The organism is Cupriavidus sp. SK-4, assembly GCF_000611125.1.
In the GTDB taxonomy this organism is placed as follows: domain Bacteria; phylum Pseudomonadota; class Gammaproteobacteria; order Burkholderiales; family Burkholderiaceae; genus Cupriavidus; species Cupriavidus necator.
In genome coordinates, this window is record NZ_JFJW01000022.1 from 1 (window position 1) to 57671 (window position 57671).

At 65.9% G+C, this 57671-nt stretch carries 50 protein-coding genes and 3 pseudogenes (1 of these 53 running past the window's edge); 25 read left to right on the plus strand and 28 right to left on the minus strand.

Annotated elements, in window-relative coordinates; genetic code table 11:
* Positions 1-143: 143 nt before the first annotated feature.
* The 4 genes from CF68_RS38040 (at position 144) to CF68_RS05010 (ending at position 3869) form a co-directional block, all read left to right on the plus strand.
* A complete protein-coding gene (locus tag CF68_RS38040) occupies positions 144-554 on the plus strand; it encodes a helix-turn-helix domain-containing protein (protein ID WP_235205672.1) in 411 nt (136 codons plus the stop codon).
* A gap of 107 nt (positions 555-661) precedes the next feature.
* Positions 662-1996: an MFS transporter gene (locus tag CF68_RS05000; RefSeq protein WP_035816460.1), complete on the plus strand. Its 1335-nt coding sequence runs from the start codon at positions 662-664 to the stop codon at positions 1994-1996.
* Positions 1997-2023: 27 nt separating this feature from the next.
* Positions 2024-2593, plus strand: a complete 570-nt coding sequence (locus tag CF68_RS05005; RefSeq protein WP_035816461.1) for an alpha/beta hydrolase — start codon at positions 2024-2026, stop codon at positions 2591-2593.
* A 112-nt stretch (positions 2594-2705) separates the two neighbouring features.
* Positions 2706-3869, plus strand: a complete 1164-nt coding sequence (locus tag CF68_RS05010; RefSeq protein WP_035816462.1) for a porin — start codon at positions 2706-2708, stop codon at positions 3867-3869.
* Positions 3870-4004: 135 nt separating this feature from the next.
* Here the strand turns inward: CF68_RS05010 and phaZ are convergent, their stop codons facing one another.
* The 7 genes from phaZ to CF68_RS05045 all read right to left on the minus strand — a co-directional run bounded on the left by phaZ (position 4005) and on the right by CF68_RS05045 (position 11954).
* Positions 4005-4835, minus strand: a complete 831-nt coding sequence (gene phaZ, locus CF68_RS05015; RefSeq protein WP_035816463.1) for a poly(3-hydroxyalkanoate) depolymerase — start codon at positions 4833-4835, stop codon at positions 4005-4007.
* A gap of 71 nt (positions 4836-4906) precedes the next feature.
* Positions 4907-5338: a phasin family protein gene (locus CF68_RS05020; RefSeq protein WP_035816464.1), complete on the minus strand. Its 432-nt coding sequence runs from the start codon at positions 5336-5338 to the stop codon at positions 4907-4909.
* Between the two features lie 58 nt (positions 5339-5396).
* Positions 5397-7028 (minus strand): alpha/beta fold hydrolase, encoded by a 1632-nt coding sequence (locus CF68_RS05025; RefSeq protein ID WP_051591409.1) that lies wholly within the window; start codon positions 7026-7028, stop codon positions 5397-5399.
* Between the two features lie 225 nt (positions 7029-7253).
* On the minus strand, positions 7254-7718 hold the full coding sequence (locus CF68_RS05030) for a MaoC family dehydratase (protein WP_035816465.1): 465 nt from the start codon (positions 7716-7718) through the stop codon (positions 7254-7256).
* Positions 7719-7777: 59 nt separating this feature from the next.
* Entirely contained in the window at positions 7778-9580 is a 1803-nt protein-coding gene (locus CF68_RS05035; RefSeq protein ID WP_035816467.1) for an acyl-CoA dehydrogenase, read from the minus strand.
* Positions 9581-9824: 244 nt separating this feature from the next.
* Positions 9825-10823: an AraC family transcriptional regulator gene (locus CF68_RS05040; RefSeq protein WP_152548450.1), complete on the minus strand. Its 999-nt coding sequence runs from the start codon at positions 10821-10823 to the stop codon at positions 9825-9827.
* Positions 10824-10907: 84 nt separating this feature from the next.
* Positions 10908-11954, minus strand: coding sequence for an AraC family transcriptional regulator (locus tag CF68_RS05045; protein ID WP_035816468.1), 1047 nt, complete (start codon positions 11952-11954; stop codon positions 10908-10910).
* A 172-nt stretch (positions 11955-12126) separates the two neighbouring features.
* Between CF68_RS05045 and CF68_RS05050 the strand changes: the two genes are divergently transcribed.
* The 4 genes from CF68_RS05050 (at position 12127) to CF68_RS05065 (ending at position 15338) form a co-directional block, all read left to right on the plus strand.
* Complete coding sequence (locus tag CF68_RS05050) at positions 12127-13182, plus strand: 3-keto-5-aminohexanoate cleavage protein (protein ID WP_035816469.1); 1056 nt, start codon at positions 12127-12129, stop codon at positions 13180-13182.
* Positions 13183-13252: 70 nt separating this feature from the next.
* Positions 13253-13456, plus strand: a complete 204-nt coding sequence (locus CF68_RS05055) for a DUF1289 domain-containing protein (protein WP_013956807.1) — start codon at positions 13253-13255, stop codon at positions 13454-13456.
* Between the two features lie 61 nt (positions 13457-13517).
* The gene (locus CF68_RS05060) at positions 13518-14228 is read left to right on the plus strand and encodes a DsbA family oxidoreductase (RefSeq protein ID WP_035816471.1); all 711 of its coding nucleotides are present in this window, start codon (positions 13518-13520) and stop codon (positions 14226-14228) included.
* A 123-nt stretch (positions 14229-14351) separates the two neighbouring features.
* Positions 14352-15338: a tripartite tricarboxylate transporter substrate binding protein gene (locus CF68_RS05065; protein WP_035816473.1), complete on the plus strand. Its 987-nt coding sequence runs from the start codon at positions 14352-14354 to the stop codon at positions 15336-15338.
* Positions 15339-15461: 123 nt separating this feature from the next.
* On the opposite strand, the gene CF68_RS05070 is transcribed toward CF68_RS05065, so the two are convergent.
* The 4 genes from CF68_RS05070 to CF68_RS36965 all read right to left on the minus strand — a co-directional run bounded on the left by CF68_RS05070 (position 15462) and on the right by CF68_RS36965 (position 19488).
* Positions 15462-17108, minus strand: coding sequence for a fatty acid--CoA ligase (locus CF68_RS05070; RefSeq protein WP_035816474.1), 1647 nt, complete (start codon positions 17106-17108; stop codon positions 15462-15464).
* A gap of 20 nt (positions 17109-17128) precedes the next feature.
* Positions 17129-17977 (minus strand): TauD/TfdA family dioxygenase, encoded by an 849-nt coding sequence (locus CF68_RS05075; protein ID WP_035816475.1) that lies wholly within the window; start codon positions 17975-17977, stop codon positions 17129-17131.
* Positions 17978-17986: 9 nt separating this feature from the next.
* Positions 17987-18967: a quinone oxidoreductase gene (locus CF68_RS05080; RefSeq protein ID WP_035816476.1), complete on the minus strand. Its 981-nt coding sequence runs from the start codon at positions 18965-18967 to the stop codon at positions 17987-17989.
* A 242-nt stretch (positions 18968-19209) separates the two neighbouring features.
* Entirely contained in the window at positions 19210-19488 is a 279-nt protein-coding gene (locus tag CF68_RS36965) for a hypothetical protein (RefSeq protein ID WP_152548451.1), read from the minus strand.
* A gap of 86 nt (positions 19489-19574) precedes the next feature.
* Here CF68_RS36965 and CF68_RS05085 point away from each other — a divergent pair, with 86 nt between their 5' ends.
* The 6 genes and pseudogenes from CF68_RS05085 to CF68_RS05110 all read left to right on the plus strand — a co-directional run bounded on the left by CF68_RS05085 (position 19575) and on the right by CF68_RS05110 (position 25296).
* Positions 19575-19898, plus strand: coding sequence for a LysR family transcriptional regulator (locus tag CF68_RS05085; protein WP_035816477.1), 324 nt, complete (start codon positions 19575-19577; stop codon positions 19896-19898).
* Positions 19899-20177: 279 nt separating this feature from the next.
* Positions 20178-20441: pseudogene (locus tag CF68_RS38045) on the plus strand (DDE-type integrase/transposase/recombinase); the annotation flags it as partial.
* 305 nt (positions 20442-20746) lie between these two features.
* A complete protein-coding gene (locus tag CF68_RS05095; protein WP_035816479.1) occupies positions 20747-22168 on the plus strand; it encodes a DUF1254 domain-containing protein in 1422 nt (473 codons plus the stop codon).
* A 351-nt stretch (positions 22169-22519) separates the two neighbouring features.
* A complete protein-coding gene (locus CF68_RS05100; protein ID WP_035816481.1) occupies positions 22520-23554 on the plus strand; it encodes a DUF1254 domain-containing protein in 1035 nt (344 codons plus the stop codon).
* Between the two features lie 15 nt (positions 23555-23569).
* Positions 23570-24400, plus strand: a complete 831-nt coding sequence (locus tag CF68_RS05105; protein WP_035816482.1) for a phosphatase PAP2 family protein — start codon at positions 23570-23572, stop codon at positions 24398-24400.
* Between the two features lie 29 nt (positions 24401-24429).
* Complete coding sequence (locus tag CF68_RS05110) at positions 24430-25296, plus strand: hypothetical protein (RefSeq protein WP_152548452.1); 867 nt, start codon at positions 24430-24432, stop codon at positions 25294-25296.
* Positions 25297-25376: 80 nt separating this feature from the next.
* Here the strand turns inward: CF68_RS05110 and CF68_RS05115 are convergent, their stop codons facing one another.
* A complete protein-coding gene (locus CF68_RS05115; protein WP_035816484.1) occupies positions 25377-26372 on the minus strand; it encodes an AraC family transcriptional regulator in 996 nt (331 codons plus the stop codon).
* A gap of 157 nt (positions 26373-26529) precedes the next feature.
* Between CF68_RS05115 and CF68_RS35990 the strand changes: the two are divergent.
* From CF68_RS35990 to CF68_RS05140, 6 genes and pseudogenes are all read left to right on the plus strand, one after another.
* Positions 26530-26868 (plus strand): annotated as a pseudogene (locus CF68_RS35990) (DNA polymerase ligase N-terminal domain-containing protein); the annotation flags it as partial.
* Between the two features lie 196 nt (positions 26869-27064).
* A complete protein-coding gene (locus tag CF68_RS05120; protein ID WP_035816486.1) occupies positions 27065-28018 on the plus strand; it encodes a hypothetical protein in 954 nt (317 codons plus the stop codon).
* Positions 28015-28899 (plus strand): ThiF family adenylyltransferase, encoded by an 885-nt coding sequence (locus CF68_RS05125; protein WP_035816488.1) that lies wholly within the window; start codon positions 28015-28017, stop codon positions 28897-28899. The genes CF68_RS05120 and CF68_RS05125 overlap by 4 nt, the downstream gene beginning before the upstream one ends.
* Positions 28900-28902: 3 nt before the next feature.
* Positions 28903-30126 (plus strand): hypothetical protein, encoded by a 1224-nt coding sequence (locus tag CF68_RS05130; RefSeq protein WP_035816490.1) that lies wholly within the window; start codon positions 28903-28905, stop codon positions 30124-30126.
* A complete protein-coding gene (locus CF68_RS05135) occupies positions 30123-31232 on the plus strand; it encodes a GNAT family N-acetyltransferase (RefSeq protein ID WP_035816492.1) in 1110 nt (369 codons plus the stop codon). Before CF68_RS05130 ends, CF68_RS05135 begins: the two co-directional genes overlap by 4 nt.
* A 4-nt stretch (positions 31233-31236) precedes the next feature.
* Positions 31237-32244, plus strand: coding sequence for a hypothetical protein (locus CF68_RS05140; protein WP_035816494.1), 1008 nt, complete (start codon positions 31237-31239; stop codon positions 32242-32244).
* Positions 32245-32293: 49 nt separating this feature from the next.
* Here the strand turns inward: CF68_RS05140 and CF68_RS05145 are convergent, their stop codons facing one another.
* The 9 genes from CF68_RS05145 to CF68_RS05185 form a co-directional block, all read right to left on the minus strand.
* Positions 32294-32980: a cyclase family protein gene (locus CF68_RS05145; protein WP_035816542.1), complete on the minus strand. Its 687-nt coding sequence runs from the start codon at positions 32978-32980 to the stop codon at positions 32294-32296.
* 101 nt (positions 32981-33081) lie between these two features.
* On the minus strand, positions 33082-34734 hold the full coding sequence (locus CF68_RS05150; RefSeq protein ID WP_235205673.1) for a hypothetical protein: 1653 nt from the start codon (positions 34732-34734) through the stop codon (positions 33082-33084).
* A gap of 104 nt (positions 34735-34838) precedes the next feature.
* Entirely contained in the window at positions 34839-35666 is an 828-nt protein-coding gene (locus tag CF68_RS05155) for a class I SAM-dependent methyltransferase (protein WP_035816544.1), read from the minus strand.
* An 89-nt stretch (positions 35667-35755) separates the two neighbouring features.
* Entirely contained in the window at positions 35756-36100 is a 345-nt protein-coding gene (locus CF68_RS05160) for a Na+/H+ antiporter subunit G (protein WP_013956828.1), read from the minus strand.
* 279 nt (positions 36101-36379) lie between these two features.
* Complete coding sequence (locus tag CF68_RS05165) at positions 36380-36652, minus strand: K+/H+ antiporter subunit F (RefSeq protein WP_013956829.1); 273 nt, start codon at positions 36650-36652, stop codon at positions 36380-36382.
* Entirely contained in the window at positions 36637-37140 is a 504-nt protein-coding gene (locus CF68_RS05170) for a Na+/H+ antiporter subunit E (protein WP_010812079.1), read from the minus strand. The genes CF68_RS05165 and CF68_RS05170 overlap by 16 nt, the downstream gene beginning before the upstream one ends.
* A 3-nt stretch (positions 37141-37143) precedes the next feature.
* Positions 37144-38685 (minus strand): monovalent cation/H+ antiporter subunit D, encoded by a 1542-nt coding sequence (locus tag CF68_RS05175; protein WP_035816498.1) that lies wholly within the window; start codon positions 38683-38685, stop codon positions 37144-37146.
* Positions 38682-39050 carry a Na+/H+ antiporter subunit C gene (locus CF68_RS05180; RefSeq protein WP_035816500.1) on the minus strand — a complete coding sequence of 123 codons (369 nt, stop codon included), beginning with the start codon at positions 39048-39050 and terminating at the stop codon, positions 38682-38684. The genes CF68_RS05175 and CF68_RS05180 overlap by 4 nt, the downstream gene beginning before the upstream one ends.
* A complete protein-coding gene (locus tag CF68_RS05185; RefSeq protein WP_035816503.1) occupies positions 39050-41854 on the minus strand; it encodes a monovalent cation/H+ antiporter subunit A in 2805 nt (934 codons plus the stop codon). Before CF68_RS05185 ends, CF68_RS05180 begins: the two co-directional genes overlap by 1 nt.
* Before the next feature lie 316 nt (positions 41855-42170).
* Between CF68_RS05185 and CF68_RS05190 the strand changes: the two genes are divergently transcribed.
* Entirely contained in the window at positions 42171-43739 is a 1569-nt protein-coding gene (locus tag CF68_RS05190) for an EAL domain-containing protein (RefSeq protein ID WP_035816504.1), read from the plus strand.
* Between the two features lie 21 nt (positions 43740-43760).
* On the opposite strand, the gene CF68_RS05195 is transcribed toward CF68_RS05190, so the two are convergent.
* Genes CF68_RS05195 through CF68_RS05205 form a run of 3 tightly spaced genes read right to left on the minus strand, consistent with a single transcriptional unit; the run spans position 43761 to position 47191 of the window.
* Positions 43761-44765: a tripartite tricarboxylate transporter substrate binding protein gene (locus CF68_RS05195; protein WP_035816505.1), complete on the minus strand. Its 1005-nt coding sequence runs from the start codon at positions 44763-44765 to the stop codon at positions 43761-43763.
* A 51-nt stretch (positions 44766-44816) separates the two neighbouring features.
* A complete protein-coding gene (locus CF68_RS05200) occupies positions 44817-45965 on the minus strand; it encodes a nitronate monooxygenase family protein (RefSeq protein WP_235205674.1) in 1149 nt (382 codons plus the stop codon).
* A complete protein-coding gene (locus tag CF68_RS05205; protein WP_035816506.1) occupies positions 45962-47191 on the minus strand; it encodes an acyl-CoA dehydrogenase family protein in 1230 nt (409 codons plus the stop codon). The genes CF68_RS05200 and CF68_RS05205 overlap by 4 nt, the downstream gene beginning before the upstream one ends.
* Positions 47192-47340: 149 nt before the next feature.
* Here CF68_RS05205 and CF68_RS05210 point away from each other — a divergent pair, with 149 nt between their 5' ends.
* The 3 genes and pseudogenes from CF68_RS05210 to CF68_RS05220 all read left to right on the plus strand — a co-directional run bounded on the left by CF68_RS05210 (position 47341) and on the right by CF68_RS05220 (position 50850).
* Positions 47341-48288, plus strand: a complete 948-nt coding sequence (locus CF68_RS05210; RefSeq protein WP_051591403.1) for a LysR family transcriptional regulator — start codon at positions 47341-47343, stop codon at positions 48286-48288.
* Between the two features lie 102 nt (positions 48289-48390).
* Positions 48391-49818: an amidase gene (locus CF68_RS05215; RefSeq protein ID WP_035816507.1), complete on the plus strand. Its 1428-nt coding sequence runs from the start codon at positions 48391-48393 to the stop codon at positions 49816-49818.
* 68 nt (positions 49819-49886) lie between these two features.
* Positions 49887-50850 (plus strand): annotated as a pseudogene (locus CF68_RS05220) (Bug family tripartite tricarboxylate transporter substrate binding protein).
* A gap of 20 nt (positions 50851-50870) precedes the next feature.
* Here the strand turns inward: CF68_RS05220 and CF68_RS05225 are convergent.
* The gene (locus CF68_RS05225; RefSeq protein ID WP_035816509.1) at positions 50871-53030 is read right to left on the minus strand and encodes a PQQ-dependent dehydrogenase, methanol/ethanol family; all 2160 of its coding nucleotides are present in this window, start codon (positions 53028-53030) and stop codon (positions 50871-50873) included.
* Positions 53031-53329: 299 nt separating this feature from the next.
* Here CF68_RS05225 and CF68_RS05230 point away from each other — a divergent pair, with 299 nt between their 5' ends.
* Complete coding sequence (locus CF68_RS05230; protein ID WP_010812087.1) at positions 53330-54127, plus strand: crotonase/enoyl-CoA hydratase family protein; 798 nt, start codon at positions 53330-53332, stop codon at positions 54125-54127.
* 14 nt (positions 54128-54141) lie between these two features.
* Here the strand turns inward: CF68_RS05230 and CF68_RS05235 are convergent, their stop codons facing one another.
* The 3 genes from CF68_RS05235 to CF68_RS05245 all read right to left on the minus strand — a co-directional run.
* On the minus strand, positions 54142-55620 hold the full coding sequence (locus CF68_RS05235) for an acyl-CoA-binding protein (RefSeq protein ID WP_035816511.1): 1479 nt from the start codon (positions 55618-55620) through the stop codon (positions 54142-54144).
* Entirely contained in the window at positions 55613-56887 is a 1275-nt protein-coding gene (locus tag CF68_RS05240; protein WP_035816513.1) for an MASE1 domain-containing protein, read from the minus strand. The genes CF68_RS05235 and CF68_RS05240 overlap by 8 nt, the downstream gene beginning before the upstream one ends.
* 88 nt (positions 56888-56975) lie before the next feature.
* Positions 56976-57671, minus strand: partial view of an IclR family transcriptional regulator gene (locus tag CF68_RS05245; RefSeq protein WP_051591404.1) — the 3' portion only. It continues 120 nt past the right edge of the window; the window shows 696 of its 816 coding nt (coding positions 121-816); its start codon lies beyond the right edge, outside the window; the stop codon is at positions 56976-56978.

Genomic DNA, 57671 nt, shown 5'->3' on the forward strand with positions numbered 1-57671 from the left:
CTGATCTGGCTAACTAGCGGACATTTGAATCCGGCTGGACATCGAGTGTAGCGGCTAAGCGGTAATGTCCGGTTCTGGCTAAGCTCAAATGTCCGAGTTTTGGCAAGGTACCCTGTACGGCCGCAGCCTGCCAGGGAGCCGCCATGCGACCGGACACGATCACCATGACGATGCGCCAATTGGACCGGCTCAAGGTCTTGCAGGCCCTGGCAGACGGTCACCTGAAGACAGGCATTGCAGCGGCTCGGCTGGGCTTGAGTCCACGCCAGACGCTGCGCGTGCTGCGCCGGTATCAGGATGAAGGCGCTCCAGGCTTACAGAATCGTCGCCAAGGCGCTCCTGGTCATCGCCAGCTCCCGCCCGGGCTCGAATCCCGCGTCCGCGGCCTGATCCGCGACAGCTACGCCGACTTCGGCCCGACGCTGGCCGAAAAGCTGCTCGCGCGCCTCATCTTCGGAGCCACCCCCCGCCCAACCCACTCCTCGTTTTCCCCGACTGTCCCACAATGCAAACAAGTTGTCTCCGCTAGTCAAACTGTTGATAGCCAATCCTAGATACTTCGCCGGTCGCGACAGGACTGTGGCCAGCGTTTGAAAGGAGGGTTTTGTCCCCTGCATGCGTGGCCATGACACAGTCAAGCGCATCCAGGAAAAGGCTGTTCATGCTCGGGCAAACCACCACGCATTCCCCCATCTCAGCCGGCGCGGCCGGTGCGAGTTCGTCGCGTTCTTACGCCTGGCTCGTCTTTGCGCTGAGCTTTGGCTTGTTGCTGTCGGACTACATGTCCCGGCAGGTGCTCAACGCCGTCTTTCCGCTGCTGAAGGTGGAATGGTCGCTGAGCGACACCGAGCTCGGTGCGCTGGGCGGGATCGTGGCCTTGATGGTTGGCCTGCTGACGTTTCCGCTGTCCATCCTGGCCGACCGCTGGGGCCGGGTCAGGAGCCTGATCCTGATGGCAGCGCTATGGAGCCTGGCTACGCTGGGCTGCGCGCTGGCCAACAATTTCGGGCAGATGTTCGTGGCGCGGCTGTGCGTGGGGATTGGCGAAGCGGCTTATGGCAGCGTCGGCATCGCCGTGGTGCTGTCAGTGTTCCCGCGCCACCTGCGTGCCAGCCTGAGCTCGGCGTTTATCGCTGGCGGCGCGTTTGGCTCGGTGCTGGGCATGGGGCTGGGCGGTGCCCTGTCGGCACTGTTTGGCTGGCGCTGGGCGTTTGCCGGCATGGCGATCTTCGGTCTGGTACTGGTGGCGTTCTATCGCCTCTTCATTACCGAGCCGCGCCTGCAGGCACAGCGCCGTGCGCTGGGCGAGGAAGCGGAAAGTGCCCCCCGGCACGAGACCGTGTCGCTGCGCCCGCTGCTGTCCGCCCTCTTCTCGGCGCGTTCGATCCTCTGTGCTTATGTGGGCAGTGCGTTGCAGTTGCTGGTCATGGGCGCCCTGCTTACCTGGATGCCGAGCTACCTGTCGCGCTACTACGGCATGGCGACGGATCGTGCGGGCGTGACCGCTGCGGCCTTCGTGCTGGCGGCTGGCGCAGGCATGATCCTGTGCGGCGCGCTGACCGACTGGGCGGCCCGCAACGCGCCCCGGCGCAAGTGGCTGATGGCGGTTTCCTACAGCGTGACCTGCTGCGCGCTGCTGCTCACTGCGTTCCACTTGCCCGCGGGCACTGCGCAGCTGGTGCTGATCGGTGCCGGCATGCTGTTTGTCGGTGGCACGGCCGGCCCGGCCAGTGCCGTGGTGGCTAACCTGACCCACCCGGCCATCCATGCCACCGCGTTTGCCACGCTGACGCTGGCAAACAACCTGCTGGGCCTCGCGCCCGGTCCCTTCGTCACCGGCCTGATTGCCGACCGCATCGGCTTGCTGGGCGCGCTCCAGGTGATCCCGCTGGCCGGTGTGCCGGCCGCGGTGTGCTTCCTGGTCGGGCGCCGCACCTACTCGGTCGACCTGCTTCGCATGGAACGCCAGCGTGAGGCACACGCGAGCAACGCCTGATTCTCTGACTTACTACCCGAAATACCGATGAACCTTCCCGCTGATACCACCTTCCTGATGGTTCCAGGCCTGCGCGATCACGTGGCGGAGCACTGGCAGACCCTGCTCCAGGCCGAGCTGCCGAACGCCCGTTCGGTGTCGCCGCTGGAGCACGACAAGCTCAGCCGTGATGCCCGCGTGACCGCGCTGGACGCTGCCCTGGCCGATATCGACGGCCCGGTGGTGCTGGTGGCGCATAGCGCCGGCGTGATGATCACCGTGCATTGGGCCGCGCAGCACCACCGCAAGATCCGCGGCGCGCTGCTGGCCACGCCTGCTGATCTTGAAACGCCGATGCCGGCCGGCTATCCGGACCACGCCACGCTGGCCGGGAACGGCTGGCTGCCCGTGCCCCGGGCACAACTGCCCTTCCCCAGCCTCCTCGCCGCCAGCCGCAACGATCCGCTGGCCAGCTATGAGCGCGCCGCGCAGATGGCCAGCCACTGGGGCAGCCGCCTGGTCGACCTCGGCGAAGTCGGCCACCTGAACCCGGCGGCCGGATATGGCCCGTGGCCGCGCGCGACCGAGTTGCTGGAAAAGCTGCTGCGCGCGAACTGAGCCGCAATAGCCTTCGCGTAGCGCAACGCCGCCACAGAGATTGCAGTACCCGTAGTACTCACAGAGACGGATTCATCCGCATCGCAACCAAAGGAAAAGAGGAGAAATACCAATGAAGCTCAGGAGCATGGCCGCGGCCGCGCTGCTCGCCTGTTCGGGGGGCGCCTTCGCCCAGTCGAACGTTACGCTGTACGGCGTGGCGGACATCAACGTGGAGTATGCCAATCACGTCGGCGCGGTCCCGACTGCCGCCAACCAGTTCAACCGCGGCCCGGCCAACGACGTCTACCGCATGAACTCCGGCGGCGTCTCCGGCTCGCGCTGGGGCCTTCGCGGCAGCGAGGACCTCGGTGGCGGACTGCAGGCGCTGTTCGTGCTGGAAAGCGGCTTCAACGTCGACAGCGGCACCTCGCAGCAAAGCGGCAGGCTGTTCGGGCGCCAGGCGTACGTGGGCGTGCAGAAGCCCGGCATCGGCATGGTCAGCCTGGGCCGCCAGTACACCTCGATGTTCGAGGCACTGGCCAATTTCTCGCCCACGGCCTATGCCACGCAATACGAACCGGTGGTGCTGCAGTCCGGCCCGAACTTCCGTGAGGACAACACGGTCAAGTACACCGGCAAGTTCGGCCCGGTCACCGCGCTGGCGCACTGGTCGTTCGGCACTGGCCTGGCCTTGCCGGCAACCGTGGGCGTCGCCACGCCAATCGGTGGCAACGGCGAAGTCCCGGGCCAGTTCCGCCGCGATACGGCCTATGGCGCCGCAGTGGCGTACCAGGGCGGTCCGTTTGGCGTGACTGTTGGCTACGACCAGTGGAACCCGACCATCGGCACCAGCAATGGCACCGCGAAGAAGGCCGTGGTGGGCGCAAGCTACACCTTCGGGCCGGCCAAGATCATGGGCGGTTACCGCTGGGGCCAGAACAAGAACGCGGCGGATGTCGTGATCCAGCGCGATGACTTCTACTGGATCGGCGCCAACTACCAGGTCACGCCGGCCATCGGCCTGACGCTGGAATACAACTACGACGACGTCAAGAGCCTGTTTGGCAATACCAACGTCGCCAATCCGTGGCAGGTCGCCTTCGTGGCCAACTATGCATTCTCCAAGCGCACCGACGTCTACCTGAGCACTGCCTATGCGAAGAACGCCGGCCTGATGCTCGAGTCGCTGGCAACGATCTACGCCAACAGCCTGTCGCTGGGCAACAGCTACGCGCTGGCCAACGGGCAGGGCAATATGTTCGGCGTGGCCGTCGGCATTCGCCACAAGTTCTGACCGGTCGCTCCAGTCATCGGATCGACACCGAGCACCTTGCTCGTTAGCGGCCGCCCGGGGATTTTCCCGAGCGGCCGTTTTTTTGCGAGGAGTAAAAGGAAAAAGCCGCGGACGTGCCGCAGCTTGAGCAAGGGTCTAGCGGCGCAGGAAGGCGCCGACGACGCGCGCGGTGTTCTCCGCGCCGGTCACGAGGAAGAGATGCCCGTCGTCGAGTACGTGCAGTTCCGCATTGGGGATGCGGGCGGCGAGGATCCTGGCATTGACCAGCGGCACGATGGGATCGTCGGCGCCGTGCATCACCAGCGTGGGCTGCCTGACCGCGCCCAGCCACGGCAGGCTGCTCCAGCCCCAGGCCGCCAGCAGCTGGTAGAGGTAGCCACGTCCCCGTGGCCGTTGCATGTGCCGTCCATGTTCGTCGAGCAGTGCAGGATCGTCGCGGAAGGCGCCGCCGTAGAGGTCGGCGCCAACGCGTCGCAGGTACTCCGGATCGCTGTAGCGGCGCACGCCGATCATCTTCGACAGCACCGACAGCCTGCCCGGCACCATGATCACGCCGGGCGACGTTGCCGCCAGCACCAGGCGGCGGCAACGCTGCGGACAGAGCCGTGCGAATTCCTGCGCGAGCGCACCACCCCACGACACGCCGAGCGTATCGACCTGGCCCGCATAGCCAAGGTGCGACAGCAGCCTGTCGGCAAGCACGCAAAGGTTGGAGAAGCGGTAAGGCATCAGCGGCGCGGGGGAGCCGCCGGCGCCGGGAACGTCGAAGATGATGACTTCCACGCCCGCCAGCGCATCGACGAAGGGCTCGATCAGTTCGAGATTGGCGCCGATGCCGTTGAAGATGAGCAGCGGCGGACCCGCGTCGGTGCCGGGCCGGATGCCGACCCTGAGTTGCTGCCCGTCCAGATCTACCGTCTGGACCTGCATGTGGCCGGCCCTGATGCCGGCATTGCTTATTGTCATCAAGCTGTCCTGGAGTCGTTGGCGCGAAGGCACGGCCACGATCGCTGCGATCGCGGCCGTGCCCCCGGTGCTTACTGCCTGGGTCGCAGGATGCCCTTCACTTCCTCGACGTTCTCGGCGATGCGCCGGCCTACTGCGGCAATGCTGTCGGCCTGGGTCTTGTACACGGTGTCGGTCAGGCCGCGCAGGCCGTTCACGGCCTTGTGCAGCGAGCGCGGCAGCACTTCAGAGACCTTGGCCGCCTGGCCGTCGGCATCCTTGCCGCCACGGGCCAGCGCCTGCAGGTCGGCGGCGGTCTCGCAGAGGTATTCGCCCTGCTGGCGCACCAGCGACTGCAGGCCGGCCAGCAGCGCGATATTCACGCCGGCCAGGGCCTCGATGTCCTTGCGGCGCGATTCGAGGATAGCCGCCGGGTCCAGGCGGTTCTGCTTGACGAAGTCAAACAGCTTCTTGTGCGGGGCGGTGTGTGCGGACGACGTGCCCGTGGTGTTGGTCGATTCCATCTTTATTTCTCCTGACAGGTTGGGTTGTAGAAAACGATGGCCCCGTGGGGCCGGTGGACTACGCTTCAGACACGTAAAGGCCAGGGGCCTCGCCGCAAGGCGCGTATTCCAGGCTGCCGGGGCTGGCCGGTGCATTGCACTTCGGCCCGGAGCGCTTCTTCAGCCACTGGCTCCAGTGCTGCCACCACGAGTCCTGGGTGGCCGTGGCGCCTTCCAGCCACGCCTCCGGGTCCGCCTCGGTGGCGTCGTTGCGGAAGAACTTCGCCTTGGGGTTGCCGGGCGGGTTGATCAGGCTCTGGACATGCCCGCTGGAGCTGAGCACGAACTCCGTGCGTCCGCCAAAGGCGCGCACCGAGCGGTACACGGCCTTCCACGGCGTGATGTGGTCGGTCATGCCGGCCAGCACGTATTTGTCGCACTGGACTTCGGACAGGTCGATGGCGTGGCCCAGCACGCGCAGCGTGCGCGGCGTGGCCAGCTGGTTCAGTGTGAGCATGTCGAGGAACTGGCCATGCAGGCCGGCCGGCAGCCGCGTGGTGTCGTTGTTCCAGTAGAGGACATCGAAGGCCGGCGGCGCATTGCCCAGCAGGTAGTTGTTGACCCAGTAGTTCCACACCAGGTCATTGGGGCGCAGCCAGGCAAAGACCCGACCCAGCTCCTCGCCGTCGAGCACGCCGCGCGCCTGGCTGCCCTGCCGGGCGGCCGTGACGGCTTCGGGCGTGCTGAACAGGCCAAGCTGGGACTGGGCATCCAGCCCGAACACCGACACCATCAGCGTGGCCGCATGCACCAGCTTCTGGCCGCTCGCGGCGCAGTAGCCCATCAGCGCCGACATCGTCATCGCGCCCGAGCAGGCGCCGTGCAGGTTCACGTCAGGGCTGCCGGTGATGTCGCGGATGGCGTGGATGGCTTCGATCAGCGCGCGGACATAGGTATCCATATCCCAGTCGCGATGCGCTGCCGTGGGGTTGCGCCAGCTCACGATGAATACCTGCAGTTCCTGGGCCAGCAGGTACTCCACCATGCTCTTGCCCTGCGCCAGGTCGAACACGTAGAACTTGTTGACCTGCGGCGGCACGATGAGCTGCGGCCGCGCGTGCACCTTCTCGGTGGACGGCGCGTACTGGATCAGTTCCAGCACATCGTTGCGGAACACCACCACGCCTGGCGTGGTGGCCAGGTTCTTGCCAACACTGAACGCTTCCTTGTCCACCTGGGCAGGCATGCCGCGGTTGGTCAGGGTGTCGGTGACCAGGTTGGTCAACCCGCTGATCAGGTTCATGCCGCCTGACTCCACAGTTTTCCTGAGCGCCGCCGGGTTGCCCAGCAGCGTGTTGGTCGGTGCCAGCGCATCGGCCACCAGCGAGGTGAAGTACTCCGCGCGGTGCTTGCTGCGCTCGTCCATGACCGAGCGCCGGACAAAGCCGCTGATGGAATTGCGCCAGGTCTCGTAGCCCTGCAGCGACATGCGGTACAGCGGGTTGTCCTGCCAGGCCGGGTCGCCAAAGCGCCGGTCGCGCGCCGACGGCAACGGGGCCGAGCCGTACAGCACGCTGACCAGGTCCTGCGCCAGCTGCACCTGCTGCTCCAGCACCAGCACCGGCTCCTGCAGGCACTGCGCGCCGATCTGCTGCGCGGTGCTGACCAGGTCTTCCAGACGCAGGCCCACGAAGGGGTTGGGGCCGGCCATCATGTCCGGCATGCGTTCGATGGACGCCACCGCGGTGGCCGCGCTCACGGCTGCAGCCTGATCCACACTATCGTCCCTATCGACCTTGGCGCTATCGATCTTGGCCATAACGACCTTCGCCCTGCCGGCCCTGCCGCCCTTGCTGCCCTGCTCTCTCGTACTGCTGACCCTCGTCATCCTGCGTCTCCCGCCTTATTCCTTGCTACTACTGTCTTGCTCAGTGCTTCAGGCGACCAGCAGCGCCACGGCTTCCGCCACCAGCGCGGGCCTGGCCTCGCCTTCGATCTCGATCGTGTTTTCCGTGCGCAGCAGCACGCGGCCGCCGCCCTTGTTGTCTGCAGCCAGCAGGCTGACGCGATTGCGCACGCGCGAGCCCGCCTTCACCGGCGCCAGGAAGCGCGTCTTTTCCAGTCCGTAGTTGACTGCGGCGCTGGCATCGGCCGGGATCACGCCCATCTCTTGCATTTGGCCTGCCACCAGCGACAGCGTCAGGTAGCCGTGGGCGATGGTGCCGCCGAACGGGCTTTCCTTGCCGGCACGCTCCACGTCAACGTGGATCCACTGCTTATCGTTGGTGCATTGCGCGAATGCGTCGATGCGCGCCTGGTCCACTTCCACCCAGTCGGACACGCCCAGTTCCTTGCCGACGAACGCGTTGAGCGTCGCCATGCGGTAGTTTTCGATTGCCATACGGCCTCCTGCATTGATTGATCTTTTTGCCCGTGCCGCGTTGCGCCACGGTTTGGGTTTCAAAACCGGGATTCGTCCAGGTTCAGGAAACCGTCCTCGCTCGACGCACCGGTAATGGCCGCTTCCAGCGCCGTGGCGCGCGGCAGGATCTGCTTGGCGAAGAACTCAGCGGTGGCGATCTTGGCGGCGTAGAACGCTTCGTCCTCGCTGCGCTTGTGCGTCGCGACGACCAGCGCGCGTGCCATCTGCCAGCCCGTCAGCACGATGCCGGCCAGCTTGAGGTAGGCAACGCTTGCGCCAAACACCGCGTTCGGCTCCTTGGCCGCGTTCTCCAGCACAAAGTCGACGGCCCGGCCCAGCGCCATGCGCGCGTAGCCGAGTTGCACGAACATGGCGCTGCATGCCGCATCCGCGCCGCTACCGGCGCAGTCCCTGAGCGCATCGATGGTCTGGTCGACTTCGGCCAGGATGGCGCGCGCGGCCAGGCCGCCATCGCGCACAGTCTTGCGGCCCACCAGGTCGTTGGCCTGGATGGCGGTAGTGCCCTCGTAGATCGGCAGGATGCGCGCGTCGCGGAAGTGCTGGGCGGCACCGGTCTCCTCGATAAAGCCCATGCCGCCGTGCACCTGCACGCCCAGGCTGGTCACGTCCAGCGACATCTCCGTGCTCCAGCCCTTGATGACGGGCACCAGGAACTCGTAGGCCGACTTGAACTGCGCCCGCGTATAGGCATCCGGTGCGTGGTGGGCAAGATCCGAGTACGCAGCCGCCACCAGCGACAGCGCACGCGCGCCTTCGGTCAGCGCGCGCATCTCGGTCAGCATGCGGCGCACGTCGGGGTGATGGATGATGGCCACCGCCTCGCGCGACGAGCCATCAACCGGGCGGCTTTGCACGCGATCCTTCGCATAGGCCACCGCCAGCTGGTAGGCACGGTCGGAGATGGCAATACCCTGCACGCCCACGCCGAAGCGCGCGGCGTTCATCATCACGAACATGTACTCCAGGCCGCGGTTCTCCTCGCCGACCAGGTAACCGATGGCACCGCCATGGTCGCCAAACTGCAGCACCGCGGTCGGGCTGGCCTTGATGCCGAGCTTGTGTTCGATCGACACGCACTGCACGTCATTGCGCGTCCCCAGCGAGCCGTCGTCGTTGACCAGGAACTTCGGCACCACGAACAGCGAGATGCCCTTCACGCCCTCGGGCGCGCCCGGCGTGCGCGCCAGCACCAGGTGGACGATGTTGTCCGCCATGTCATGCTCGCCGTAGGTGATGAAGATCTTGGTGCCGAACACCTTGTAGCTGCCGTCAGCCCGCGGCTCGGCGCGCGTGCGCAGCAGCGCCAGGTCGGAACCGGCCTGGGGCTCGGTCAGATTCATGGTGCCGGTCCACTCGCCGGCGATCAGGCGCGGCAGGAAGCGCTGCTTCAGCTCGTCGGAGCCAGCGGTGAGCAGCGCTTCGATCGCGCCGTCGGTCAGCATGGCGCACAGCGCGAACGACAGGTTGGCCGCGTTCATCATTTCCATGCACGGCGTGCCGACCAGCTTGGGCAGGCCCTGGCCACCAAACTCGACCGGGTGCACGATGCCCTGCCAGCCGCCCTCGCCGAACTGGCGGAACGCTTCCGCGAAGCCGGGGGTGGTCCTGACTTCGCCGTCATGCCAGCTGCTGGGTTGCTTGTCGCCGGCGACGTTGAGGGGAGCGATCACCTCGCCGTGAAACTTCGCGGCCTCGCCGATCACGGCTTCGATGGTGTCGGGGGTAGCGTCTTCATAGCCAGGCAGGCTGGCAATCTTTGTCAGTCCGGCCAGTTCACGGATGACAAACAGGATGTCCTTGGTAGGTGCGGTGTAGCTCATTCTCGGCCTCTGTGCGATGTTCACAGCGCCGGCATCCGATTCACTAACCGGTGGCACTGCAACGTTACGTGCCGATCGTAGTAGCGGCACGCACAAAGGCGGATACCCAAACCTGCCCATTCACTGACAAATCCTGCCGCTTTGCGCGGCAGCAGCCCTGCGCGCCCGCCGTGCGTCGCAAGAGCCAAGTAATGTGGCCAGATTTGTCAGTCGCCGGCCAGCTTTGCCAGCCGTGCAGGCGGGCCTATAGCGCGCGGCGGTAGGCGTTGGGGGTGCTGCCGGTCCAGTGGCGGAAGGCGCGATGGAATGCGGTGGGATTGTCGAAGCCCACATCGAAGGCAATGGCCGCGATGGGATCCTCGGAGCGCGTCAGGCGCTGGATGGCGATATCGCGCCGCACGTCGTCCTTGATCGCCTGGAAGGAAGTGCCTTCCGCCGACAGGCGGCGGCACAGCGTGCGCACCGAACAGTGCAACGCATGGGCCACCGCCTCGATGGTGGGCGACACCGGCAGGCACTCGGCCACGTATTGCCTGACCCGGTGGGAGCTCATCTGCTCGGCAAAGGAAACGAAGATCCAGTCCTCGGGCGCGCGCGACAGGAACTTCTCCAGATCCGGCTTGCGCTGGCGCACCGGCATGTCCAGGTAAGCCGCATCGAAGCCGATGCGGTTTTGGGCGCAACCGAAATGCACCGGGCCCGGAAACAGGTAGAGATGGTCGCCGGCCAGCGGCGAGTGAGGAAACTGGAATTCCACTGCCTGCAGCGGGATCTTCTGGCGGATCAGCCACGACGCCACGCCATGCACGAGCTTCAGCATCAGTTCCCGCCCCAGCACGCTGACGGCGGGGCCGGCCGGGTTGTCTACCAGCTCCACATAGCCAGACCCACCATCGCGCCGCGACTCGATGCGGAAGTCATCGAGGATCAGGTGGAAGAACTGGCCGAAGCGATGCAGCGCCACCTCCAGCCTTGGCGCATCCAGCAAGCTCAGGCACAGGTACTTGAGCGTGCCATTGCGCAGCGGCCGGCTGAAGATGCCCGGCATTTCATCGTCGGCCTCCTTGGCGAGCAGGCGGTACAGCGTAGAAAACTGTTCCTGCGTAACGCGTGCGGCCGGCTCGACCAGCAACTCACCGGCAATGCCTGAGCACTCGGCCAGCCGCGCGATCGCCATGGGATCGGCGCCGGCCAGGAAGCCATTGACGACAGAGATTGGGACGGTAGCGGACAGGCCGTTCACGCGGGGCGCAGGCAGTGCATGCCGGAGAGAAGGTGACGGCGCATTCTGTCACAGCGTGTGCGCGATGGAAATGCGGATCGATGCCTAGAGCAGTCCTTGCGCCGGCTCCGCGATGTCCGTCACACGCTCCTGCGCCTGCTGCTGCTTGCGCCACTTCGACACGCTGCAGCCGAACTGCCCGCTGAACCAGCGCGAAAACGCACTCAGCGAAGAAAATCCCAGCAGCGTGGCCACTTCCGAAAGCGGCCGCTCCGGGTTTTCGATATAGCCGATCACCAGACCGGCGCGAGCCTCATTGAGGATCTCCGAATACGTGGTGTCCTCCTGCAGCAGGCGCCGGTGCACCGTCCGGCGATCCACGCCAAGGTGCTGGGCCACGCGATCGACCGAGCACATGCCGGTTGGCAGCAGCACGTAGACAAGCTTGCGTACTTTGTCCGGCATGGTGCTGTTCGCCTGCGCGAGCAAGGTGCCGAGGTAGCGCTTGACCTGCCCGGCCATCACCGGGTCATAGGAAGGCAACGGCGCATCCAGGTCCGACGCCACGCAGACGATGCCGTCAAAGTCCTGGTTGAACAGCGCCGGTATGCCGAACACGCGCGTAAACGTCGCCAGATTGGACGGCGCGGCATGCGTGAAACAGATCCCGCGCGGCCGCCATGTCGACCCGAGAAACAGGCTGAGCATGCGGTACATCACCCCGACGGCCAGGTCAGTGGCCTGGCGCAGCGTGCCGGGCTGCTCGCTCAGGAGCTGCAGGCGGATCATCACCAGGCCTTCGACCTCTTCCATGCGCATGGCGAGCGCCTCGTTCTGCAGGCCCATGTACAGCACCATCGACTCCAGCGCCCGGCGCAGCGTCGGCTGCTCGCGCACCACGAAGGCCAGCGGCCCGAGGTTGGAGAACTGGCGCAGCTCGGCCATGCGCAGGCCGAAGTCGTCCACTTGCGAGGCGCGCGCGGAAGCATCCAGCAAGCGGCCCACCAGCCCCGCCGGAATGCGGATATCGGGATCGAGCAGCACGTCGCGGCTGATCTTGGCCGCACGCAGTTGCTGGTGTGGATCGAGCCCCACCGCGCGGGCGACTTCCACGAAATTGGTGAGGCTGGCGCTGCGAAGGTAGTAGGACATCGCGTTTTCCCTGACTGTCCCGAAATGTAAATCGATCGTCCCGGATCGTCAAATCGCCGCGTGCCGATACACGATACTTCAGCCACTGAACTTGATACCGCAAACGCGACCGTCAGGTGCCGACGGCAGGCGGAAATCCAGGCGGTCCGCCCACAACATACCAGGAGCAACTGTGCAATTCCTCGACGATTCCCTGCACCCCGAAAACCAGGACAAGGTGGTCATCACCGTGGCGCCGTACGGCCCCGAGTGGATGCCCGCGGATTTCCCGGAAGATATTCCGGTGACGATGGAAGATCAAATCCAGAAGGCCGTGGATTGCTACAACGCCGGCGCCACCGTGCTGCACCTGCACGTGCGCGAACTGGACGGCAAGGGCTCCAAGCGCCTGTCCAAGTTCAACGAACTGATCGCCGGCGTGCGCGCCGCGGTGCCGGACATGATCATCCAGGTGGGCGGATCCATCTCCTTCGCGCCGGAAGACGACGGTCAGGCGGCCAAGTGGCTGTCGGACGATACCCGCCACATGCTGGCTGAACTGGACCCGAAGCCGGACCAGGTGACCGTGGCGATCAACACCACGCAGATGAACATCATGGAGCTGCTGTACCCCGAATACCTGAAGGGTACCTCGCTGGAGCATCCCGCCTACCAGGCTGCCTACCGCGAAATGACGGTGCCGGCCGGCCCGGGCTGGGTGGAAGAGCACCTGCGCCGCCTGAGCAACGCAGGCATCCAGCCGCACTTCCAGCTCACCGGCATCCATGCCATGGAAACGCTGGAGCGCATGGTGCGCGCAGGCCACTACAAGGGCCCGCTGAACCTGACCTGGATCGGCATCGGCGGCGGCTTTGACGGTCCCAACCCGTTCAACTTCTTCAACTTCGTGCACCGCGCTCCGGACGGCTGCACGCTGACCGCCGAGTCGCTGCTGAAGAACGTGCTGCCGTTCAACATGATGGCGATGTCGATGGGCCTGCACCCGCGCTGCGGCATCGAAGACACCATCATCGACCAGCATGGCAAGCGCATGACCTCGGTGCAGCAGATCGAGCAGTGCGTGCGCGTGGCCAAGGAACTGGGCCGCGAGATCGCCTCGGGCAAGGAAGCCCGCGAGATCTACCGCATCGGCACCTGGTATGACAGCGCCGACGAAACCCTGGCCGCGCACGGCATGGCGCCGAACCGCAAGGCCGGCCAGAAGAACCTGCCCCTGCGCGCGGCCTGACGCGCGCACCGGTGCGGCAGCGGGCGCAAGCGCCTGCCGCCGCACCGTCGTCCAACTTACCTTGCAAGCCATGAACCCGCCCCTCTCCGTCATCAATCCGTGCCTGAACATCTGCCGCATGGACCTCGCTGGCAAGTATTGCCAGGGCTGCGGCAGGACTGCGGTCGAGATCGGCCGCTGGGCGCAGATGACCGACGCAGAGCGCGCCGAGGTCATGGCTTCGCTGCCGGCGCGCCAGTCGTGGCGCAGCCGCGCCCCGGCGCCTACCCCCTGATATTCCACAGCCTGCTGCGGCCTGCACCGGGCTCGCCGGCTGGCGTCTTGAAGCTGCTGCCATGAACCATCCGTCCACGCTTTCGGTCGAGGCCCATTTCGACCTGATCTGTCCCTGGTGCCTGATCGGCAAGAAGCACCTGGAAAGCGCCATCGCCTTGCTCGGGAGGGAGCGTCCGGACGTCGCCGTGCAGGTGGAATGGCGTTCTTATCCGCTGATTCCGGCCATGCCGCCGGCCGGCCTGCCCTACCGCGACTTCTATGTGGCACGCCTGGGCAGCCCCCAGGCAGTGGCGGTACGCCAGGCACAGGTCTGTGCCGCGGCACAAGATGCCGGCCTCACCCTGGCACTGGATCGCATCGAGACCTTCCCGAACACCCTGCTGGCCCATCGCCTGGTACGCCTTGCCCGGCAACAGGCGGGGGCAGACGCGGCCGCTGCGCTGATCGACGAGCTGTTCACGCGTTACTTCCTGCGCGCCGAGAACATCGGTGATCCGCGCGTGCTGCGGCGGGCCGCCGCGACCTGCGGCGTCGCGATTCCGGATCAGGTCCCGGCTCAACCCGATGCGGATGCACACCGTGACCTGGACTGGCTGCCGTCACTCGGCGGCCCGCAAGAACCGGTCTTGCGGGCCGGACTAGGCGTGCCGCACTATATCTTCGACGGCACCCGCAGCGTGTCTGGCGCGCGGCCTCCCGCCGCGCTGCTGGAAGCCATGCTGCACACGCTGGCGCGCGCGAAGCAGCGCGCCACCCGGGCCACCGCCTGAACACCCTGGCGACGGCGGCACTGCGCCCACGCCTCGATTTTTCTGCAATATCCCGTGTAACTGCCCCCGACAAGAAGGCTGGCATGGGCGTATCCATACCCTAGACTTTCAACGGAGACACAGATGCCTCAACGCCCTGCCCTTTTTCGCCTACGCCACGCCGCCTTAGCCGCCGTCAGCGCCGTCATGGCCCTGTCCATGCCCTCGGCCATGGCGTGGACCAACAAGCCCGTACGCATGCTGGTGCCGGCCCCTGCCGGCGGCACCATGGACGTGATTGCCCGCCTTCTGGCCGACCAGCTGTCGCAGGACCTCGGCCAGCCGGTCGTGGTCGACAACAAGCCGGGCGCCGGCGGCGGCATCGCCATCAGCGCCATGCTGCAGGCACCGCCTGACGGCCAGACCATCATGGTGACGGCCACCAATGTGCTGACTGAAGTCCCCCACGTGCTCAAGACGCCGTACAACACGATGAAGGATATCCGGCCCGTGGCCGCGGTGGCACGCTCGCGCCTGCTGCTGGTGGGCGCGCCGTCCCTGCCCGCCAAGGACTTCAAGAGCCTGGTGAACTACGTGCATGCCAACCCTGGCAAGCTGAGCTTTGCCTCCTACAGCGCCGGCACCGCATCCCACTATGCCGGCGTGATCATGAACCAGAAGGCCGGCCTCGACCTTGCGCACGTTCCCTTTGCCGGCTCCTCGCCGGCGCTGGCCCAGGTGATGGGCGGCCAGATCGCGCTGATGTACGACGGCATGGTGACCTCGCTGCCGATGATCAAGGCCGGCAAGCTGCAAGCCTATGCGGTGGCTTCAAAGAACCGCTCGCCGCTGCTGCCCCAGGTGCCGACCTTCGCTGAGCTGGGTTATCCGGATGTGGAGTTCAGCAACTGGGTCGGCGTGATTGCCTCGGCGCGCGTGCCCGCAGAGCTGGCCCAGAAGATCCAGGCCGCCACTTACAAGGCGGCGGCAACGCCCAAGGTGCAGGAACGGATGCAGGCATTGAGCTACGAGCCGATGCGCGTGCAGACGCTGTCGGAACTGAGCCAGTCCCTGAATGCCGAGTTTGAGCGCAATGCGGCGATCGTAAAGACCTTCAATATCCAGCCCTGACCCCGGCCACACGCCGGCAGCCTGTGCGCCTCCTTCGGGAGGCGCTTTGCTTTTGCCCGCGATAAAGCAAAAAAAAGCGGCAGTCCCCGCCCGAGGACTGCCGCGAATTCCCTTTACTACCCTTCAGGCTGCGTCTTCGCGCAGTTGCTTCTTGTTGATCTTGCCGACACTGGTCTTCGGGATCGCTTCAATGAAGGTGATGCGCTCGGCCTCCGGCACGGCATACTTGCTGATCCGGCGCGAATCCGCGTGCGCCATCAGCTGGTCGCGGATCTGCTCGGCCTTGACTTCGGCGCCCGCCTTGCGCACCACGAAGGCCATCGGCCGCTCGCCCCACTTCGCATCCGGCACGCCGATCACGGCGCATTCCTGCACCCCCGGCACCTCCGTGATCAGGTTCTCCACTTCAATGGAAGACACCCATTCGCCGCCGGTCTTGATGACGTCCTTGATACGGTCGACGATCTGCACGAAGCCGTCCTCGCCCATTACCGCGACATCCTGGGTATGCAGGAAGCCGCCCGACCACAGGTCTTCCGACGCTTGCGGCTTGCCGAAATAGCCCTTGGTCAGGAACGGCGCGCGCAGCACGATCTCGCCGCGGCTCTTGCCGTCGCGCGGCAGGTCCTGCATGTCTTCGCTGACAATGCGGTAGTCCACCAGCGTCACCGGGCGACCGGTCGAGCAGCGCATGCGGACTTCCTCGGCGCAGTCCCTGGGCGTACAACCCGGCGGAATCTGGGCCAGCGACACGATCGGGCCGGTCTCGGACATGCCGTAGCCGGCAAAGATGTCGATGCCCCGCGCCAGCGCCGCCTCGCACAGCGCGGGCGGCAGCGCCGAGCCGCCGATGATGATCTTCCAGCCCGACAGGTCCTGCGCGCTGCCCTGCGCGGACTGCAGCAGCATCTGCAGGATGGTCGGCACGCAGTGCGAGAAGGTGACTTTCTCGGTCTCGCGCAGCTTCAGCAGCGCATCCGGGGCGTAGCGGCCCGGCAGTACGGTACGCAGGCCCAGCATCATGGCAATGTACGGGATGCCCCATGCCAGCACGTGGAACATCGGCGTGATCGGCATATAGACGTCTTCACGATGCATGCGCTGGCCCTCGCGCGGCGAACACAGGCTGGTTGCCGATGCCAGCGTGTGCAGCACGATTTCGCGGTGGCTGTAGCAGACGCCCTTGGGATCGCCGGTGGTGCCGGTGGTGTAGAAGGTCGCGGCCTTGGTGTTCTCGTCGAAGTCCCTGAACTCGAAGTCGGGCGACGCGTCGTCGAGCAGCGCCTCATACTCCCCCGCCAGCGGCAAGGTTAGCGCCGGTGCGTCCTGGCCGTCGGCCATCAGCACGAAGCGCGGGTTGCAGGTCAGCTCGCCGCGGATCTGCTCGAGCACCGGCGCGAAGTCCGGATGGAACAGCACGACGTCCGCGCCGGCGTCGTTCAGCGTGTACAGGATCTGCTGGGGCGACAGCCGCACGTTCACCGTGAACAGCGTTGCGCCCATCATGGGTACGCCGAAGTAGCACTCCAGGTAGCGATGGCTGTCCCAGTCCATCACCGCCACGGTGGTCCCGTGCCCGGCACCGAGCGCGGTGAGCGCCGAGGCCAGCTGGCCGATGCGGCCGCGGAAATCGCGGAAGGTGTAGCGCATCTGGCCGCGATAGCTGATCTCCTGGTCGCCGTAGAGACTGACCGAGTTGATCAGGAGCTGCTTGACCAGCAGCGGGTAAGCGTAGGCCGACTGTGCGGCCGTAATCAGGTTGTCTTGCATTGTTTATCCTGCCTTGTCCATCAGTACGGCTTGCTGCCGATAATGCCCGCGCGCTCCATCTTGCGGTGGCAAGGCGGATAGTCCATCACGGCGTAGTGCTGGGTGGCGGTGTTGTCCCAGATCGCCACGCAGTTGGGTTCCCAGCGCCAGCGCACCTGGTATTCGGGGATATACGCCTGGCTGACCAGGTAGCGCAGCAGGTCGCCCGCGCCCGGATTGGCGTCCTGGCCGGAGCGCACCCGCCCAGGCGTGTGGTAGTTGGTGAAATGCGTGGTGAAGGCGTTCACATAGAGGATCTTCTCGCCGGTATCCGGGTGCGTGCGCACCACCGGGTGTTCCGCGTCGGGATACTGGGCCTTCAGCGCCAGGCGCTTCTCGATCGGCATCGCCGCGCCAAAAGAGGCCTCGATGCTGTGGCGCGCGCGCAGGTCGGCGATCTGCTCCTTGATGTACGCAGGCAGGCGCTCATAGGCGAGTGCCATATTGGCCCACATAGTGTCGCCGCCAACTGGCGGGCATTCCACGCAGCGCAGCACGGCGCCGAACTGCGGGGCTTCGCGCCAGGTGGCATCGGAGTGCCAGGCGTTCTCGTAGCGGTCGTTGGGCTGGTCCGGGTTCTTGTAGATGCGGACCAGGCCCGGGTGCTCGGGATCGCTGCCGGCGACGGGATGGTCTTCCAGCTCGCCAAAGCGCCGGGCAAAGGCGACATGTTCGGCGCGGCTGAACTGCTGGTTGCGCAGGAACAGAACGCGGTGCTTCAGCAGCAAGGCGCGGATTTCGGCAAACAGGCCGTCGTCGCGAATCGCATCGGCCAGGTCGACACCACTCAGTTCGGCGCCAAGCGCGCAGGTAGTTTGTTGGACTTGCATGGCGTTGCCTCAGATGACGAAGATCGAAGAGCCTGTGGTCTTGCGCGACTCCAGGTCCTGGTGTGCCTGCACCGCATCTTCCAGGGCATAGCGCTGGTTGATCTCGATGCGGATACGGCCCGCGCCGACGTGATCGAACAGTTCGCCGGCCAGTTCGGCCTTTTCGGCCGGGTCGGCGATGTAGTCCGCCAGCGCAGGACGTGTCAGGAACAACGAGCCCTTCATGGCCAGCAGCACCGGGTCGAACGGAGGAATCGGGCCCGAGGCGGTGCCTACGCACACCATGGTGCCGCGCCGCTTGAGCGAATCCAGCGATGCCATGAAGGTCGACTTGCCCACGCTGTCGAACACCACCGACACGCCGACGCCATCGGTCAGCGCGCGCACCCGCTCCGCCACATCTTCATGGCTGTAGTTGATGACATGATCGCAGCCGTGCGCCCGCGCCACCTCGGCCTTGGCTTCGGAGGAAACCGTGCCGATCACGGTCAGGCCCAGCAGCTTGGCCCACTGCGAAACGATCAGACCCACGCCACCGGCCGCGGCGTGCAGCAGGATGCTGTCGCCTGCCTTGAAGGCGTGGATGCGGCGCATCAGGTAAGCCGAGGTCAGCCCGCGCATGGTCATGGCTGCCGCGGTCTCGAAGCTGATCGTCTCAGGCAGGCGGATCAGCGCTGCGGCGGGCACCAGGCGCGAGGTGCTGTACGCGCCCAGGGTATTGATGAAGCCGGTATAGGTCACGCGATCGCCGACGGCAACATTGGTGACGTCCGGTCCGATCGCCTGCACCACGCCAGCCGCTTCCACGCCCATGCCCGAGGGCAGTGGCACGCGGTAAGTCCCGTTGCGGAAATACGTATCGGCATAGTTCAGGCCAACCGCCACGTGGCGGATGCGTACCTGGCCGGGGCCGGGGTCGCCCACTTCAGTGCTTTCATAGCGCAGCACTTCCGGCCCGCCGATCTCGTACATCCGGACAATTTTTTCCACAGCTTTGGTCTCCTGGGTCAAGGGCGGCGCGAGGTGCGCCGCGTATGGAGACCAATGTAGAACCGGGCGCGTGCCGGTGCTTTGCAACAGATTCCATCGACTTTGCATTTCATGCCAAGCGCTACAGAAGCCATGGCCAGAGGCCGGGTCTTACGCTGCCGCGGATCGCCTGATGCGCTTTCCCATGATTTGCGCAGTCGGCCCACCGTGGAACTGGCCGCTGCTTTCGTACACAGAGCATTTCACCATGCTGCGCAGTCTGCCGTTCCCCCGTCGACCAGCAAGTCGCCGGCAAACATTCCGGAGATAACTGCCCTGCCGCGCACAATGACATTGCCGCCGCACATGTCAGTCATTTCGGGGCTGCCGGTCCTTTTTGACGGTGACGTGTTGGCCTGCTCAACGATTGAAACAGCCAGCCAAATCATTCTTGGCATCAAATGGCAAGATCGCCTCAGAGACTTCTTGTACCCTACGAAGGAACAACTAAAACTCGGGAAAGCATCATCACGCTGGCTCATGCGCTTGGTATTCGTGACGCGCCTGCGGTATGCCGTTGGCAACAACGTCTCTGGGTTCTCGTTGGGCCTATCTGCCAGCTTTTGGAATGAAACTCATCAGCCTCCACGCATTGGTACTCTTCGTCGAGCACGGCGACATAATTTCAGCAGCCAAAGCTGCAAACCTACAGCCCTCCAGGATCCGGTACCAGCTCCGCTTGCTGGAAGACAACCTGTGTGCACCGCTGATCAAGAAATACCGGGGGAAATGCCTGCCTACGCCCCTCGGGCGCGAGATCTACGGTAAGGCAGTGCGCACGCTGGCCATGTGGGGCGCAATTCTTGAAGACTCGCGGCGCGGGAATTCAACACCGACGGGACAGTCCGCAGACCTACTGCCTGGCGAGGTGTTCGGTGATTCGGCTGAGTAGGCCTAGCAATTCCTCGCCCGCCTCACTGGTCTCCACGATATTGCCCCGGTGGACAATGCCGCGGAACGTCTCCAGCAAATGCCGATTGGATCGGTCGGCCTTTAACTGTCGATTGGCGACCGCTGAGCCGCGTAAGGCCAATAGCCCGACGGCGCGATCCGCAGCACCTGCAGACCGGCTCGCCCCCGAAGCTGTCGCGGTAGTTGTCGATGAAGGCCCACATCACTCCGATCGGCGGTCTGTCTGACGCGTGCGCTTGCGGGCTGCCCGGCTCAGCGCTCGGCACATAATCTGCCAGTGGCGCCCAACCTACTGGAGCAGAAGCTTGAAGCCGACAGGCAAAACGCCGCGTGGGTAACTGACATCACGTATATCGCGGCCGATGAGGGGTGGTTGTACGTGGCAGGAATCAAGGACCTGTACACGTGCGAGATCGTGGGCTACGCGATGGGGCCCGGAATGACACAGGAACTGGTAGGCGAGGCGCTGTTCCGGGCGGTGCGTAGCAAACGGCCGCGGCCCGGCCTGATTCATCGCGCCAATGTCTCCATCATGATTCGCCGTCGTCTTTGGCATCAAATGGCAAGCTCTGGGCGCCTCCCCCTCATATGATGCTAGTTAATGGTGCGAACAACACGCGCTGCCATCAGCGGCCATGCATCGGAAAAATGCGAAGCCGGCGGATGCAGGTTGTCATCGAATCTGGAGGGTCAAATGTCTCAGATGTGCGTTGTCGCTGCATATGCTGCCACTCACGGGAGCACAAACGAACGGGCCGGCCGTCGGCGTCACGGTGCATTTCTGATCTCAGCAGCATGTCAGGTTGTTTGCAATCAGGGGGAGAGCCTATGAAGATCACTCGCCGTTCCATGTTATTGGCCGGATCGAGCTTATTCGCCAGCCTGGCAATGGCTCGCTCAGCGCTCGCCGAGCAGGGTGCCATTTACGACCTTGGCGAAGGCTCGGAGGATTTTGGTCTGGCGATCGATGCATACATCTTCGGATACCCATTGGTGACGATGGAGATGACCCGTCGGATCATCACCAATGTCGCCGAGCCAGGGGGAATACGGGGTCCGATGGGGCATATCATCAAGGCGCGCAGCTACCCCGACGCATCATTCAGGGATGTCACGGCGCCGAACGCCGACACGCTATACACAAACGCCTTCTTTGATGTTGGCAGTGAGCCCTGGGTGCTCAGCATCCCCGATATGAAAGGCCGTTATTCCCTGATGCCAATGCTCGATGGCTGGACGACGGTGTTCCAAGTTCCGGGCAAGCGCACGACCGGCACAGGAGCGCAGACCTATGCGATAACCGGACCGGGCTGGAAAGGAACACTGCCGGAGGGTGTAAAGGAGTACAAAGCGCCCACCAGTATCGTATGGCTACTCGGCCGTATTTATTGCACCGGAACGCCGGAAGACTACGCTGCGGTTCACAAATTGCAGGACGAATTCAAGCTCGTTCCCCTCAGTGCGTATGGCAAGCCTTACACACCGCCGTCAGGCAAGGTCGATCCGACCCTCGACATGGTTACAGCAGTGCGTGATCAGGTCAATCGAATGGATGCGGTGTCTTACTTCACGCTGCTTTGTGAACTGATGAAGACGAACCCGCCGTCAAGTGCCGATGCGACTCATGTCGCAAGGTTCGAGCGCATCGGCATCGTCCCTGGTAAAGACTTTGACCAAAGCAAGCTTAAAGCGGATTTTGCCAGTCGCGTTCCGAAGACGGCGGTCGACAGAATTATGCAGCACTATATGACACTCAAGGACGAGAACGGCTGGTCGTTCACGACCAACACGGGAATCTACGGCACCGATTACTTGATGCGGGCTCTCATAACCGCTGTCGGGCTTGGGGCTAACCGTCCTCAGGATGCGATCTATCCGATCTCGAAGGTGGATGCGGAGGAGCATCAATACAACGGGTCGAACAGGTATGTCATGCGTTTCCCTAAAGGTCATTTGCCGCCTGTAGAGGGGTTCTGGTCGTTGACGATGTATGACGATGGATACTTCTTCGTGAACAACCCGCTCAACCGATATTCGATCAGTCCGCGTCAAAACTTGCAGGTCAACCCAGACGGATCGACCGATCTCTACATCCAGAAGGATTCGCCTGGTAAGGATAGGGAGTCGAATTGGCTTCCCGCACCTCCCGGGGAGTTTATCCTGATGCTGAGAACGTATTGGCCGAGCGAGGCAGACCCGTCCATCATCAACGGAACATGGGCTATTCCTGCTGTCCGGAAAGTCAGTTGAGAGTCTAAGCTAATCCCACTCCAGTGAACTTCGCGAAAGCGCACTTCGTGTGGCTCACGATACGTAACCTGACAGCAGGGCAACGTATCAATCAGCGTGACCCATACCATCGAATTGCAACCATAACGCGGCCAACTTCGGCGAGAAATGGTCGTTGCCTGTTTCGCCCGTTCACTTGCACACATCCTGGCGGCAGCGTCTTTGGCATCAAAAGGCAAGCCTTGGGCGAGACGCCGTCATAGAATCCGCAAGGTAATGGTACGGCCAGCACGTGCTGCCATCAGCGGCCACGCATTGGACGAATGCGTGGCCGGCGGATGCAGGTTTTTTATCGGATCTAGAGGGTCCCAAATGTCTTATTCATCTGTGGTGCGCACAGTCGCCCTGGCTTTAGCAACCTTGGGGATGGCAAATGCGCAGGCCGCCGCCGATACGGCGATACCCGTAGGTATCGCCAATTTTGCCCGTGCCGAGTCTGATCTCTACATGGGCAAGATGGTGTCCGACGGCAGTTTCGGCAAGTTTGTTCATAGCCGGGAGCCAGCGTCCATCGATGCCCAGAATGTCATCCGGATGAACCGGGACACGCTCTATTCAGGAGGCGTGTTCGATCTTGATGCGGGCCCTGTCACGATCGAGCTGCCTGAGGCAGGCAAGAGATTCATGTCGATGCTCGTGGTCGACGAAGACCACTACGTACCCGCCGTCTTTTATACCGCGGGCCGCCACGTCCTGACGAAAGAGGAAATCGGGACCCGCTATGTCTTTGTCGCTATCCGCACGTTGGTGGATCCGGCGGATAAAAAAGACATCGAACGGGTGCATGCGCTGCAGGACGCCATTCGGGTCAGCCAAGACAAGGCCGGGGAGTTTGTCATTCCGAAATGGGATCAGGCGAGCCAGAAAAAGGTGCGTGACGCCCTGCTGGTGCTGGCCTCGACCCTTCCCGACTATAACCAGGCGTTTGGTGCCAGGGGCTCGGTCGATCCCGTCCAGCATCTGATCGGGACCGCGGCGGGATGGGGCGGAAACCCCAGTAAAGACGCCATCTACCTCACGGGAGTGATGCCGCAGAACGACGGAAAAACGGTGTACCGGATCAATGTCGGGTCCGTTCCCGTCAATGCGTTCTGGTCTGTAGCCGTCTACAACGCCGAGGGCTACTTCCAGAAGAATCCCTACGACGCCTATTCATTGAATAATCTCACCGCCGAGAAGAACGCTAATGGGTCGATTGACATTCAGTTCGGCGGTTGCGACGGAAAGATCGCGAATTGCCTGCCCATCATGCCAGGCTGGAACTACACAGTGAGGCTGTATCAGCCCGGTGAACAGATACTGAGTGGCCAATGGCGTTTCCCGCAGCCACAGCCCGTAGCTCGATGAATCCGGAGTCCTCGTATGTACAAAATCTCCATCTTCAACCGCACACTGGTAGCCGCTGGCGGGCTGCTGTGCATGTCGGCTTCCGCGTGGCCCGGTGCGCAAGCGCTTTCCCCTGCGCCGGGAAAAGTTACCGATCCGCACTTCGAATTGGCCCCCGGCTACCTGAAGCAGGCGGACCTCCCAAATAGCTTGCAGCTCCTCGGGCCCCCTCCCTCGAAAGACAGCGCCGCGTTTGCGCGTGACGAAGAGGCAAGAAAGGCCGCCCTCGCGCTGAGTGGAACCGCCCGCTGGGAGATGGCCAGACGGGATGCCGATCTCAGGTTCCCGGCGCCTGCGGAGAATTTCTCTTGCGCCATGGGCGTCAGGATCGACGAGCAATACACGCCCCGGACCTATCAGGTTATGCAACGTGTATTGACGGACGCAGGGCTTTCCACCTATGGCGTCAAGAACAAATACAACCGAACCCGGCCGTTTGCTCTGCATGACGAAGGGACATGCACGCCGCAGGATGAGGAAATCCTGCGAAACGATGGCTCTTATCCTTCGGGCCACACTGCTGCGGGATGGGCCTGGGCGCTCGTCCTGGCCGAAATCTACCCGCAACGAGCGAATGAGTTGCTGGCGCGCGGCCTTGCCTTCGGGCAAAGCCGTGTGATTTGCAATGCGCATTGGCAAAGCGATGTTGACGCCGGGCGAGTGATGGGCGCTGCGACTATTAGCAGGCTTCAAAGCGACGCCGGTTTCCAGGCCGACCTGGATGCCGCGAAACGTGAGTTGAAGAACGTCAAGGCGGCGGGAGGAAGTGCGCCAATGGATTGCTCTGCCGAGGCCGCCGCGTTTTGATGAGAACGGTTCCATACGGACTTGGCGATATGGGGAATGCGGCCAACCGGACACGGGCCGGGTATCTCCCGCGTTGCGGCTGGTCGCTAACGAGGGGACAGAGGAGCGCCGGCTTTCTGTTCACCCTGTTGCTGGCGGCTGCCTCGGCATTGCCGGGGGCCGCGCGAGCGGATGAAAACGGCCGCGCTGCGGACTCCCCCCTAGCGGCAAGGCCAGAAAGCAATTCAGATTGGCAGTTCAGCGTAAACCCCTATCTCTGGATGGCCGGGGTCCAGGGTACGGTCCGGCAATTTGATTCTCCGCCTGCCAGGATCAAATCTGACTTCGGGCAGATTTTTAATGAGCTGGACTATGCATTCATGGGGATCATCGAGGGGCGTCGCGGCCGCTACAGCATCTTCGCCGATTTGGCGTATACAAAGACCTCTGTCAGAGACTCTACGCCCAAGGGCGTCTTGGCGGAAGAAATCAGTGTGACCTCGCAATCATTCTCAGGCCTGCTGGGGGGCGGATACACCGTGCAGAGCACGGATCGCTTGCATCTGGACTTGATTGCCGGGGTGCGTGTCTGGAGCGTGAGCACTACGTTGAATTTTCATGGGGGAATTCTCGACCATGTGAAACAGCGCGACAGCGCTACCTGGGTTGACATGGTTGCCGGTTTTCGTGGCACGTATTCCTTTACCGACAAAGTCTATCTCACCGGTTGGGGAAACATCGGCACCGGCCAGGCTGATCTTGACTGGGACGTGGTTGCGGGCGTTGGTTACAAGATAAAAACCAACCTGTCCGCGATGGCTGGATACCGGATCCAGGGCGTGGATTATAGGAAGAATGGATTCGAGTTCGACGTCATTCAGAAAGGACCGATCATGGGAATTACCTACCGGTTCTGAGCTTTGTGCAAGCCCGGGAGGCTTTGCTGCGCGCATGCCTGGCTTGCAGCGCCATGCCGTCGGGCGACAGGGATGGGAACTTATCCCTTGCTCAGCCCACCCTGTTGCGAGGCAGCGCGGTAGCGCGACGGCGTGTCTCCGGTCCAGCGCTTGAAGGCGCGCGTGAAATGCGCCTGATCGCTGTAGCCGACCATATAGGCAATCTCGGTAGCGCTATATTTCCCGTCGGCAAGCAGCTTAAGGGCTTCGCTGCGGCGCGTTTCATCTCGTAGCTCATCGAAATCGACGCCACAATACTTGAGGCGGCGTTGCAGCGTCCTGGGAGAGATGCCAATGCTTCTGGAGATGACGGCAAGTTTTGATTGGCTTTGATCCGACACTTGCTTGATCAGCATGCCTGCTGTTTCAACCGTCCACTTCAGCGCTTCGGTGGTTTTCCAGGCATCATCGCACATATGTGTCAGCGGCGTGTCGAGCAGATCACGATCAAATTCGATCATATTGTAGTCTGCATTCATCTCCAGGTTCGGGCCCAGGCATTCTTCAAGCGCTCCGTCTCCTCTTGCCCGTGAGCCTTTGATGTGGACACGTATGGCCGCCGCGTCGTTGGCCATAAGAGGGATTTTTCTAAGTACCGAAAGGCTTCCCAGAATGAATTGCCTGGGATCCGACCCGCATTCGCCCGTGAACTGATGGACGAGTTTTGTCGTACGCCCCTCGGTGACGATTTTTATCTGCCCGCCTTGATGCAGCAAGGACGCATGCGCAGCGGCCATTGCGCAAGCCTGGGCCAGGTTGGCCGAGCCCAGGATCAATGCACCCCAGGTGCCGAGTGAGCGTATTTCCGTCAGATGACCCACATAGGCGCCGCTGAACGGATCCTGTGCAACCGCTGCCATTTCATTGGCGATATGAAAGCAGACCGCCCGCGGCAACCATATATCGGGATTCTGGAAAATATTTGGCGAAATGCCGAGACGCTGGAAGAACTCCAGTGGCGACACTCCTCGCATGGCAAGGTAAGGCGCTATCTGGAGGAAACTACCAAGTTTGATGGATGGCGTGGCATTAATCATAAGTGTTCACTCCTGGTTAACACCTGCGCGCCTGTGCGTGGAAAGCGCCTTGGCGAGTACGGTGCCGACAACGGGCCGCTTTCTCGATAGAGCCACTGCCAATCAAAGTCCTTTTGGCAGGCAGAAAATAGCGTGCCATTTTATCAAAACCCCGTTCCTGTATGAAGCCTCTGGAAGTGGGCGCAGGAAGCATGGCAACTCGCACCAGCTTCGCTTCGTAATTCAGAAGCACTGGGCCAGGCGATCGCACTCCAACTTTCGACTGGAGCTTGACGGTGTACTTGTGAGTAGGGCTGTCCCCAAAGGACCCAGCTTCGATCCGGCTGAGAAGCGGATTGCGATCCATGTCGAGGACCATCCGCTCGACTATGCAAATTTCTAGGGCGCGATTCCGCCAAAGCAGTATGGCGCGGGTACCGCAATTGTCTGGGACCAGGGGCCGCGCGCCTGGGCGGTAGGCATCGGACGCTTCGGCGCCATGGCGGGCCCTCTCGTTGGCGGCTACACCGCTGGGCTCAACATCTCGCCGATCTGGAATTTCGCGATTTTCGCCGGGGCCGCGTTTGTCGCCGGGCTGGCCAGGGGACTCTTATTCCTGTGGCACGCCCGTGACACCATGGACTGGCTGTTATATGCTCCAGTCCACACTTGCCTCCGAGTCCGTCCACACAAGAACAATCAGCCAAACCTGCATGCTCAAATTCATCGGGCGTTTTCGACAGCGGCTGCGCTACCTGGACCTGAGCCTGAAGGCCAGCCGGTCCGTCCGGATCCGCGTCGTCGAACGGCCCGGCTTGTGGATGGACGCCCGGCACCTCGAAGCCATGCTGGTCGAGATGCGCGGCATCGTGCAGCGGGGAATCGGCAAGGATCTCGACTACGGGGTGCTTTCCGGCGACCCTGAAAGGCTGCGGCGGGCCGTGATCACGCTGCTTTATGACCGGGACAGCGGCCAGCCGATTGCATTCAATGCGCTGTCGGTCATGCCGATCGAGGTCAAGGGACGGCCGGCCGAGGCGATTCACCTTGGGCTGGTGATGGTCGATCCCGGCTATCGCACGCAAGGACTGTCCTGGGTGCTGTACGGGCTGACCTGCATCCTGCTTTTCTTCCGCCGCGGCCTGCGGCCGATCTGGATCAGCAATGTGACCCAGGTGCCGGCCATTATCGGCAAGGTTGCCGAGGTCTTTGTTACGGCCTATCCCAATCCCTTTGAGCCGTCGCGGCGCAGCTTTGAACACCTGAGCGTGGCCCGCGAGATCATGAAATCGCACCGGCATGTCTTTGGGGTTGACCGGGCGGCGGGATTTGACGAGGCGCGCTTCGTGATTACCGATGCCTATACGGGCGGCTCGGACAATCTCAAGAAGACGTTCGACCAGGCGCCGAAGCATCGGGACGAGCGCGCCAACGAACTCTGCCAGCGGGAACTCGATTACCAGCGTGGCGACGATTTCCTGCAGATCGCCTGCCTGGACCTGGCCAGCGCACGGAAATACCTGTTGCGGGAAGTCCCTCGGGACTCCCTGCCCGCCATCCTTTATCAGATTGCGTTCCTGGCTGTCGGTCGGATCGTCCTGCCATTGTTCCACTGGCTGAATCCGCGCGAGCCGCTGGGAGACCTGCGCGCAAGGAAGAGCCAATGATTCCACCCTTCTCCTACGAGGAATTCACGACCCGCAATATCGGTTTCGTAACCGACGCGGAACAGCAGCAATTGCGCAATGCACGGGTGCTGATCTGCGGCGTCGGCGGCATGGGCGGCGCCTGCCTGCAGGCGCTGGCACGGGTGGGCATTGGCGGCTTTGCGCTGGCGGACTTCGATGCGTTCGACGTGTCGAACCTGAACCGCCAGGTGTTTGCCAGCCTGGATACGGTTGGCGTGAACAAGGTCGAGGCCACCGTGGCGCAGATCCGGCGCATCAACCCGGAACTTGCCATCGAGACCTTCGGCGCCGAGTGGACCGACAAGCTCGATGACCTGCTGAGCCGCTACAAGATCGTGGTCAACGGCATGGATGACATGGCCGCGGGCATCGCGCTCTATCGCAAGGCGCGGAAGCATGGTGCGACCGTCATCGACGCCTATACCGCTCCCCTGCCCTCCGTCACGGTCGTCCGTCCGCAAGATCCCCGGCCTGAGGAGCGTCTTGCCTATCCCACGGCCGGCATGGACTGGAAGTCCCTGACGCCGGAGGTCAGGCAGGAATGCCTGGGCAAGGAACTCGAATATGTGATGGTCAACTCGAGCTCCGTCCGGCATGTGGAGCTTGGCATTGCCAAGGACCTGCTGACCGGCAAGCGCAAGCGCATGTCGTTTGCGCCGATGGTGATCACCACCGGCAACCTGATGGCTTTCGAAGCGATCAAGCTGGTGCTTGGCCGGCCGCGGCTGGCCGGTGTGCGCGGCTATTTCTTCAATCCCTGGACCATGCGTATCGAGACGCCGCGCAATGCGCTGACGGCGTGGGCCGTGCGCGCGCTGGTACGGCGCTTCATGGCAAGGTTGATGCGAGATGAGGGTTGACGCGTGATTGACGCCCTGGCAAGCGATGTGGCCGTTACCTGGCTCGGCGCGGCGGGCTGCGGGCTCTACCTGCATTTCCTTTGGTCCCGGCGCGAGGCCGGGGCCGGCACGGGCCTGTTCCTGTTCGGGGTGCTGACGGCGCTGCTGGCAGTCCGGGGCTTTTCCTGGCTGTTTGGCGGCACGCTGCTGGCGCAGCTGGTGTTTGCGGCGGCAACCCTGCTGCCCATTGCCATGACCCTGTTTGCCGAGCACCTCCTGCGGCGCCACCACCCGTTGTGGCTGAAGCTGCTGGCGCTGGGCGTGTCGGTGTTGTTCTTCGTCATCAATCTCTTCACCGATCTGTCGGGCAATTCGCCGCTGCTGCTGGCGTTCCTTGGCTGCTTCGCCGTGGTCACGGCAAGCAATGGCTGGTTCCTGCTGTGGCTGCGCGATGCCGAGCTGTCCGACAACGAGGAACGCCTGGCCCGGGCGGTAGTTGTGGTCGTGGCCCTGGCCGTCCCGCTCGCGGCCACCGACTTCCGCGAGGAACTCGGCCATGTGCCGGTTCGCCTCGGGGCGCTCGGGGCGCTGGCATTTGTCTATGTGTTCCTGAATCTGTCGGAATCGCAGCGGGTCGTGCGCGGGCTGCTGGCGCATATCGCAGCCGCCCTGCTCTTCGCCGTCGTGCTGGCCAGCGTGATGGCGCTGGCCTCGCGCGGGCCCGGCCCGGGCTTCGCCGAGGCTGGCCTGCGCGGCATGCCCGTTGCCATCGCATGGGTGCTGCTGACCGCCATTTTTGTCCGCATTCGCGCCATGTCGCTGGCCGGTGAAGGCAACGCGTTCCTGCGCTGGCTGCTCCATGCCCGGCTGGATACGCCAGAGGGTTTCCTGCATTCGCTCAGGCGCCTGCCGCAGACCGCCGACCATGTAGTGCTCGGCAACGCGGAGCTTGCTGGCTACGCGCTGGACGCGCTGTTCGACCTGGCAGGAAGGCGTCGTGAGCCCGTGTCGATCGGCGACGCCAGGGCCTGGGCCGGGATCCGGGAAGGCGATCGGGTCGAGGCCGCGGAGCAGCTGGTAGACCTGCTCGAGCGCCATGAAATGACCCATGCCCTGCTGATCGCGCGCCAGCCTGCCCAGGTGGTGCTGCTGAACCTGCCGCAAGGCGCCAACGCGGCCATCGGCGAGCTGCGCGCGGCGGTGATCCTGCGGCTGGCGCGCCATCTCGGGCAGCGGGAGGCCGCATGACAACCGTGCTGCGTGAAGGCGATTTCGACGCGTTCTTCGAGGCGCCCTTCGCCTGCTATGGCCGCGATACCCACTTTGTCTCGCCGATGAAGGGGGATCTAGCGCGCGCGCTGGACCCGGCGAAGAACCCGCTGTTCCGGCAGTTTGCGCGCCGCACCTGGTTCACCGCCCATCGGGACGGACGGATCGTCGGCCGTATCCTGGCCCATATCCACGATGCGTCCAATCAGCAATACGGCCAGAAGCGCGGCTACTTCGGCATGTTCGACTGCGTCGATGACGTGGAGGTCGCGCAAGCGCTGCTCGACGCGGCGGCGGGCTGGGTGAAGCACAACGGCTGTGACGAACTGGCCGGCAGTTTCAACCTGACGATCACGCAGATGATCGGCATCGTCACCGAGGGCTTCGAGCATCCGCCATACACCTACCAGGAATACACGCCGCCGCATATTGCCAGGCTGCTCCAGGCATGCGGCTTCGAGCCGTTCTTTCCGATGCGCACGTTCGAGCTCGACGTGCGCAGCTACGATCCGGCGCAGTTGATCGGAAGCAAGCAACGCGCGCTGCTGGATGATCCCGCCTGGCAATTCGAGCCGATCCGGCGGCGCGGCTTTGACCGGCGCCTGCGGGAAGCATGCGCTGTCCTGAACGATGGTTTCGCCGGCAACCCGATGTTCGTGCCGCTGACGGAGGAGGAATTCCTGTTTCCCTGCGCCGGCATGATGTGGATCATCGACGAGCGCCTGTCCTATACCGCTTACTTCAACGGGGAACCGATCGGGGTGCTGCTGTGCGTGCCGGACCTCAATCCGTTTCTGCGCGCCACCGGCTTCCGCCTGAAGCTATCCACGCTCTGGCATCTGATCAGGTTCCGCGCCAGCCGCAAGCGTGCGGCGATCATCTTTTTTTCCGTGCGCAGGGACTACCACAGCCGCGGCGTCAACGCCGTCATGCTGCACCATCTGCTCACGGCGATGCGCGGTGCCGGGTACTCGCACCTGGGCATCAGCTGGGTGTCGGATTCGAATGGCGCCAGCCTGAAGCAAATGGAGAAGATGGGGGCCACGATGCTGCATCAACTGCATCTCTTCAGGAAAGCCATCTAGCGATATGCTTACGCGAGACCAGCAACTCACCCTCGTTGCCCAGGCTGGCCGCGCTCCCAGCGCGCACAATATCCAACCCGCTCGCTGGCGCTTTGCCGGCGACAAGGTTGAACTGTTTGAAGACCCTGCGCGATGGCTATCCGTGGGCGACCCCACCGGGCGGGACAACCAGATCGCCCTGGGCATGGCCTGGGAAGGCATGGCCATGGCGTTGTCGACGCTTGGGTTGGGACTTACGCAGCCTGAGGTCTCCGGCCTGCCCTACCCGCCCGCTACCCAGGGCTTGCGCCCGGCCGCATCTGGCCTGATCACACCCGGTGCGAGCCCGGATCCCCTTGCCGCCTTCGTGGACGCGCGCCGCGCCTATCGAGGCAAGTTTCACCGTGCGCCCCCGCCGCAGATCAAGTCGTTGGGCGAATGCGCTGCAGCCCACGCGGAGTTCGTCACGCTGGCGAGCGAGAACAGCACAGCGCAAATCGCCAATTGGTATGACGACGCCGCGGCTGCGGGATTGAATGACCCACGGTTTGCCGAGGAACTCTACCACTGGCTGCGCTTGTCGCCGCATGATCCCGGGTGGCCGCGCGACGGGCTTTCGGCCGAATGCATGGCACTGTCGCGGTGGGAAGCCTGGGGCGCGTCGATTGCGCTGAGACCCCATGTGGTCCGGCTGCTCTCGGCGCTTTCGCTGACCCGCCTGCTGGCATCGGAAAGCGCAAAAATAAAAAGCGCGGCCCGGATCGTCCTGATTCATGCCGCACCCGACGTCACGATTTTTGACATCGGGCGCCGCTGGTACCGGTTCTGGCTGGCCATGACCGCCAGGGGATTTGCCGGCGTGCCGATGTCGGCGCTGGCCGATTCACCTGGCCATGCCGCCCTGCTTGCCGAAAGCCAGCGCTTGCCGCGCGGAAACCGGCTCGTGAACATCATGCGCTTTGGGCCTGTGCCGGTTCGGGGCATCCCGCGAAGCGCAAGACTCCCCACCGCAGAGCTGATGCACGCATCCTGAGCCAACGACGCTTGCGCGGCTGCGGCGCTTACCCGGGGCGCGGTCCTGGCTATGCGTGTTCGCGCACCTCGGCGAAAGCGCGGACGGGGAAAGCCGCCGCGTCCCGCGCCTTCAGCGGGATGGAAAAGAAGCGAAACGGCACGCCATGCAAACGCGACAGTCCGGTGAGATTCTCGACGATCAGGATGCCTCGTCCCAGCAACCGGGTGTGCGCCGGGCGTTCCGGGTCCTGGGTGGAGTCGACGTTCGCGCAGTCCACCCCGAACAAGGCAATGCCCGCATCGCAGAGCCGGTCTATCACGTCGCGTGAGACAAACGGGTGCGATCGATAGATCTCCGTTCCCCAATGCCGATCCCAGTCGAAATTCATCAGCACCGCTCGCCCTGCGAGATGCTCGGGAAACTGCAGGTCATTCCACGCCAGTTGTTGCCCGGGGGTCGCGTGGCGGGCATCGATGACCACGCCGTCAAGCACCAGCCGGCTGAGATCGAGGGCAGCAATATCTTCCGCGCCTTCGAAGCGGTGACGGGGTGCATCCAGCTTGGTGCCGACGGATGTCTGGAATGCCACCTCGGAAATCTCGAACGAGGCCTTGCCCTCGTAGTGCCAGCCTGATTGCGCATGCGTCATGAACGGCCGGATATGCGCGGTCAGTTCGACCGCTTCGCCGGTTTCGTGCTTGAAGAGGACGCCAGGCATCCCGTCGTGGAACACATGAGAGAGATCGACAATCATCTTCTGCGCTCCATCCTGGTTGCGCTGAACCGATGCTACTGCCGGGCCTTCAGCCGGGTCAAGCTGCCAAAAGATGGCGTCGTGAACGGGGGCCCGCAAGGCTAGAGCAGCTTCAGGAATTCCAGCAACGCATCCTTGTCGCTTTCGGCAAGGAGCGAGAACTCCTTTTCATGGCCGCGGTTGTCGCGCCCCGCTGTCGCGGTGTCGTAGAGCACGGGTTTCGACCACGGCTGGTAGCTGGCCGGATAGGCCCAGGTGCCGTCCGCATCGAGCCTGCCGGCGATGCCCAGCTTGCCGTAGTCCAGTGCATGACCACCAACCCAGAAGCGCCTGGGCCGCGCCTGCGGATGCATGAGATGCCAGAGCGTGGGCACGGAGCCGTTATGAAGGTACGGTGCCGTCGCCCACACGCCGGAGAGGATGGGCGCGACATAGCCCCCGGTGTTGGCGGCGTCGATATGCTTGCCCAGCTCGGAGCGCGAGATGGCTTGCAGCAGGCCGCGATCGATCGCTTGCCAGCGCGTCGGGTCAGTACCGATATCCGCCTGTGCCACCAACCGGTTGGGGAAGCTGACAAGGCGCGGGCGCTCTGGGTCCTGGCTGTAGCTGCCGTGGCACTGGGCGCAGTTGGCATCAAAGACGGCGCGGCCGCGCGCGGCGCGGGGGCGGTCAACCGGCCCCGGAAACGGCGGCGGAGTGTAGCCCGCCATGAACCGCATGACGTCTTCCACCTGCGGAATGGCGCGGCCGGCGCGATCCGGCGGCATGCCCATGGTCGGCACGGTGAAGAAGGCCACGATATGCGCCAGCCGCCCGGCATCATCGGCGGCAGCGGGCGCCACTGGCGCAAAGCGCGGCGCGCCCTTGCTGGTATAGACGCCGTCGTAGAGCAGCGATGAGCGCAGGCTGCGGTAGCCCAGTTCCGGAATCGAGGTGGAACCGCTGGCGGCCGTGCCCGCCGAGAGCAGATGAAACTGGAACTTGAGTGCCGCGACACCATTGGTGCTGCCGGCCGCGCCGTTGCTGAACGGCAGTGGCTCGTCACCGCTGGCTTCGAGTTCCGCCACCCGTTTCACCAGCCGCGGCCAGACGAATTTCCGGATGGTATCCAGTTCCTCCTTGCTTGTTTCGGGGTAAAGCTGGCGGATGGCCGAGAGGAGCTTTTCCGGATCGGATTTCACCCGCTTCACCGCCTGATAGACCGCAGCGACGAAGGCGTCGAGGTTGAGGGAGGTATTCGGCAGCCCCAGCCAGACATCGTTGGTGGGACGCCCGTCCTTGCCGTAGGTGATGCCCGCATGGCACGATGCGCATCCCAGGTTGGACACCTCCAGGCGGATCTTCGGGAGGTCCCGGCCGATCATTCCGCTGACCACGCCCAGGGGCTTGTCGAAGCTGGGCTGTTGCTGGCGCGGCCAGTTGCGGACCGCATCGGGATAGATGAAGCCGAACTCGCGCAGGGCGCGGCGCAAGGCATCCTGGGTGACCGAAACGCCGGGGCCACCGGCCAGCAACAGCGCCGTCGTTGCCAGCTTCCACGGCAGCGCATTGGTCTCCAGGGTATCGGTGCTCAGGCCGCCGAAGTCATCGAAGACAAAGCGCACCGCCCCGAGGTCATCGGCACGATCCCCGGCCCTGAAGTCCCGCATGACCGCGGATTCGCCTTCGGCGTAGCCACGCAAGAAATCGCATCCCGATAGCGAACACAACAGCAGACCGATCGCGAGCACGCGTACAAGGGGCATCGTAATCATCGTCCGCGGGTCCTGTCGTCGTCATGAGCCTGGCTACAGTATCGGCGCAAGCGGCGATTTGCGCACGCCCGGCGATGGCCTGGCGGCGACCTGCCGGGGCAGCTTTACCCGGCGGGCGCCGTTACCATCACCACATGCGCCTGCATCGGACCAGCCAATGGACCCGCGCCGTAAGCCTCCAGGAACGCCTGTTCGCAATGGTCAGTTGCCCGGCCGAGCGCTTCCGGCCCGCGCCGCTCCAGGTCGGCGCGCAACGGCGTGCCCTGGCAGAATGCCACCGCCGGGATGCGGGCGGCGCTGGCGCGGCTGGTTGCCGCAACGGTTTCAAAGACCGGGGATGACTGGAATCCGCCCAGGCGCAGGTCCTGCTCGATGGCGGCCTGGCTGTGGTAGCCATGCGGGACGCGGGCCATGAACTCGGGCGGTGAGTCGGGAAACAGCGTGGCGAGCGCCCCGGTAACATCGCGGGCAAAGGCGTTGAATTCCAGCTGGTCCCAGACATTGAAGATCAGCGTGCCGCCCGGCACCAGCACGCGGCGGGCTTCGGCGAAGGCGCGGCCCTTGTCCGGGAAGAACATCACGCCAAACTGGCAGGCGACCATGTCGAAGCTGGCATCGGCAAACGGCAGCGCCATGGCGTCGGCCTCGCGCCAGTGCACCGGGCGGCTGGTGCCGGCCTGCTCCGCGCGCGCCAGCATCGGCGCGTTGAGGTCGGTGGCAACGATCATGGTATCGGCCGGCAGCCGCCCGGCGATTTCCCGGGTCAGCACGCCGGTGCCGGCGGCCAGTTCCAGCACCCGGCGCGGCTGCAGCGCGGCGATGCGGGCAGCCATGTCGGCAGCGTATGGCGCAAAGATCATCGGCACCATCAGGGCCTCATAGACTTCCGGAATCGCGCCCGCGAAGACTTTGTCCGAGTGTTGCAAGTCCATGAAACCCCCTGCCCTGGCGTGGAAGATGCCGGCATCGCCTGACTGGGTGTAGGACACATTGCGGCGAAAGTAAACCGTCGCGGCCATACCTAGTCGCGGATGCGCGGCATCCAGCCGCTTCCGCGCGTGCGCGGATCCACCGGCAGCTGGCGCTGCAGCGCGGCCTTGGCCAGCATGTGGGCACTGATCGGCGCGGTCAGGAACAGGAAGGCGGTCACCAGCAGTTCATGCAGGCTGGCATCGCCCCGGAAGCTGAAGTATGCCACCGAGGCCAGCACCACCCCGCCCACGCCCAGCGTGGTCGACTTGGTCGGCCCATGCAGCCGCATGAAGAAGTCCGGCAGCCGGAACAGCCCGATCGCCCCGACCAGCATGAACACGCTGCCCACCAGCAGCAGCGCGCACACGATAAATTCCGCAACAGGATGCAGCATCTGGCGCTCCCAAGGGCCTGTTCACATATAAAACGTGCGCGCGCAAGGGGGATACGCGGCGCAGGGCTAGGCGCCAGTCGCGCCGCTTGGTCATTCCAAGCAAGCGGCTGGCAACGACGCCGTGCGCCGCGTATCCCCCTTGCCCTCCGGGTTGGCCCGAGCCGGGGCCATCTACTTTGTCGGGCGCCTTGCAAAGGGAATGACCCTTTGCGGCGACGCCCTTCGCGTAGCTGACCCCGGCTCGGGCCAACGCGCGTACGTTTTATATGTGAACAGGCCCTAGTATTCGATGATGTCGCCGCGCTGCAGGTACTTGGACAGCGCCACGGTGCCGACGAAGCCCATCACCGCGATCAGCAGCGCGGCCTCGAAGAACAGTGCCGAATCCAGGCTGATGCCTAGCACCACGATCAGCGCGATGGCGTTGATATTCAGCGTGTCCAGCGCCACGATGCGGTCCGGCAGGCTGGGTCCGCGCAGCAGCCGCGCCAGGGTCAGCAGGAAGGCCAGGCCCAGGATCACCAGGCAGACCGGTATCACGATGGCAAGCATTGGAAGATCTCCTTGAGCGGGGTTTCATAGCGCGACTTGATGAGCTCGACCAGCGCGGCCTCTTCCTCCAGGTCCAGCACGTGCACGAGCAAGGCGCGGCGATCGTCGCTCAGCTCTGCGCACAGCGTGCCGGGGCTGAGCGAGACGATGCTGATCAGTGCGGTGGTGGCGAGTTCGTGCTCGACATCGAGCGGCACCACGATAAAGGCGGGGCGCAGGCGCGCGGTGGGGCCCAGCACCATGATGGCCACTTCCACGTTGGCTTTCACGATATCGAACAGCACATGGATGCTGAGCCGCAGGATCAGGTCGGGCCGCGACAGGCGGAAGGCGCCCAGCACCAGCCATCGGTCGGCCAGCCGGCCGATGGCCCAGCCCAGCAGCGCCCCCAGCAGCCAGTGTCCGGGGGCCAGGCTGTTGGTCAGCAACAGCCACATGATCATCAGGATCAGGCTCAGCCACGGATGGGGAAGCAGACGCTGTAGCATGGCTTACCCCGGCTGCCCGGGCAGCACTGCCCGGAGATAGGCGGCGCGGTCCAGCAACTGCGCCGCCGCGTCGGCCACATAGTCGCTGACCGGCCGCGCGCATACCGTCAGTGCGACATTGCCCGCCAGCAGCAGTGCGCAGCAGGCCAGCTTGCGCGAGTCGGGCCGCACGCGCACGCGTGCCGCGCCGGGATGGTCTTCGTCTAAGTACTCATTCCCTTCCGGCACGCGCTCGGCCTCATGCGGCAGCCGCCACAGCAGCCGCGTGCCGGTGCGGGACACGGCAATCAGCAGCAGCAGGCCCGACACCAGCACCGCGGGCCACAGCGCCGGCACCCACGGCGCCGGAGTCGCGCGCAGGACCATGAGCTTGCCGAGGAAGCCCGACAGCGGCGGCAGCCCCACCGCTGCCACCACGCCCACCAGGTACAGCAGCCCGGCCAGCCGCGAGGCACTGACCGGGGCCCCGTCCTCGCGCGCCGGCTCCGGCTCCAGCGCGTCGGCCAGCAGGAACAGCGCGGCGGTGCACAGCGTGGTGCTGAGCAGGTAGAACATCGCCGCGGCCCAGCCGGCCTGCGTCTGCATCGATACGCAGGCGGCCAGCAACCCGACTGATGTCACCACGAGGTAGCTGGTCATCGCGCGCAGCGTGCCGGCGGCGACCGCGCCCAGCGCGCCGACCGCCAGCGTGACCAGCGCCAGCACGAACACCCAGTCATGCAGGAAGGGCCCCAGCAGCCCCTGCGGGCCGCCGAAGATCAGCGCATCGCAACGCAGCATCGCGTAGATGCCGACCTTGGTCATGATGGCAAACAGTGCGGCGACCGGGCCGGTGGCGCTGGCGTAGGCGCGCGGCAGCCAGAAATACAGCGGGAACAGCGCCGCCTTCAGCGCGAAGACCAGCATCAGCATGGCGCCGGCGGCCACCGCCAGCGGCAGGTCCTGGGCCGGCAGGCCGGCCAGGCGCAGGCCGAGGTGCGCCATGTTCAACGTGCCCGACAGCCCGTACAGCACGCCGACCGCCACCAGGAAGAACGACGACGCCACCAGGTTCAGGATCACATAGTGCAGCCCGGCGCCGATGCGCGCGCGCCCTGCCCCATGCACCAGCAGGGCATAGGACGCGATCAGCAGGATCTCGAAGAAGACGAACAGGTTGAACAGGTCGCCCGCCAGGAAGGCGCCGTTCAGGCCCATCAGCTGGAACTGGAACAGCGCATGGAAATGCCGGCCCTGCCGGGCCGTGCCGTCTCCCGCCGCCGCCAGCGCGGCGACGGCCAGCACCACGGTCAGGGCCAGCATCATCGCGCCGGTGCGGTCCAGCTGCAGCACGATGCCGAACGGGGCGGACCAGTTGCCCATCGCATAGACCACAATCTCGCCGGCAGCCGCCTGGCGCAGCAGTTGCACCGCCACTGGCGCCAGCAAGAGCGTGGCCAGGGCGCAGACGATGCGCTGCGCGCGCAGCCGCTGGGCCGGCATCGCGGTCAGCAGCGCACCGGCAAACATGGGGATCAGGATGGGCAGCAGCACGGCATGGTTCATGGCCGCGGCCCCTGATTGCCGCCATCGGCGGCGCGCCCCCCGGGCTGGCCGGCGGCGTCGACATGGTCGCTGCCGGTAAGCCCCAGCGAGCGCAGCGCCAGCACCACCGCGAACGCCGTCATGCCGAACGCGATCACGATCGCGGTCAGCACCAGCGCCTGGGGCAGTGGGTCGGCATAGCTGGCGCCCGCCACGATCACCGGCGGCCGGCCGATCGACAGGCGCCCCATGCCCAGCAGGAACAGGCTGACCGCATACGACAGCAGCGTCAGTCCCAGTACCACGGTGAAAACGCGCTCGCGCAGCAGCAGGTAGATGCCGCCCGCGGCCAGGATGCCGATGGTGATGGCGTAGAGCGCGGCCATCAGGCGTCCTCCGCGGCCTGTGCCGGCGGCAGGTTGCGCACGCCCAGGTGCGATACGATCACCAGCGTGGTTCCCGTCACGGTGCAGAAGACTCCCAGGTCAAAGATCATCGCCGTGGCCAGCTCCACCTCGCCGATGCCCGGTATGTGGAAATGCCCGAAGGCGGTGGTCAGGAACGGATAGCCGAAGGCCAGGCTGCCCAGCCCGGTCAGGCCCGCCAGCAGGATGCCCGCGCCGGCAATGGCGCGATAGTCCGGCGCAATGCGAGCTTCGGTCCAGCGCACGCCGCTGGCAACGTACTGCAGCAGCAGCGCCACCGACGTGATCAGCGCCGCGACAAAGCCGCCGCCCGGCAGGTTGTGCCCGCGCAGCAGGATAAAGACCGCCACCAGCAGCGTCAGCGGCAGCATCAGCCGCGCCAGCATGGCCAGCAGCAGCGGATGCGCCTGGCTGGTCCATGGCAGGCCATCGGGCGCCGCCGACGGCGTGTCCAGCCGCATGCCCTTGAGCAGCGCCTGCACCGCCAGCCCTGCGATCAGCAGCACGCAGATCTCGCCCATGGTGTCGAAGCCCCGGAAATCCACCAGCAGCACGTTGACCACGTTGTGCCCGCCGCCGCCGGGCACGGACTGGTCGATGTAGAAGGCAGACACCGGGTCATAAGGCCGCGTCATCACGGCGTAGGCCGCCACCGCCAGCAAGGCGCCGCCGCCAAGCGCCAGCACCAGATCCCGCCCGCGGCGCGCAGCCCCGGCGCGCTCCGGCGTCTCGCGCGGCAGGTAGAACAGCGCCAGCACCAGCAGCAGGATCGTCACCACCTCAACCGAGATCTGCGTCAGCGCCAGGTCCGGCGCGGAGAACCGCAGGAACGCCATCGACACCATCAACCCGCAGCCGCCCAGCAGCACCAGCGCGAGCAGCCGCTGGCGGTGCGTCACCACCACGCCCACCGCGCACAGCCCGAGCAGCGCCAGCGTGGCGGCGCCGATCAGGTCGATGGCGCCCGCCGGCACGCTGCCGCCGAGCCATTCCAGGTCGGCCAGGAAGTATGCCGGCACGGCCAGCAGCGCCAGCAGCATCCAGGCGACATAGGTCTGCAGCGAGCCGTTCTCGAGCCAGCGCGTGACGGCCGCGGCAAAGCGTTCCAGCGCATGCATGCCATGCTCGAACGACTGGCGCGCGCTCAGGTGGTCGATCGCCTGCTGCAGGCGCCGCAGCGCGTCGCGGCGCAGGAAGAACAGGGCCGCGCCCCCGGTCATCGACGCCAGGCTCATCAGCAGCGGCAGGTTGACCCCGTGCCACAGGTTCAGGCTGTACTCTGGCAGGGGCGCGCGCAGCGTGGCCAGCGAAGCCGCCGCCAGCAGGTCGCCCACGGTATAGGCCGGCACCAACCCGACCACCAGGCAGATCACCACCAGGAACTCCACCGGCACCTTCATGAAGCGCGGCGGCTCGTGCGGCGGGTAGTTGGGCACGTCGGGCTGCCGGGCACCGAAGAACACGCCGTAGATAAAGCGCAGCGAATAGGCCATTGTCAGCGCCCCCGCCAGCGTCGCCGCGGTCGGGATCACCCAGTTGAAGTCGCCCAGCAGGCCCTGCGCCAGGGTCTCGCCGAAGAACATTTCCTTGCTGAGGAAGCCGTTGAACAGAGGCACCCCCGCCATCGACAGCGATGCCACGATGGCCAGCACCGCGGTGTGCGGCATGTAGCGCGCCAGCCCGTGCAGGCGGTCCAGGTCGCGCGTGCCGGTTTCATGGTCGATGATGCCGGCCGCCATGAACAGCGACGCCTTGAACACCGCGTGGTTGATGATGTGGAAGATGGCCGCCACCGTGCTGAGCTGGGTATCGAGCCCGAACAGCAGCGTGATCAGGCCCAGGTGGCTGATGGTGGAATAAGCCAGCAGCCCTTTCAGGTCGCGCTGCAGCAGCGCCAGGCCGGCGCCCACGATGAGCGTGGCCAGCCCCGTCATGCTGACCAGGTAGAACCAGCTGTTGGTGCCGTCGAGCACCGGATAGAGCCGCGCCAGCAGGAACACGCCGGCCTTGACCATGGTGGCCGAGTGCAGGTAGGCCGAGACCGGCGTGGGCGCGGCCATGGCATGCGGCAGCCAGAAACTGAACGGGAACTGCGCAGACTTGGTGAAGACCGCCAGCAGCACCAGCACCAGCATCGGCAGGTACAGCGGGTGGTGCTGCACCTTGCCGGCTTGCGCCAGCACCTCGGACAGCTCGAAGCTGCCGCAGATATGGCCCAGCAGCAGCACCCCGGCCAGCAGCGCCAGCCCGCCGCCGCCCGTGACCGCCAGCGCCATGCGCGCGCCCTGGCGCGCATCGGTGCGCCATGACCAGAAGCCGATCAGCAGGAACGACAGGATGCTGGTCAGCTCCCAGAACACCACCAGCAGCAGCAGGTTGCCGGCCAGCACCACGCCCAGCATGGCCGCCATGAACAGCAGCAGCAGGCAGAAGAAGCGCACCGCGGATTCATTGCGCGCGAGGTAGTAGCGCGCGTACAGGATCACCAGCAGGCCGACGCCGAGCACCAGCAGCGCAAACAGGTACGACAGGCCATCCAGCCGCAGCGACAGGTCCAGCCCGAGCTGCGGCAGCCACGCCACGCGCCAGCCCAGCGCATGCCCCGGCTGTTCGAAGACCGCGCCGCGCAGGCTCAGCAGCAGCACCAGCGCGGCCAGCGGCAAGCCGATGATGACCGGCGCCAGCATGCGCGCGGCCCGCACGCCGATCAACCACGCCAGCGCCGCGGCCAGCAGGGGCAGCGCGATCAGCAGCACCAGCGCCATGCGCCCCCCTCAGCCGTTGCCAGGGGTCACGGACGGCGTGTGCCGGCCGTCGACGCGCCGGGCGGCAGGCCGGGCCGATGGTGCTTGTCTTGCAAATGGGGCGGTGGTCATGGGCCAGTTCCTCTATGCGGGCAGTCGTGCCCCCTACTGTCCGGATTCTGCCGGCATTGCGCAAGTCATGCTTGCCTTATTGCGCGGCGCACGAAAAAATTCATCGTTTTGCAAAAAGAATCTGAATACGCGCGGCGATGGCGCGTGCTGCGCAGCAGCGACCGCACGTAGTACCCTTCGACAACGCATGGCTGACAGGACAACAATGAAGCGGCCTTTGTTCCTTGCGATGGCAGTGATACTGGCATTTGCCGCGGCCGTGTTGCCGATTGCGGCCAGCATGCGCGTGGCCGAAGAGGAAGTCGCCCGGCGCGAGGTGGCGCAACTGCAGATGCTTGCCAATGCTGCCGTCGCCCGCATGGGGATGGTCATGGCAGACGCCACTGGCGCGCTGCACGAAATGGAAGACCTGCCCGACGCGCCTTGCTCCGACGGCAATCTGGCCAGCCTGAGGCGCATCACCTTCACCTTCCACCACCTGCGCGATGCCGGGCGCTATGCCGGCAATTACCGGTTGTGCTCGGCACTGCTGGGCGACGTCTTCCGGCGGCATATGACATTGCCCGAGCCGGACTGGCGCGACACCCAGGGCTTTGAATACTGGTTCGACCTCGACAACCCGTTTGGCGCCCCCGGCCCCGCCATGCTGGTAGGGCGCCACGGCCACTACGTATCGATCGACCCCAAGTCATTCGTCGACATCGTCGAGCTCGATGGCCGGCACGTCGGCGCAGTCAATACTGCCACGGGCGTCTTCATCGCCACCACCACTGGCTCCGACGTGGTGCAGATGGCGCGCGAATACCAGCGCAACGCCAACGGCGCCGACGAACTCGACAATCCCGGCAGTTCCGTGCGCCGTTCCCCCCGGATTCCGTTCGCGGCCGTGGTTGTGGCACCGCCCACCACGCTGCTGGCCACCTGGCCAATGCTGGTAGGCTCTTTCGTCGTGGCGGGGCTGGCGATCGGCGTGCTGCTGGCCGCGCTGGTGTTTCGCGCCATGTCGCGCCGCGTGACCATGGAGGGCGCGCTGCGCAACGCCGTGCGCCGCCGCCGGCTGGAAGTGCACTACCAGCCGATCGTCGCGCTGGAAGATGGCCGCTGCGTGGGCGCGGAGGCGCTGCTGCGCTGGAAGCGCGACGGCCAGCCGGTGCCGCCCGACCTGCTGATCACGCTGGCCGAGCAGACCGGGCTGATGCCGCAGATCACCGACCTCGTGCTCGACCGCGCCATTGCCGAACTGGGTCCGCTGCTGCGCGCCAGGCCCGGCTTCTATGTGTCGATCAATGTTTGCGCGGATGACGTCAGCTCGCCGCGTTTTCTCGACGTGCTTATCGCGCGCCTGCGGGGCACCGGGATCGCGCCCCGGCAGATCCGCATCGAGATCACCGAACGCAGCTTCCTGCACGCCGAGACCGCGCTCGAAGTGATCCAGGCCTTCCGCGATGCCGGGCATCCGATCTACATCGACGACTTCGGCACCGGCTACTCCAGCCTGTCTTACCTGCAGGTATTCAAGGTCGATGTGCTGAAAATCGACAAGTCGTTCATCGACACCATCGGCCGCGAGGCGGCTTCCAGCTCGGTGGCGCCGCACATCATCGCCATGGCCGAGGCGCTGGGCTTCGAGGTCGTGGCCGAGGGCATCGAGCATGAGGAGCAGGCGCGCTTCCTGCGCGAGCGCGGTGCGCAGTTCGGCCAGGGGTGGCTGTTTTCACGCGCCTTGCCGGCAGACGGCCTTCAGGCGTACCTGGCATCCCCGGCGCGTCCCTGAGTTGTGACGCGCCGCGAGACACTAGGCACTTGCCTGGATATTGCGGGCCTTGATCAGCGCGGCCCAGCGGACCTGCTCCGCCGCGATCAGCCGGTCGAAGGCCGGCGCGTCTAGCGCCAGGATCTCCGCATCGAGTCCGGCCAGCTTGGTGCGCACGTCGGCCGTTCCCATGGCCTGCTGCAGCACCCCGCTCAGGTAGGCGATCACCTTGTCCGGGGTGCGCGCCGGCGCCGCCAGGCCATACCAGGAGCGCACCAGCACGCCGGGGTAGCCGGCCTCGGCAATGGTTGGCACCTCGGGCAGCGACTGGGTGCGCTGCCCGGCGTTGGCGGCCAGCGCGCGCACGCGCCCGGCCTTGATCAGCGGCAAGGCAATCGACTGCGACAACAGCGCGAAATGCAGCTGCCCCTGGCCCAGGTCCGGAACGGACGGCGGCTGCCCCTTGTAGCCGATATTGACGGCCTTGATGCCGGTGGCCTCGAAGAACAGCTCCTGCCCCAGGTGGATGGAGCTGCTGGTGCCGGGATTGGGCACGTTGATGCGGCCGGGCCGTTCGCGGGCCCAGGCGACAAACTCCGCCAGCGTCCTGGCAGGCACCGAGTCCGCCACCACGAATATGGCCGGCACCGCGGCCACGGCGCCGATGGCACGGAAGTCCCTGACCCGGATCGATGTCTGCGGATACAGGCTCTCGCTCACCGACAGTACCGGCGTGGCCGCCAGCAAGGTGTAGCCGTCCGGCTCGGCGCGCGACACGGCCTCAACGCCGATCTTGCCATCGGCGCCTGGCCGGTTTTCCACCAGGATGCGCTGCGGCATGGCCAGCGACATGCGGTCCGTGGCGGTGCGGATGGTGATATCGACCACGCCGCCGGCCGGATATGGCACCACGGCGTGCACCACGCGGCCCGGGTAGCCAGCCGGCGGGGGCGGCGCGGACGCGCGCGCCGCGGCTGGCAGCCATGCCGGCACGGACAGTCCCAGTGCCGCCTGCATTGTCGAAATGGTGAATTGTCTGCGGTTCATGCGGGTCTCCATGCGTGTCACGGTCTTTGCCGTTTGAGGGTCTGCGGGACGTCAGGCGCTGCGGGCCTCCAGGTAAGGCCGCAGCGCCGCCAGTGCCTCGCGCGTCTGCTGCACCAGGCGGTGCATCACGGTTGCCACCGGTTCGACCTGGCGGACCCAGGCCACGCTCTGGCCGGCTGCTTCGTACATCAGCGGCGCCACGGCATGCTGTTCAACGGCTGCCAGCAGCCGCCCGGTGAGCGCCTGCTGGTATGGCATCTCCAGCGGGGCAGGCGCGCCCGGTTCCTCCCACGCGTCCGAGAAGGCGCCGCGCACCACGCGGCAAGGCTTGCCGCTATGTGCGCGCGTGATGACGGTGTCTTCGCTGCCGGCGGCGATCAGCTTGTCGGCCAGCGGGCCGGCCAGCTGTTGCTCGCTGGTGCCCAGCCACAGTGTGCCCAGCCATGCGCCTTGCGCACCCATTGCCAGCGCCGCGGCAATCTGCGCCCCGGTGCCGACCCCGCCGGCGGCCAGCACCGGCCGCCCTTGCGCCGCGGCAATGATCTGCGGCACCAGGGTGAAGGTGCCGATCGGGCCGGTATGGCCCCCGGCGTCATAGCCCTGTGCCACCAGGATATCGACGCCGGCCTCGATGGCCTTGTGCGCATGCCGCGCCGTGCCAACCAGCGCCATGGTGGTCCTGCCGGCCTTGCGCACGCGCGCCAGCGTGCCGGGCGGCGTCCCCACGCCAGCGGCAAAGACTTCGATGTCGCTCTGCGCCACGGCCTCGACCTGCTCTTCGAAGAGCGCCTGCGAGCGGACATACTGCGAGAAGAAGTTGCCCTGCGTGGCTGGCGGCACCGCGAAGCGGGCAAACAGGCCGTCGACAAAGGCCTTGTGCCCTTCGGGCACCGCCGCAGCGACTGTGTCCGCATCCACCGCGCCCGGCAAGACGGTGGGCAACAGCAGGTCCACGCCGACCGGGCGATCCGGGCACAGCCGGCGCAGGTCGCGCAGCTTGCCGGCCAGTTCGTCGGGGCCGTCGCGCGCGGCCGCGTAGACGCCAAGCCCACCCGCATTGGAGATGGCGGCGGCCACTTCGATGCTATGGGCCAGCCCATACACGGGCCAACGGATGCCCAGCCGCCGGCACAGGGAATTGGTGAGCGGATCATGCACTGCCCCGGGCTGCTCCGCTTGCTCAGGCGTGTGCTTCATCATGCAGCTCCGAACAGGTCGGGTTCCAGGTCCAGGCACGGGTGGCGCGGCATCGCCGCCGCGGTCTTCATCAGGTAGCGCCCGATCAGGTTCTTGTGCACCTCGCTGGTCCCCTCGCCGATCTGGTTCATCTTGGCGTCGCGCATGAAGCGCTCCAGCGGATAGGCTTTCAGGTAGCCGTTGCCGCCGAGCAATTGCAGGCAGTCCACCACCACCTTCATGCACAGGTCCGTGCTGTGCATCTTGGCAATCGAGGCATGGATCGAGGTATCGGGATCCTGGCGGTCGTAACGCTGCGCGCAGGCATAGACCAGGCAGCGGGCGGCCTCGATGCGTGCGCCCATGTCCGCCAGCATCCACTGGATGCCCTGGTGCTCGCCCTCCGCGCGCCCGAAGACCTGCCGCACATCCGCGTACTGGGCGGCGATCTGCAGCGCCCCGCTCATGCGGCCCAGCGCGATGGCGGCGTGCCCGATGCGCGCCCGCACCAGCGTGTCCTGCGCCAGCGCCATCCCCTGCCCTTCTTCGCCCAGCCGGTTCTCGACGGGCACGGCTACCTCATTGAAATACACCTGGGCGATCGGCACGCCGTTCCAGCCCATCTTGGGAATGGTCGGCGACACCGAGATCCCGGCGCTGGCGCGCGGCACCAGGAAGGCGCTCAGCCCCTTGCTGCCGGCCGGTCCGTCAGCAAGGCGCGCCACCACCACGTACATGTCGGCCACGCCCGCGCGGGTGATGAACTTCTTGGTGCCGTTCAACACATAGTGGCCGCCGTCGCGGCGCGCCGTGGCCTGCAGCCCGGCCAGGTCCGACCCGGCACCCGGCTCGGTCAGCGCAAAGGCCGCCTGCTGCTCGCCCGATGCCAGCTTCGGCACCACGGCACTGCACAGCGCATCCGATCCGCCGGCGACGATCGGCCGCGACGACAGGTCGGTGCCGGTGACCAGCGACGCGGCCGTGCTGCATGCCCGCGCCAGTTCCTCGATGATGCGCACGCGCAGCAGCATCGAAGCGCCGGTGCCGCCCAGGCTGCGCGGAAAGGCGGTGGCGATGACGCCCTCTGCCGCCAGCAGCCGGAACGTGTCCCGGGCGAAGACGTCCTCGCGCCCGACCTGCTCGGCTTGCGGCCCGATCTGCTCCCGGACCAGGGCCTGGACCCGCGCCAGCATGTCGGCTTCCGGGGCTTCCAGTGAGATGAGCGGATGATGTTCGGCGTGGATTGGCATGCTGCGTGTCTCCTTTTGGTCTGGCCATCGGGTACGGCCATGGCGTAGAGGGGACGATAGACGCCTCCCGTGGCATCGATCAATGCCTACAATGCATAGCAGAATTCCACTGCAAGCAAATCCAGGCTGGCATCAAAAAAGCTGCGCACATGCAAGACGAACTTACCCTGAAGGCACTTGGCATCTTTGTGGAGGTGGCCCGCACCGGCAGCGTCACCAGCGCCGCGGCACGGCTGGGGCTGGCGCAGTCGGTGGTCAGCCGGCAGGTCGCGGCGCTGGAGCGCCTGATCGGTGGCGCCCTCGTTTATCGCAACGGGCGCGGCGTGGCGCTGACGTCGCTCGCCGGCCAGTTGCTGGAGCAGGCCGTGCCGCTGCTGGACGGTGCGACCGAGCTGCTTGACACCGCGCGCGGCCACGCCGGCCATGTCAGCGGCGTGGTCACCATCGGCCTGGTGCCGGCGGTGTCGCCGGCGCTGTCCAGTGCACTGCTGGCCGAGATCGGCACGCGTTATCCCGGGGTGCGTCTGCGCATCGTGGAGGGATACAGCGGCGATATCGAAACGCGCCTGTCGCAGGGCGAGATCGATCTCGGCGTGGTCAACCGCTACCGCGCCGCCGGGCGCAACAGCTACCGGCGCCTGTTCGAGACCCCGCTGATGCTGGTCGGGCGCCGCGAGCGGCTGGCCGAACGGTGCCGCGAGCTGGGCATCGGGCCAGGCCCGCTGGCTACGCGGCAGCTGGCGCGCTTTCCGCTGGTGCTGCCAGTGCCGCCCAATGCCATCCGCACGCTGCTCGACGACCTCGCCACGCGGCAGAAATTCAGCCTGGGGGTGGTGATGGAGGCCGGCTCCTCCGCCGTGGTCAAGCGGATCATGGCCGATCACATGGCCTTCAGCGTGCTGCCCTACCACGCCGTGGCGGAGGAACTGGCCAGCGGCCTGATGGATGCCCGGCCGCTGGGCGAGCGCGCCATGCGCCAGTCGGTGGTGCTGGCGGCCAGCAGCCTGCGCCCGTTCACACAGGCGGCGCGCACGGTGGCGCAGTGCATCCCTGAGCTTGCCGAACGCTTCCTCGCCGATGGCACCTGGCGGCGATAGTCCCCGCGTACGCGGGCCGGTTGTAAGATGCCAGCGTATCGCCATCACGCCTGCGCGCGCCGAAGCCGGCATGCGCGGCCATCTTCAGGAGACGCCCGTCCAATGAGCGAAGCGCTTTGTCTTGCCAGCGCCGCCGAACTGCAGCAGCGCATCCGGCGCAAGGAGATCTCGCCGGTGGAACTGGCCGCTGCGGTGCTGGCGCGCGCCGAGCGGCTGCAGCCGGTGCTGAACTGCTTTATCACGCTGTGCGCGGACGAGGCCATGGCCGCGGCGCGCGCGGCGGAAGCGGAAGTGATGTCCGGCCGGCCGCTGCCCCCGCTGCACGGCATTCCTTTCACCGCCAAGGACATCGTCAACACGCGCGGCGTGCGCACCACCTTTGGCGCCGTGCCGATGCGCGACCACGTGCCGGCCGAAGACGCCGTGGCGGTGGCGCGGCTGCGCGCGCAGGGGGCGATCCTGGTCGGCAAGACCACCACGCCGGAATTCGGCTCCAAATGCCTGACCGATTCGCCGCTGTTCGGGCGCACCCGCAATGCCTGGCACGCCGAACGCACCAGTGGCGGCTCCAGCGGCGGCGCCGCGGTGGCAGTGGCCAGTGGTATCGCGCCGCTGGCGGTGGCAACCGATGGCGGCGGCTCCACGCGCATTCCTGCCGCGTGCAATGGCGTGGTGGGCATCAAGCAGAGCCAGGGGGTGATTCCGCATAGCCAGGCCCAGGACCTGTTCGGCAACCAGACCTACGTGACGCCGACCACGCGCACGGTGGCCGACACCGGCCTGATGCTGCAGGCCATGGCCGGGGAGCATCCGTGCGACCCGTGGTCGATCGGCGTGCCCGCCGCCGACTACGTGGCCGCGGCGCAGCCGCAGGGCGACCTGCGTGGCCGGCGCATCCTGTATTGCCTGGCGCCGCCGGGCCGCCCGGTGTCCGCGGACGTGACACGCGCGTTCGAGGCCAGCCTGGACAAGCTGCGCGCGCTGGGCGCCGAACTGGAGCCGTTCGGCGGCGAAGGGTTCGACGTCGAGCCTGTCTGGCGTGCCATCAACCACACGGTATGGCGCACGCGCTTTGCCCCGATCGTGGCGCAGCATCGCGATGCCTTGAGCCCGACCTTCGTGCGCCAGGTGGAATCCGCCGCCGCATTCACCGCCGTGGAATACCAGCAGGCGATGTTCGAGCGCTCGCAGCTGTTCCTGCGCGTGCAGGCGCTGCTGGGACGCGCCGACCTGCTCGCCATGCCCACCATCACACGCACCGCACTGCCGCTGGAGCAAGACCTGTTCGGCCAGATCGAAATCGACGGCCAGGACTATCCCGATGTGCGCGCGAACTGGTTCCCCTGGACCATGCCGTTCAATATGACGGGGCATCCGGCCATCAGCCTGCCCTGCGGCTTTGACGGCGACGGACTGCCGATCGGGCTGCAGCTGGTCGGGCAGTTCCGCGGCGACGCGGCGCTGCTGCGTGCGGCGGCCTTGTACGAATCGGTCCATGACCTCACGGGCCAGTGGCCCACCCTGCCCTGACACCCTCTCAACATCGTTCCCTGACTGCCATGACTCATCAAGTCCGATTGACGCGCCGGCTGCTGGCCATGACCGCTGTCGCTGCCGCCACCTTCGCCATGACCGCTCCGGCCGGCGCAGCCGATGCCGAGCCGATGCATATCATCGTCGGCTACGCCCCCGGCGGCGCCGCCGACAGCCTGGCGCGCCTGTATGCCGAGCAACTGCGCCAGGACGGCCACGGCACGGTGGTGGTCGAAAACCGCCCCGGCGCGTCGGCGCGCCTGGCGCTCGACTACGTGAAGCGCGCCAGGCCCGATGGCAAGACCGTGTTCATCGGCCCCTCGCCCCTGTTCACCATCTTTCCGCTGACCTACAAGAAGCTGTCATATGACGCCGACAAGGACCTGGTGCCCGCGGCGGTGCTGACCGATGTGCCGACCGCGGGCGCCACCGGCGNCCACCGGCGTGCAGCAGCCTTACCAGAACATGAAGGAATACGTGAGCTGGGCCAGGCGCAACCCGGGCGGCGCCAGCCTCGGCCTGGCCACCATCGGCAGCGCCGGCCACCTGGGCACGGTGGCACTGGGCAAGGCCGAAGGCATCGCCATCACGCCCGCGGCGTATCGCGGCGCATCGCCGATGCTGGTGGATGTGGTCAGCGGCAATGTGTCGATCGGCTGGGATGCCGTGGCCAGCATGATGCCGCTGTACAAGGGCGGCAAGCTGCGCTTCCTTGGGGTGAGCGGCACGCGCCGCGCCAAGGCGCTGCCCGAAGTGCCCACCATGAAGGAACAGGGCTTCAGCCAGTATGACCACGCAACCAGCTGGTACGGCGTGTTCGTGCCTGCTGGCACGCAGCCTGACATGGTGGCGCAGGTGGAAAAGATGTTCCTCGCCGCCTCGGCCAACGCCGCCACCGCGGCCAAGCTGGAAGCGCTCGGCCTGGAAGTGGTGGCGCGCCCCGGCCAGGAAGGCCGCCGCCGCATCCAGCTGGAGCGCGCCGCGTGGAAGCCGATCGTGGAGGCGACCGGCTTCCAGGCCGAGGACTGAGGCTCGGCCCGGCCCAGCCCTCAGGGCTTGGGCCGCACCGCGTCAGCGGTCCCCTGGATAAAGGCCTTGATCTTCTCGACATCGTCCGGCGTCAGCTTGCCGGTGAAGTCAGGCATGCCGCGCGCCATCGCCGGCCCCTTGAAGACCACCTTGTCCAGGTTCTCGATATAGGCGGCATCGATATAGCCCAGGTTGGGGATATTGCCGCCGCGGTCCACGCCGGGCACGCCGTGGCACAGGGCGCAGTTGCTGACGTACAGGCCGGTTCCCGCCTTGACCTGCGCCGGGTCATATTTCACGCCCTGCAGCAGCCTGGCGGCGCGGTACTCGGCAAAGGCCGGCAGCGGCGCCTTGCCGCCGAGGGCGAAGGTGTAGACCGTGCCCGGCCCCTGCCGGTTGGTGGCGCGCTGGGCCTGCCCGTAGACCCCGCCCCAACCCACTGCAACTGACACATACTGCTTGCCGTTCAACTCGAAGCTGACCGGCGCCGCCACCACGCCGGTGCCGGTGGGCGACTCCCACAGCTTGTCGCCGCTGCGCGCGTCATAGGCGACAAAGCGGCCGTCGGCGGTGCCCTGGAACACCAAGTTGCCGGCCGTGGTCAGCGTGCCCCCGTTCCACGGCGACACATGCTCCTGCGTCCACGCGGCCTTCTGCTGCACCGGGTCCCAGGCGATCAGCCGGCCAAAGGGCTTGCTCCTGGGCGGCTCGGCGTTCAGGAACTTGGCGGTGTTCCAGCCCACGTTGCCATGCGGGGTGCCGGGCTTGCCTTCATTGAAGTTCCAGGTCTTGTCGTCCATCAGGTTGATCGGCACGTTCTGCGCCGGCAGGTAGACCAGCCCGGTCTGCGGGTTGAACGACATCGGATGCCAGTTGTGCGCGCCGTACGGCCCGGGGACCGAGTCATAGGGCTTGTCGGTGGCGCGCGCCTCGGGCCGCTCGATGGGGCGGCCATTGGCGTCATAGCCGGTGGCCCAGTTCACGTCGACAAAGTTCTTTGCCGAGATGAACTTGCCGTTGGTGCGGTCGATGACGAAGAAGAAGCCGTTCTTGGGCGCGTGCAGGATGACCTTGCGCATCTGCCCGTCGAGCTTCAGGTCGGCCAGGATCATCGGCTGCGCCGAGGTGTAGTCCCAGTTGTCGCCCGGGGTCTCCTGATAGTGCCAGACATACTTGCCGGTATCCGGGTTGAGCGCGACGATCGAGGCCAGATACAGGTTGTCGCCGCCGGCCGGACTGCGCTTGCTGTGCGACCAGGGCGCGCCGTTGCCGGTGCCGACGTACATCAGGTTCAGTTCAGGGTCGAAAGCCAGCGTGTCCCAGGCCGTGCCGCCGCCGCCCGCCTCCCAGTACTTGCCGCTGGGGTCCCACGTCTTGGCCGCCGCGGCCATCGACTCATCCTCGAACGGCCTGGAGGGATCGCCCGGCACCGTGAACCAGCGCCACTTCTGCTCGCCGGTGCCGGCGTCATAGGCGGTGATGTAGCCGCGCACGCCATATTCTGCGCCGCCGTTGCCGATGATGACCTTGCCCTTGAACACGCGCGGCGCGCCGGTGATGGTGTACGAGTACTTGCGGTCGATGATGGTGTCCTTCTCCCACAGCTTGCGGCCGCTGGCGGCATCCAGCGCGATCAGCCGGCCATCGTAGGCGGCCACGAACACCTTGCCCTGGTACAGCGCCACGCCGCGGTTGACCACGTCGCAGCAGCCGCGATAACCGAGCGAGCGATCCACCTTGGGATCGAAAGTCCAGAGCCGCTTGCCGGTGCGCGCATCGACCGCATGCACCACGCTCCATGACGCGGTGACGTACATCACGCCGTCCACCACCAGCGGGGTTGCTTCCACGCCGCGGGTCGACTCCAGGTTGTAGGTCCACACCAGGCCCAGGTCGCGCACGTTGGCGGCATCGATCTGCCTGAGCCGGCTGAAGCGGGTCTCGGCATAGTCCAGGCCATGGCTGGGCCAGTCGCGGGCCGTGCTGGCATTGGCACTGATGAAGGCGCCGTCAACCTTGGCTGCCGCATTGCGCGGCGCCGCGGCGCCGGCGGGCAAGACCTGCATCACCAGCGCCAGGGCCGCTGCCAGGAGGCCTGTGGCGCGCCTCATGGTGCGGCGGGTGTGCATTGCAACATCGGGGGCAACGGGGTCCGTCGCCTGCGTCAACGCATGGCTCATGTCGTCTCCTGTAGGGCATTCTTGTTGGAATTCGGGACTGCAGGATTACGGAACTGCGCGGTGCCGGGCGGTGGCCGGGGCCTATAGATAATCGGTGAGCGATCCGATTATGGGTACAGGGATTACCCGCGGAAAGTCGTGCAGCCGGCGCAAGGCGGCTGGCATCCCGAGCCTGCCGAGTGATATGTGCAGGATATTGCTGATGAAGAAATGAATATTGGACGGTGCGGGCGCCGGTGCCTTAGCCTTGGCGCCAAGGCAGGCAACCAGCCCGCATCGCCGCATCCGGAGACATCACCATGAGCAACTTCCTTCTCTACGAGCAGCAGGACCATATCGTCACCCTGACGATGAACGAGCCCGAGCGCCGCAACCCGCTGACCGGCAATACCGCCGTGGCGGAGTTCCTGGCCGCGATCGACCGCATCCACGGCGACCGCAGCGTGCGCGCCGTGGTCATTACCGGCGCGGGCACGGCGTTCTCGTCGGGCGGCAATATCAAGGACATGGAACGCCAGGCCTCCGGCGCAGTGCCGGGCATGGAAATCCGGCAGGACTACCGCTGCGGCATCCAGCGGCTGCCGCTGGCGCTGTTCAACCTGGAAGTGCCGGTCATCGCCGCGGTCAATGGCGCGGCCATGGGCGCGGGGCTGGACCTGGCCTGCATGTGCGACATCCGCATTGCCTCGGAGCGCGCGCAGTTTGCCGAGTCCTTCGTCAAGCTCGGCATCATCCCCGGCGACGGCGGCGCATGGCTGCTGCCGCGCGTGATCGGCCTGTCGCGGGCGGCGGAGATGACCTTCACCGGCCAGCCGATCGATGCCAGGCTGGCGCTGGAATGGAACCTGGTGTCGCGCGTGGTCGCGCCCGAGGCGCTGCTGCCCACGGCCTATGAGTTGGCCGGCCGCATCGCCGCCAACCCGCCGCATGCGGTGCGCCTGGCCAAGCGCCTGATGCGCGAGGCCATGCATACGCGCCTGGATACGCTGCTGGAACTGTCCGCCGGCTTCCAGGCGCTGTCGCACCAGACCGCCGACCACCGTGAGGCAGTGCAGGCGTTCCTGGACAAGCGCACGCCGGTGTTCACCGGCAACTGAGGGACAACTGAGGGTCAGGCGGACTGCGTCTCCGCCGACTTCAGCTGGTTGACCAGCGCCACGTAGTCGCGCATGGCCTGCTCGCGCGCCAGCCCGCGGCGCGCGGCCCAGGCGTCGTACTTGGCGCGGCCGACCATGTCCATCATGCCCGGCCGCTCGCCGCTGACGTCGCCCACGCTGCCCTGCTTGTAGAGCGCGTACAGGTCAAGCAGCGTGTCGTTGCCGGGTGCGTGGCGCAGGGTCTTCGACAAGGCTGCCGCGGCTTCGAAGGCTTGCTCGGCGGGGCTTGGCCCCTGCGCCGTGGGCGCGCCGCCAAAGTGCGCGTCTTCCAGCGCGATCTCGTCCGGGAACCAGCGCCCCTCCAGCAGCTTGCCGTCGCGCAGCGCAAACGCCAGCACGCCTTGCGAGGCCAGCGTGCCGCTGCGCAGCGTGGCCGGCACCACCGCCATGCCGGCATTGAGCACTGGCGCTCCGAACGCGGTAAACGCCACCCCCGCATCCGCCCACGCGCGCAGCCGCGGCAGCGCACGCTCGCCCCGGTAGACGCCGCTGGCGCGGTTGCTGCCAGGCTGGAACCACGCAAAATCGCCCTTGCCACGCGCATACAGCGCGGCAAAGTCGCCGCGCTCCAGGTCGGCGCGCGCGGCGGCAAGCAGCTCCGTCATCTGCGCCGGGCTCATGCGGGCGTCGTCGCTGGGCATGCCGAGCGAGGTGGGGACGCTGGCCTCGAAGAACTCCAGCACGCTTCTCGCTACCAGTTCGCGGTCGTTGTCGACGCAGACCATGTGGTAGCTGTCTTCCAGCACCAGCATGCGCGCCTGGCCGGCACGCTTGCCGTGCCCGATCTGCTCGACCAGGTAGTTGGCCGAGCGCAGGCTGGTCAGCTCGTCCAGGCGCGCATGAACCACCAGCGTCGGGCAGGCGATTCGCTGCAGACCCTGGCGCACGAAGCCGCGCAGGCGGTCCACCTCGCGGATGCAGGCCAGCGGCACCCAGCGGTAGTGGAAGTTCTCGCCGCGCGCGAACTTGGCCTTGACGATCTCGCGCAGCTGCTCGTTCTTGATGCCGTAAGGCTCTTCCTCTTCGACCTTCATGCGGTCCGCCACGCCGGGAACGCGGTAGAGCACCGTGCGCAGCGCGCGGTACCAGGGCGTGGCCCAGCCGTCGATATAGACCGGCGGCGCCAGCGCCACCAGGCGGCCCTTGGTGTGCTGCTCGCGCTTGACCGTTTCCACCGCCAGCAGCGCGCCCATGCACATGCCCATCACGTGCAGCGTCTCATGCTGGTCGACGATCTCGCGGTACTTGACGCGCACCGCTTCAAGCCAGTCTTCGGCGCGCACGCCGCACAGGTCCTCGGGGCGCGAGCCGTGGCCTGGCAGCGTCAGCGAATGGGTGACGAAGCCCGCGCGCTTGAGGCGCTTGTGCATCGAGCCCAGGTCATACTGCGTGCCGCCCAGGCCGTGGATCAGGAACACCCCGGGCTCAGCCATGGGCCGGCTCCGGCGTGGCCCGGCGCAGCAAGGCGGCCACCTGCTCCACCTGGCCGTCGGCGCCGCGGATGCCGGCAAGGCGCTCATGGATGCGCACCTTGCCGCTGTCCGGCAGCGTTACCGCGTATTCCTGCACGCTGTCGGGCGCGTCGCCGCGCGCCACGGCCGACCAGTTGGCTTGCACCAGCCCGCGCTCGGCGGAATCAACCCGGTCCAGCCATTCATCGACGCTGTTGACCTGGCGGATGGTGCCGCCCAGCAGTTCGGCAGCGCCTTCACCCCAGGTGGCGCGGCCGGTGACGGCGTCATATTCGACGCTGGCCACGCCCACTGCCTGCAGCGTGCGCGCATAACGAAGCCGCCAGGCGCGGGCATCTTCCAGCGCCGAGCGGCGCCCTTCGGACAGTGCGCGGCCGAGCAGCATCACCAGTGCCCAGACGATGACAAAGCCCTGCACCTCGACCACGGCCTCGCCGGGAAAGCCTTCGATGATATTGAACGGACCCGCGCCGCCCGCGGTGCGGTAGATGATCAGCAGGCAGCCGACAAGCGTGGCGACGGCGCCGCCGCGCGGCCCCCACAGCAGCGCCGTGGCCAGCAGGAATGGCATCGGCACATAGGCCAGCGTGGAGGCCAGGCCGCCGAAGCGTTGCGTGGCATTGGCCGAGAACACCACCAGCACCGCGAGCACGAAGATGATGAAGGCGAGCCCGCCGGCGGCGAACTGCTGCATGGGCATGCCGCCCGAGCGGCGCACGCGAAAGCCGCGGAACGCTACCACCACGGGGGCCACCAGCAGCAGCCCCGCAGCCGTGGAGAAAAACCAGGCGCGCCACTCGATCGGCAAATCCAGCCCGGGCCGCTGCCAGCGCCACAACTCGACCGCCAGCGTAGCCCCCAGCGCGGCGCCCGCCAGAGCGCCCGCGATCAGCAGCGTGGCGCCGAGCGGGCTTTGCGGGTCGCGCCGGCCATAGGTGGCAATCCAGCCCACCGTGCCCAGGCTGATCACCTCGATCAGCCCGAATGCCGCCGCGCCGGGCAGCGGCAGGCCATGGATCACCGCGCCCCACCCCGCCAGCGCGATGCCGGCGCCTGCCAGCACCGCCGGCCAGGACCAGCGCGCGCACACCAGCAGGGCGGCAAACGTGACGCCGCTGCCCAGCCACACCGGCACGGCCTCGGTCGCGGCTTGCCCGAGCGTGCGCGACACGCACGCCGCCAGCAGCACCAGCACGCCAACCGTCACCGCCAAGCGGATCTGCTGCATCGGATTCCCCTCCCATGGCACATGCGACTCAGAATAGTCGCAGGGTATGGCAAGGGCAAGTTAAGTCACTCGGGGCAAGCCGTGGCGATTATCCGGCCACGCCCAGCGCTCCCTCTACATTACGCACCAGGCTCACCAGGCGCGGGCCGATGTCCTCCTCAATCTGCTTGCTCTGCTGGCTGAACACCGGCACCGAGGCGGCAAAGATCCACGCCTCGCCGTCGCGGCGGGTGCGCATCGGCACGGCAACAGATTCCACCTCGCGGTGCAGGTCGCGGTGGCCGCGGCAGAAGCCGTGGTCTTGCAGGTCGCGGGCGGCATCGGCCAGGCGCTCCTGCAGCCAGTCGGCGCGCTGCGGATCGGCGGCGCGGAGCTGGGCGAGATAGGCCTCGCGCTCGGCCTCGGTCAACAGCACCAGGTAGCCGCGTCCGGAACCCGTGCGCGAGACCGACACGCGCGTGCCGACCTCGGGTCGGAATACATGGCTGCCCACGCCCTGGGCGATTTCGACGTAGGTCAGCGCATTGCCGCTGCCGACGATCAGCTCGACCTGTCCGGCGATGTGGTCCGCCAGCTCTTGCATGGCCGGCCGCGCCAGCTGGCGGATCGTCATGCGTGCCAGCGCGGGCGCGGCCAGGTTGATCAGCCCGACCCCGGGCACATAGCGCGACAAGCGTTCCGAATAGTGCAGCAAGCCCAGCTCGCACAAGGTGTCGAGCAGCCGGAACAGGGTCGGCTTGGCCAGGCCGGTGCGCTCCATCAGCTCGCGGCTGCTGAGCTCCTG

Coding starts and splice junctions, on each gene's coding strand:
- CF68_RS38040 (WP_235205672.1), top strand. CDS start 144: ATGCGACCGGACACGATCACCATGACGATGCGCCAATTGGACCGGCTC.
- CF68_RS05000 (WP_035816460.1), top strand. CDS start 662: ATGCTCGGGCAAACCACCACGCATTCCCCCATCTCAGCCGGCGCGGCC.
- CF68_RS05005 (WP_035816461.1), top strand. CDS start 2,024: ATGAACCTTCCCGCTGATACCACCTTCCTGATGGTTCCAGGCCTGCGC.
- CF68_RS05010 (WP_035816462.1), top strand. CDS start 2,706: ATGAAGCTCAGGAGCATGGCCGCGGCCGCGCTGCTCGCCTGTTCGGGG.
- phaZ (WP_035816463.1), bottom strand. CDS start 4,835: ATGACAATAAGCAATGCCGGCATCAGGGCCGGCCACATGCAGGTCCAG.
- CF68_RS05020 (WP_035816464.1), bottom strand. CDS start 5,338: ATGGAATCGACCAACACCACGGGCACGTCGTCCGCACACACCGCCCCG.
- CF68_RS05025 (WP_051591409.1), bottom strand. CDS start 7,028: ATGGCCGGCCCCAACCCCTTCGTGGGCCTGCGTCTGGAAGACCTGGTC.
- CF68_RS05030 (WP_035816465.1), bottom strand. CDS start 7,718: ATGGCAATCGAAAACTACCGCATGGCGACGCTCAACGCGTTCGTCGGC.
- CF68_RS05035 (WP_035816467.1), bottom strand. CDS start 9,580: ATGAGCTACACCGCACCTACCAAGGACATCCTGTTTGTCATCCGTGAA.
- CF68_RS05045 (WP_035816468.1), bottom strand. CDS start 11,954: ATGTCCTACTACCTTCGCAGCGCCAGCCTCACCAATTTCGTGGAAGTC.
- CF68_RS05055 (WP_013956807.1), top strand. CDS start 13,253: ATGAACCCGCCCCTCTCCGTCATCAATCCGTGCCTGAACATCTGCCGC.
- CF68_RS05060 (WP_035816471.1), top strand. CDS start 13,518: ATGAACCATCCGTCCACGCTTTCGGTCGAGGCCCATTTCGACCTGATC.
- CF68_RS05065 (WP_035816473.1), top strand. CDS start 14,352: ATGCCTCAACGCCCTGCCCTTTTTCGCCTACGCCACGCCGCCTTAGCC.
- CF68_RS05070 (WP_035816474.1), bottom strand. CDS start 17,108: ATGCAAGACAACCTGATTACGGCCGCACAGTCGGCCTACGCTTACCCG.
- CF68_RS05075 (WP_035816475.1), bottom strand. CDS start 17,977: ATGCAAGTCCAACAAACTACCTGCGCGCTTGGCGCCGAACTGAGTGGT.
- CF68_RS36965 (WP_152548451.1), bottom strand. CDS start 19,488: ATGAGCCAGCGTGATGATGCTTTCCCGAGTTTTAGTTGTTCCTTCGTA.
- CF68_RS05085 (WP_035816477.1), top strand. CDS start 19,575: ATGAAACTCATCAGCCTCCACGCATTGGTACTCTTCGTCGAGCACGGC.
- CF68_RS05095 (WP_035816479.1), top strand. CDS start 20,747: ATGAAGATCACTCGCCGTTCCATGTTATTGGCCGGATCGAGCTTATTC.
- CF68_RS05100 (WP_035816481.1), top strand. CDS start 22,520: ATGTCTTATTCATCTGTGGTGCGCACAGTCGCCCTGGCTTTAGCAACC.
- CF68_RS05105 (WP_035816482.1), top strand. CDS start 23,570: ATGTACAAAATCTCCATCTTCAACCGCACACTGGTAGCCGCTGGCGGG.
- CF68_RS05110 (WP_152548452.1), top strand. CDS start 24,430: ATGGGGAATGCGGCCAACCGGACACGGGCCGGGTATCTCCCGCGTTGC.
- CF68_RS05115 (WP_035816484.1), bottom strand. CDS start 26,372: ATGATTAATGCCACGCCATCCATCAAACTTGGTAGTTTCCTCCAGATA.
- CF68_RS05120 (WP_035816486.1), top strand. CDS start 27,065: ATGCTCAAATTCATCGGGCGTTTTCGACAGCGGCTGCGCTACCTGGAC.
- CF68_RS05125 (WP_035816488.1), top strand. CDS start 28,015: ATGATTCCACCCTTCTCCTACGAGGAATTCACGACCCGCAATATCGGT.
- CF68_RS05135 (WP_035816492.1), top strand. CDS start 30,123: ATGACAACCGTGCTGCGTGAAGGCGATTTCGACGCGTTCTTCGAGGCG.
- CF68_RS05140 (WP_035816494.1), top strand. CDS start 31,237: ATGCTTACGCGAGACCAGCAACTCACCCTCGTTGCCCAGGCTGGCCGC.
- CF68_RS05145 (WP_035816542.1), bottom strand. CDS start 32,980: ATGATTGTCGATCTCTCTCATGTGTTCCACGACGGGATGCCTGGCGTC.
- CF68_RS05150 (WP_235205673.1), bottom strand. CDS start 34,734: ATGATTACGATGCCCCTTGTACGCGTGCTCGCGATCGGTCTGCTGTTG.
- CF68_RS05155 (WP_035816544.1), bottom strand. CDS start 35,666: ATGGACTTGCAACACTCGGACAAAGTCTTCGCGGGCGCGATTCCGGAA.
- CF68_RS05160 (WP_013956828.1), bottom strand. CDS start 36,100: ATGCTGCATCCTGTTGCGGAATTTATCGTGTGCGCGCTGCTGCTGGTG.
- CF68_RS05165 (WP_013956829.1), bottom strand. CDS start 36,652: ATGCTTGCCATCGTGATACCGGTCTGCCTGGTGATCCTGGGCCTGGCC.
- CF68_RS05170 (WP_010812079.1), bottom strand. CDS start 37,140: ATGCTACAGCGTCTGCTTCCCCATCCGTGGCTGAGCCTGATCCTGATG.
- CF68_RS05175 (WP_035816498.1), bottom strand. CDS start 38,685: ATGAACCATGCCGTGCTGCTGCCCATCCTGATCCCCATGTTTGCCGGT.
- CF68_RS05180 (WP_035816500.1), bottom strand. CDS start 39,050: ATGGCCGCGCTCTACGCCATCACCATCGGCATCCTGGCCGCGGGCGGC.
- CF68_RS05185 (WP_035816503.1), bottom strand. CDS start 41,854: ATGGCGCTGGTGCTGCTGATCGCGCTGCCCCTGCTGGCCGCGGCGCTG.
- CF68_RS05190 (WP_035816504.1), top strand. CDS start 42,171: ATGAAGCGGCCTTTGTTCCTTGCGATGGCAGTGATACTGGCATTTGCC.
- CF68_RS05195 (WP_035816505.1), bottom strand. CDS start 44,765: ATGAACCGCAGACAATTCACCATTTCGACAATGCAGGCGGCACTGGGA.
- CF68_RS05200 (WP_235205674.1), bottom strand. CDS start 45,965: ATGATGAAGCACACGCCTGAGCAAGCGGAGCAGCCCGGGGCAGTGCAT.
- CF68_RS05205 (WP_035816506.1), bottom strand. CDS start 47,191: ATGCCAATCCACGCCGAACATCATCCGCTCATCTCACTGGAAGCCCCG.
- CF68_RS05210 (WP_051591403.1), top strand. CDS start 47,341: ATGCAAGACGAACTTACCCTGAAGGCACTTGGCATCTTTGTGGAGGTG.
- CF68_RS05215 (WP_035816507.1), top strand. CDS start 48,391: ATGAGCGAAGCGCTTTGTCTTGCCAGCGCCGCCGAACTGCAGCAGCGC.
- CF68_RS05225 (WP_035816509.1), bottom strand. CDS start 53,030: ATGAGCCATGCGTTGACGCAGGCGACGGACCCCGTTGCCCCCGATGTT.
- CF68_RS05230 (WP_010812087.1), top strand. CDS start 53,330: ATGAGCAACTTCCTTCTCTACGAGCAGCAGGACCATATCGTCACCCTG.
- CF68_RS05235 (WP_035816511.1), bottom strand. CDS start 55,620: ATGGCTGAGCCCGGGGTGTTCCTGATCCACGGCCTGGGCGGCACGCAG.
- CF68_RS05240 (WP_035816513.1), bottom strand. CDS start 56,887: ATGCAGCAGATCCGCTTGGCGGTGACGGTTGGCGTGCTGGTGCTGCTG.